Source organism: Janibacter anophelis NBRC 107843 (assembly GCF_001570945.1).
GTDB lineage: Bacteria > Actinomycetota > Actinomycetes > Actinomycetales > Dermatophilaceae > Janibacter > Janibacter anophelis.
Window position 1 is genome coordinate 1 of sequence record NZ_BCSQ01000005.1, and the last position, 57671, is coordinate 57671.

Below are 57671 nucleotides of genomic sequence, written 5' to 3' on the forward strand. Positions count from 1 at the left end.
CCTGCCGTACCGGCTCGGCTACCACCCGCGCAGGTCGGTCGTCGTCGTCGCCATGCACGGCCGCACCGCCGGAGTGGTCCAGCGTCATGACGTCTCCGACGACCGCGACCACTGCGAGGTCGCAGCCGCCCGTGCCCTCGAGGTCCTCGAGCGCGACGGGGCCGACGCGATCCTGCTCTTCGGCTTCGAGGACGCGCCCTGGCAGACGAGCCGTCTCCTCGAGGCGATCAGCGACGCCGCGACCGCGGCGGGCCTGTCCGTCGGGGTCCGTCTCGTCGTGCGCGACGGCCACGGCCACCTCACCGACGACGACGGGCGCACGAGCACGCAGCGGCTGCCGCGACCGGCCGACGTGCCGGCGGTTGCTCCCTTCGTCCGTGCCGGGGTCCATCCGCTGCCCACCCGTGAGGACCATGTCGAGCAGGTCCTGCCCGAGCGCGACGAGGAGCGCGCCGCGTGCGTCGCCGCGGCATCCGGAGGGGGACGGTCGCTCGCGGTCGGCGCCGACGACCACCGGCTCGCGCACGTGTGGTCCTCGGTGCTCGACCCCGCGAGGGACGCGGTGCCCGTGACCGAGATGCCGGACGACGAGCTGCGACTCGTCGTGGACTCCCTGCTCGACGTGCACTGGCGTGATGCCCTCATCAGCGTGCTGTGCCCGGGGTCGCTCTCGCTGGCGGCCATGCCCGGCCCGGTCGCCGACCTGGCGCGACGAGCCGCCGCCCGGTGCCCGTGGGTGGGCGACGACGCGACTCCCCACCCGGCTGACGTCCCTGACCACGAGCACGAGGACGTCGTCGCCGTGCGCGGGAGACTCGCGCAGGTGGCAGCGCTCGTGCCGCAGGTCCTGACCCCTTCGCTCGTGACGCTCACCGGCCTGCTCTCGTGGTGGGAGGGTGACGGGACGCTCGCCGGCATGTGCTTCGAGCGCGCGCTGGAGATCGACCCGGACCACCGTCTGTCGTGGCTGCTGCTCCAGCTGCTCTCGCACGGACTGCGGCCGTGGGAGGTCGCACTCTCCGACGGGCTGCCCGGATCGGCCGCCTGACGCTCGGGTCCGCACAGCGGACCGGGCTCGATCCGGGCCACCCGGACGGTTAGCATGGACGGCAGGTCATGAGCGCCAGCGTCAAGCCCCGGCTTGCTGGCCGGCAACCCTCCTCGCGACGGGGTGCCCCGGGTGATGACCCGGCTGCATCGAGGTGATGTGGCAAGGCGAGCCCCGGGAGACGTGCTGATGAGCGTTACCACCACACCCCCCACCAACCCCGCGCTGTGGCGCGACGGCGACGCGCCCGGCGACCGCCGGTTCGCGCAGATCGGTGACCTGTCGCTCGAGTCCGGCGAGCACCTGCCGGGGGTCGTCCTCGCCTACGAGACCTGGGGCGAGCTCAACGCCTCGCGCGACAACGCCATCCTCGTCGAGCACGCCCTCACCGGCGACAGCCACGTCGTCGGGCCCGCGGGCCACGGCCACCCGACGGCCGGCTGGTGGCCGGGACTCGTCGGATCCGGCGCGCTCCTCGACACCGATGAGTACTTCGTCGTGGCCATCAACGTCCTCGGCGGGTGCCAGGGCAGCACCGGTCCCGGCTCCCGGGCCGCCGACGGGCGCGCCTGGGGCAGTCGGTTCCCCCGCCTGACGATCCGCGACCAGGTCGCCGCCGAGGCACGGCTGGCCGACCAGCTCGGCATCGAGCGCTGGCACACGGTGATCGGCGGTTCGATGGGTGGCATGCGCACCCTCGAGTGGGTCGCGTCCCACCCCGACCGGGTCGGTACCGCGATCGCACTCGCGTCCACCGGCTACGCGACGGCCGAGCAGATCGCCTGGAGCCAGACCCAGATCCTCGCGATCCGCAATGACCCGTGGTTCGCCGACGGCGACTACTACGAGCACCCCCAGGGCCCAGAGGTCGGGCTGGGCATCGCCCGCCGCATCGCCCACGTCACCTACCGCAGCGAGCTCGAGCTGCACGAGCGCTTCGGCCGGGACGTGCAGGACGAGGCGGCGGGGGAGAGCGGCCGCCCCCGCTACACGATCGAGAGCTACCTCGACCACCACGGCGGCAAGCTCGCCGGGCGCTTCGACGCCAACTCCTACATCGTGCTGTCCGAGGCCATGAACTCCCACGACATCGGTCGCGGGCGCGGTGGCACGGCCGCTGCGCTGGCCCCCTTCGCCGGTCGTCTCGTCCTCGTGCCCGTCGACTCCGACCGGCTCTACCCGCCGCGCCTCTCCGAGGAACTGGCACAGGCGCACCCGCGCTCCGAGCTCGCGACGATCAGCTCGATCGTCGGTCACGACGGGTTCCTCACCGAGGTCGAGCAGGTCGCCCGACTGCTGCGCGAGGTCGTCTCCGGAGGGTCCGTCGACGACACGGAGCACGGGAGTGAGACAGGTCACGCTGGCGCGGTGTAGCGTCATCCAACAGGTCCAGTCCAGCCATCACATCTGACGAGGAGCACCGATGACGATCGTCGTGGGTTACGTGTCGACCAAGGAAGGCGAGGCCGCCCTCGAGCGGGCCTTCGAGGAGTGCCGCCTGCGCCAGGACAAGCTCGTCGTCATCCACTCCGACCGCGGCGGTGCCGGGTTGAGTGGCGACAGCGCGCGCAAGAACGAGGACGACCTCCGGCAGGTCCGGGCCCGCCTCGAGGAGGCGGGCGTCGAGGGCGAGGTCCGCGGCCTCGTCCGCGGCAAGGAGCCGGCCGAGGACCTCATCGTCGTCGCCGAGGAGACCGACGCCGACCTGATCATCATCGGCCTGCGCAAGCGCACCCCCGTGGGCAAGCTCATCCTCGGCTCCAACGCCCAGCGCGTGCTGCTCGACGCACCGTGCGACGTGCTCGCGGTCAAGGCGCGCTGAGGCGCTCCCATCCACCTCGCACCACCGCAGCGGGCGCTCCGAGGAGCGCCCGCTGCGGCATTCTCCACCGGCACGTTTTATAATGGTCACGAGCCCAGCGCACAGCGTCCGGGCGAGTCGGGCAGACGAGGTCACACGCCACCCACGTCGGTCCCGGCGGAATCCTCCGTGACGAAAGGTTGTTGGTGACTGCTGTGTCCCCACGCTCCTCCGGGGCGCAGGACTCCCTCCCCAAGGAGTTCGCGCACCCTTCGCTCCAGGAGCTGGTCCGGGTGGGCCACACGACCGGATCCATCACCAGCGATCAACTGCAGGCCGCATTCAGCGAGGCGAAGATCAGCCCCAGCCGGGGTCGGGTCGTCCTGCGGGCGCTCGACGACCAGGGAATCGAGGTTCAGGTGCCAGAGTCCACCGCGAAGAAGACGACCGCCAAGAAGGCTCCCGCCAAGAAGGCTCCCGCCAAGAAGGCCGCAGTGAAGAAGACCACGGCCGCCAAGAAGGCAGCGACGCCGGCCACGAAGGCCGCGGCCCCCGCGAAGAAGACCGCAACGAAGGCCGCCGCCAAGGCGACCACCAAGACCGCAGCTGCCGCTGCCGCCGCCCCGGCCAAGAAGGCTGCGGCGAAGAAGACCGCGGCCAAGAAGGCGACCGCGGCGAAGGCCGCCGCCAACCCGACGACGACGACGGCCGAGGAGCCGGCGCCCGGCGAGGACGACGTCCTGCACGAGGACCCCAAGGCCGCCGAAAAGCCCGAGGAGCAGGACGAGAAGTCCGGCTTCACGATCAGCAACGACGACGAGGACGACGCGCCCGCGCAGCAGGTCGTCACCGCCGGCGCCACCGCCGACCCGGTCAAGGACTACCTCAAGCAGATCGGCAAGGTCGCCCTCCTCAACGCCGAGCAGGAGGTCGAGCTGGCCAAGCGCATCGAGGCCGGCCTCTTCGCCGAGGAGAAGCTCGCCTCGGGCGAGAAGATCGACATGAAGTTCAAGCGCGAGCTGTGGTGGATCGCCCAGGACGGCAAGAACGCGAAGAACCACCTGCTCGAGGCCAACCTGCGACTCGTCGTCTCGCTGGCCAAGCGCTACACCGGTCGCGGCATGCTCTTCCTCGACCTGATCCAGGAGGGCAACCTCGGCCTGATCCGTGCGGTCGAGAAGTTCGACTACACCAAGGGCTACAAGTTCTCGACGTACGCGACGTGGTGGATCCGCCAGGCCATCACCCGCGCCATGGCCGACCAGGCGCGCACCATCCGCATCCCGGTCCACATGGTCGAGGTCATCAACAAGCTCGCCCGAGTGCAGCGCCAGATGCTCCAGGACCTGGGCCGCGAGCCCACTCCGGAGGAGCTGGCCAAGGAGCTGGACATGACGCCCGAAAAGGTCGTCGAGGTCCAGAAGTACGGCCGCGAGCCGATCTCGCTGCACACCCCGCTCGGCGAGGACGGCGACTCCGAGTTCGGTGACCTCATCGAGGACTCCGAGGCGGTCGTCCCGGCCGACGCCGTAAGCTTCACGCTCCTGCAGGAGCAGCTGCACTCGGTCCTCGACACGCTCAGCGAGCGCGAGGCCGGCGTCGTGTCGATGCGCTTCGGCCTGACCGACGGCCAGCCCAAGACGCTCGACGAGATCGGCAAGGTCTACGGCGTGACGCGTGAGCGCATCCGCCAGATCGAGTCCAAGACGATGAGCAAGCTGCGCCACCCGAGCCGCTCGCAGGTGCTGCGCGACTACCTCGACTGATCACCGCGCACGACGACGCAGGCCCCCACCATCGCGGTGGGGGCCTGCGTCGTCCCCGGGGGGCAGGAGGTGGAGGCGTGCGACGGGACGAAGGGGGTGGGCCCCGTGCCACTGTCCCGGACCGCGCATCTCCCCGGGGAAATGCGCGCTGGTGGACCCGGGACCGCGCATGTGCCCGGGCAAATGCGCGCTGTTGGACCCGGGACCGCGTGTTCAGGGAAGAGAGGGACGGGGGCGAAGGGGGCGTCAGCGGCGGCCGGTGACGCGGCGGGTGATCCCGCTGGCACCCTCCGCGACGCGACGTCCGAGGCGGCGCCACGCGTCGACGCCGTCCTGGGGCCACAGCAGCGAGCGGACCTGCGCGCTGCGCTGCCGGCTGGATCGGACCCGGTCGACGACGGCGCCGACCTCGCGGGAGATGTCCGGCAGGTCCTGGCCCGGTGCGCCGTAGCGGGCCCGCTCGAGCGTCGCGACGACGTGGTCGAGCTGCTCCTGCATCGGGGGTTCGAGGTGCATCCGGTGGCCGATCCACCGGCCGGCCTGCCGGGGCGTGGAGCCGACCGGAGCCCGGATGCCGAGGTCGTCGAGCTGGGTGACGAGCTCGCGCCACTCGCGCTCGACCCGCTCGGCGTCGTCGCGCGCGGTGCGACGCTCGCGACGGCGGGCGAGGAGCGCGGTGATCGGCAGGATGGACAGGACGGCGAGCACACCGAGGAGCCCGAGCAGCCACCACACCCAGCGGGGGGTGCCCTCGTCGGTCGGGGCCGTGCCCTCGTCCACGGCGGTGTCGTCGCTCGCCTCCGACGTCGTGCTCGTCGAGCTCGACGACTCCGTCGTCCTCGTCGTGGTCTCCGTCGAGGTCGAGTCCGAGGTGTCGATCGTGTACCCGGGGACGCTCGCGGCGCGCTGGCCCGGCGTCGGCTCGAAGCGCACCCAGCCGACGCCCTCGAAGTACAGCTCGGGCCACGCGTGGGCGTCGCTCGCCCGCACGATCCGCTGCCGGCCGTCCGGGCTGGAGCCGGGCAGGAAGCCGACGGCGACCCGGGCGGGGATGCCCCGCGCCCGCGCGAGCAGCGTCATCGTGGCGGCGAACTGCTGGCAGTAGCCGACCTTCGTCTCGAGGAAGTGGACGATCGGGTCGCGTCCCTCGGGCCGGGTCGGCAGGTCGAGGCTGTAGTCGAACTGCGGGTCACGCAGGTACTCCTGGATCGCCTGGGCCGCCTGGATGGGGGTGTCGTCGGGGGAGCCGAGGCTCTCGGCCAGCTCGGTGATCTCGACGACCGACCCGCTGTCGAGGGTGAGGTAGGAGTCGCGGTAGGCCGTCTCGTCGACGACCTCGTCACCGCCCGCTTCCAAGGCGTCGACGAAGTCCTCGTCCTGGGGGTCGAGCTCGATGAAGGAGGCCGAGTAGGTGCCCGGGGTGCGCTGTACACGGGCCGTACCGTCCGCACCCATGGCCCACGCGATGCCGCCGAGGTCCGCCGAGCGGGTCAGCCAGGGCAGGGGCAGCTGGGGTGCAGCGATCCCGTTGTCCTCGACGACGATCGTGCGTTGGTCGCGACCGATCGACTCGGGCACGCCGAGCAGAGGGTCGGTCGGGGTGAAGCCCTCACGCGGCTCGACCGCGCGGGAGCGCATCCGGCCGAAGCCCCCTTCGAAGTCCTCGACGATCGCCACGCGCAGCGGCTGGGGCGTCGGGTCATCGGTCGTGTAGCGCAGCACGGGTACCTGGCTCGGCGACTCGAGGCTGCGTCGCAGGTCCAGCTCGGTGGACAGGCGCATCCCCGCACCACCCGCTCCGGAGGAGCCCCCGCTGCGGCCCAGTCCGTCGAGGACGTAGCGGGTGGGCAGGTGGGGGACGAAGGTCGCGACCGCGACGGCGACGACGAGGGCGAGGGCGCCGACGCGCGCGGCCTGCCAGCGGTGCGAGCGGGCGGCGACGTCGTCACCGTCGCCCTGCGCCATCAGTGGGATCGATGTGGCCCAGGCGCGCAGGTCGAGATCGGACTGGTGGGCGACCATGGCCAACCACGCCGTCGCCGCGGCGACGAACCACAGGCCGTGGAGCGAGCCACCGGAGTTGGCGGCGGACACGAGGAAGAGGGAGAGCAGCGGCAGGCCGGCGATGGCCGGGGTGGCCGCCGTCGCGCTGGACAGGTCGACCGCCAGGGCGACGACGACGATGATGATGACGAGGGCGACGACGATGCTGGGGGTCGCGGGGGCCGGGGCCGCGTACTTCGTGATCGTCTCGCGGGCGTCCTCGAGGTGGTCGGCGAGGGCGGTGACCGTGGCGGCCGTGGGCAGCACGACCAGCCGGGTGGTCTCACCGAGCTGGGTCACCAGGACGTAGAGGGCGGTGACCAGGCTCTGCCCGAGGATGATGAGTCCCGCACGCGAGGTGAGCGCCCGCAGCACCATGCCGGAGACGGCGACGACGCCGATGCCGAAGACGGCGGGCACCACCCAGGTGGCCTCCTCGAAGAGTCGTCGGATCGGGAGCATGACGACGAAGGTCGCGACGGCGGCGAGCAGGCCGGCGACCACGCGCGGCTCGTACCTCATCGCGTGGCCCCCATCCCGACGCTCGCGCGGGCCCAGGTCTCGGCGAGGCCGGCTCCGGGCCGCACGACCTCGGCCCGCCACCCGCCGCTCGCCAGCTGCTGGGCCGTGACATCAGCGGGGCCCGCGGCGTCGCCCCCGGCGGAGAACCCGCCGCGGTCGATGACGAGCGCGATGCCCGTGCGGCTGCTCGCCGCGCACATCGCCGCGACCTCCTCGTCGAGGCCACCCAGCACGGCGACGACCAGACCACCGCCGTGCTGGGTGAAGTCCTGCAGCACCTCGACGAGCCCGCGCGGCGAGGTCGTCGGTGACGGTTGCACCGCCGCCAGACGGTCGAGGGCGTGGTCGAGGCTCTCGAGGGGCAGCACGACACCGGTCTCATCCGAGGCGAGGGACAGGTGCACCTCGAAGCGCTCACCGAGCAGCAGCGTGACGACGGAGGCCACGGCCGTCACCGACCACTCGAAGGACCCGCCGTCCCCGGTGCCCGCGTGGGCCGACGCGCGGTCGTCGAGCAGCACGAGGGCGCGGCGTCGGGTGGGCTGCTCGTCCTGGCGCACCATCGTCTGCCCGGTGCGCGCGGTCGAGCGCCAGTGGATGCGGCGCAGGTCGTCGCCGATGCGGTACTCGCGCACGCCCACGTCGTCCTCGCCGTGGAGGGCCACCCGCGGGGAGGTGGAGGTCTCGCCGCCCCCGCCGGCGGCCACGCCGCGCACGGGGGTGAGTGGCAGGACGCGGGGGAGCACGACGAGCGTGGTCTCACCGGGCAGGTCCACAGCCCGGGTCGCGAGGCCGAAGGGGTCGTTGACGCGCACGGCCAGCGGCCCGATGCGGTGGTGGCCCCGCACGTGGGAGCGCACCCGGTAGGTCATCCGGCGGCGCTTCTGGGCGTCGAGCCGGGGGACGAGCAGGTGCGGACGGTCGCCGAGGGCGTACGCCAGTCCCTCCTCACCGCGCAGGAGCGGGGTCGGCAGACGCCCGACATTGCTCACCTGCACGGTGACGTCGGCGTGCCCGTCGGTCGCGATCCGGGCCGGTGCGACGCTGCGCTGCACCTCGAGGTCGAGGTCACGGCGGGCAAGGAGGAGGGCCAGCGCCGGCAGCAGCAGGAGGAGGGCGCCGACCTTGGTCAAGTCCTGCAGGCCCAGGACGAGCCCCGCGAAGGTGACGAGCGCGCCGGCGCCCAGGAAGAGTCGCCCCCGCACCGTCACCGGGACCGCCTCATCTCGCAGCCGGGACGCGGGTGTGCTGCACCAGATCGGCCACGATGTCGAGCGGCTCGCGGCGGGCCAGCTGGGCCTCGCTGCTCAACAGCAACCGGTGGGCCAGCACGACGGGGGCGATGGCCTGGATGTCGTCCGGCAGGACGTGGTCGCGACCCTGCAGCGCGGCCCGGGCGCGACCCGCCCGCAGCAGGTGCAGCGTCGCGCGCGGGGAGGCGCCGAGCCGGATGAGCGAGCTGCGACGGGTGCCGGCCGCGATGTCGACGACGTACTGGCGCACCGCGGGGGAGGCGTGCACCGTGCGCACCGCGCCGATGAGCCGGCTGATGCCCTCGGCGTCGGTGACCGGCCGCAGCCGCTCGAGCGGGGAGGCCGCACCGTGGTGGTCGAGCATCGCGACCTCGGCGGCGGGCGTCGGGTAGCCCATCGACAGCCGTGCCATGAAGCGGTCTCGCTGCGCCTCCGGCAGCGGGTAGGTGCCCTCCATCTCCACGGGGTTCTGCGTCGCCATGATGATGAAGGGGTGCGGGAGGTCGTAGGTGTGGCCGTCGACCGTCACCTGCGCCTCCTCCATGCACTCGAGGAGGGCGGACTGCGCCTTGGGTGACGCGCGGTTGATCTCGTCGCCGACCACGACATTGGCGAAGACGGCGCCCGGGCGGAACTCGAAGGCGTGCTGCTCCTGGTTGTAGATGCTCACGCCCGTGATGTCACTCGGCAGCAGGTCGGGGGTGAACTGCACCCGGCGGACCGTGACGTCGATGCTGCGGGCGAGCGTCTTGGCGAGCATCGTCTTGCCGACGCCGGGGACGTCCTCGATGAGCAGGTGCCCCTCGGCGAGCAGGACGGTGATCGCGGTGTGCACGACATCGGGCTTGCCCTCGATGACGGCGTTCATCGCCGAGGCGAGCTCCTCACCGACGCGCACGACGTGCTCGAGGTCGGCACTGGGCGCCTGCACCGACGGGGTGCTCTCCCTGCTGAGGGTCACCACGACTCCGATCCGGACGACTGCGCCGCCCCACTTCGCTCCGCTGTGCACCCGACCCTACGTCGCCACGGGCCCTGCGCCCCCCGCCAGCGCCCGATGAGCCTGCACGACGAGCGCGAAGGGAGGGGCGCGGCCCTCCCTTCGGCCTCCGGGGTGAAAAATCCCCCCACTTTGCACCACCCCTGATTTGTCAGGGAAAACCCAGCAAGTTTTCGCGAGGAAATGGGGGAAATGGGTGTCGTGGAGGACCTAGGTGGAGTAAAGTGGGGGATCAAGGAAGCGCAGGGAGCCATCCGGGTCGACGTGAAGGGGAGGTGGCCGCGATGTTCCTCGGCACGCACACCCCCAAGCTCGACGACAAGGGACGCCTCTTCCTCCCCGCGAAGTTCCGCGACAAGCTCGCCGGCGGCCTCGTCATGACCCGTGGCCAGGAGCGCTGCCTCTACGTCTTCCCCATCGACGAGTTCACGAAGATCACGCAGAAGTTCCAGGAGGCCCCCACCTCGAGCAAGGCCGCGCGCGACTACATGCGCGTCTTCCTCTCCGGCGCGAGCGACGAGATCCCGGACAAGCAGGGCCGGGTCACCGTGCCCGCCGCCCTGCGCCAGTACGCCGGCCTCGACCGCGACTGCACGGTCATCGGCACCGGCGCCCGCGTCGAGGTCTGGGACACCGCCGCGTGGAACGAGTACCTGGCCAGCACCGAGCAGGCCTTCGCCGACCAGTCCGAGGAGGTGATCCCCGGACTCATGTGAGGCAGCTGCCATCCGGCCTCCAGCCGTGACGGCGCCGACCCGACTTCCCCCGGGCCGGAACGTCCCGGATGGGGACCAGGTGGCAGCAGCACACGGACCAGGGATCACCCACCACATGCCGGACACGAGCGACGAGCAGGAAGGGAGCGGGATGGAGCACATCGACACCGGCGGCGGACGCGACGCAGCCTCCCGCCACGTGCCCGTCATGCTCCCCGAGGTCCTCGACCTGCTCGCGCCCGCGCTCTCCACGCCGGGCGCGATCCACGTCGACGGGACCCTCGGCATGGGCGGCCACGCGCAGGCCGTGCTCGAGGCCGACCCGCAGGTGCGCCTCATCGGCATCGACCGCGACCCCCAGGCGCTGCGCCTGGCGGGGGAGCGGCTCGCCCCCTTCGGTGAGCGCGCCACCCTCGTGCACGCGGTCAACGACGAGATCGGCGCCGTCCTCGACGACCTCGGCATCGAGACCGTCACCTCCGCCTTCTTCGACCTCGGGGTCTCCTCCCTGCAGCTCGACGAGACCGAGCGGGGCTTCGCCTACGCCCACGACGCGCCGCTCGACATGCGGATGGACCCCACGACCGGGATGACGGCCGCCGACGTGCTCAACACCTACGACGCCCGCGACCTGGCGCGCGTGCTCTCCGACTACGGCGAGGAGCGGTTCGCTCGCAAGATCGCCGGCGCGATCGTCCGCGAGCGGGAGGTCACCCCCTTCGACCGGTCCGCGCGGCTCGTGGAGCTGCTCCGCTCGACGATCCCGATGGCCTCCCAGCGCGGCGGCGGCCACCCGGCCAAGCGGACCTTCCAGGCGCTGCGCATCGAGGTCAACGAGGAGCTCGCTGGCTGGTCGCGGGCGATCCCGGTCGCCCTCGAGCGGGTCGCCGTCGGCGGTCGCATCGCGGTCCTGTCCTTCCACTCCCTCGAGGACCGGATCACCAAACGGGCCTTGGCCGCCGGTGCCGCGTCCACCACCCCCGCCGGTCTGCCCGTCGAGCTGCCCGAGCACGCCCCCGAGCTGCGGCTGCTCACCCGTGGCGCCATGACCCCCGGCGAGGACGAGCTCGCCACCAACCCCCGATCCGCCTCCGTCCGCCTGCGGGCGGCCGAACGCATCCGAACTCCCCGCCGCACGAAAGGTGCCTGACCGATGAGCCAGTCGACCGTCGCCACCACCGTCGCCCGTCGCGCACCCGCGCGGCGGGAGCGCCCCGCGCTGCAGGTGGTCACCCCCGCCGACCGGGCCGGGTCCCCGTGGTTCCCCGTGCTCTGCGTCGTCCTCATGCTCGCCGGCCTGGGAGCCGTGCTCGGCCTCAACACCTCGATGGCCCAGAGCTCCTTCGAGGTCTCCGCCCTCGAGGCGCGCTCGGCGAGCCTCGCCGACACCGAGGACTCCCTGGCCCAGCAGGTCAACGACAAGGCCGCCCCGCAGCGGCTCGCCCTGCGCGCCGACGAGCTCGGGATGGTCCCGGCCGGCAGCGCCGCCTTCATCGACGTCGACAAGGGCAAGGTCCTCGGCGTGGCGGAGGTGGCGAAGGCGCCGGACGGATTTAACGTGGGAGCAGCCGCGACGAGCACCGCCGACGAGCCGAGCGGCTCCTCGACCGCCGCGTCCGACGGCGCCGGGGACAGCGCCGACAAGGACACCACCAAGAGCTCCGAGAAGAAGTCCTCGGACAACAAGAAGTCCGACGAGAAGAAGTCATCGACGGACACGAAGAAGTCCGCGGACGAGAAGGTCTCGTCCGGGGACTGACCGACCACCGCACGACCGCACCGCCGAGCAGCAGAGGGGACGCACGTTGACCCAGCGCCGACCCGACCGTCCCCGGGGCACCGGGCGACCCACGGGCCAGCCGTCGACCCCGGCCCGCAAGGCAGCCGCCAAGCGTCCCGTCGGCGGGCGCCCGTCCGCCAAGAAGGCCTCCGCCCAGCAGGTCCCCGCCAAGAAGGCACCGGCGAAGAAGGCACCGGCGAAGAAGGCTCCCGCCCGCTCGGCCCCGCCCCGGCGGCCGGCCGCGAAGCGGGCGCCGGCGCGCACCCCCGCTCCCGCCGTGGCGGTCGGCAACCCGCGCGCCCGGATGCGCGGGCTGATGGTCGTCTCGCTCATCGTGCTCAGCCTCTTCGCCGCGCAGCTGCTGCGGATCCAGGGCTTCGACTCCGAGGCGGTGGCCCGGGACGCCCTGGCCCAGCGCACCCAGACCGAGGCGATCCCCGCGCACCGCGGCACGATCTTCGATGCCAACGGCACCGTCCTGGCGCAGAGCCAGGAGCGCCGCACCGTCGTCGTCGACCAGACCGCGGTGCCCGAGTACGAGAAGAGCGTCGACGGCACCGAGACCACGGTCGGGGTCAAGGGCGCCACGCAGGACCTGGCCAAGATCCTCGGCGAGTCCGCCGAGGACCTGGAGCCGAAGATGACCGGCGACCTGCGCTACCGCGTCCTCGCCAAGAACATCTCGCCCCTCACCTGGCGGCGCATCAACGCCCTGGGCATCCCCGGCATCTACTCGGAGCGCTCCTCGCAGCGCACCTACCCGCAGTCGACGACCGTCGCCTCGCTCGTGGGCTTCGTGCAGCCGCAGGACCAGACGGCCGGCGGCGGGCTCGAGCTGCAGCTCGACGACCTGCTCAAGGGCACCCCCGGCAAGGCGACCTACGAGATCGCCCAGGACGGCTCGCGCCTGCCCAACGCCTCCGACGACGTCAGCTCCGCGACCGCCGGCAAGGACGTGCGGCTGACGATCGACAACGACATCCAGTGGTACGCGCAGAACGCGCTGGCCGACCAGGTCAAGAAGACCAAGGCGCTCTCCGGCACGATCGTCGTCCAGCGCGTCGACACCGGTGAGCTCGTCGCCCTGGCCTCGTACCCGACCTTCGACCCCAACAACCTCGGCGACGGCAAGGGTGTCTACACCAACCTCGCCTTCAGCGACGTCTTCGAGCCCGGCTCCACCTCGAAGATCCTCACCGTGGCCGCCGGCCTCGAGGAGGACACGATCGAGCCGGACACGCCGATGATCCTCCCGGGGGCCGTGACCCGTGGCAACCGCCGGCTGAGCGACTCGCACCCGCACCCCGACGAGTACCGCACCGTCGCCGGTGCACTGGCCCAGTCGAGCAACACGGGCACGATCCTCATCGGCGAGACGATGGAGCCGAAGACGCTCGAGGAGTACCTGCGCAAGTTCGGCTTCGGCTCCAAGAGCGGCTCCGGGTTCCCCGGTGAGTCCGCCGGCCTGCTGCCGCCCTCGGAGGACTGGAGCGGCTCGCAGCGGGCGACGATCACCTACGGCCAGGGCGTCTCGACGACCGCCGTCCAGGTGACCAATGTCTTCCAGGCCATCGCCAACGACGGGGTGCGGATCAGCCCGACCTTCGTCAAGGAGACGAGCGACGGCGAGGGCGGCTGGGACCCGGCGCCTGCGGGCAAGCGCACCCAGGCGGTGTCCAAGGAGACCGCCAACCAGGTCGCCCGGATGCTCGAGGGCGTCGTCTCGGACGAGGGCACGGCGCCGCAGGCCAAGATCAAGGGCTACCGCGTCGCCGGCAAGACCGGCACCGCCGACCGCTACGACTCCGAGGCGGGGGGCTACTCCGGCAAGACCGCGAGCTTCATCGGCTTCGCGCCGGCCGACGACCCGCAGCTCGTCGTCTCGGTGATCCTCCAGCGTCCGATCAAGGGCTACTACGGCGGCACCGTCGCCGCGCCCGTCTTCAAGGACGTCATGACCTACGCCCTGCAAAAGGAAAAGGTCCCGCCGACCCCGCAGGACGCCAAGGCGCCCAAGGTCAAGACCAAGCTGCCGCAGCGACCCGACGCCGACACCCCGGGTCTGCTGATGGACCGCGGTCCCAACGGCGCGGGGTAAGGTCTCCCGCCGTGTCCTTCCCACGACCCGAGCGGATCCACCCGCTGACCCTGAGCGCCGTCACCGACGTCATCGGTGACGCCGTGCGGTCGACCGACGGCGACTCCGGCACGCAGGTGACCGGTGTCTCGCTCGACACCTCCTCCCTTCGCCCCGGTGACCTGTGGGCGGCGCTGCCGGGCGCCCGGGCCCACGGCGCCGACTTCGCCGACAAGGCGCTCGCGGCCGGCGCGGTGGCGGTCCTCACCGACGCCGACGGCGTCTCCCGACTGCGGGCGAAGGGGGTCGACCTGCCCCTGGTCGAGTGCGAGACCCCTCGCGCGGTCCTCGGTCGCGTCGCCGCGGCCGTCTACGACAGCGCGGAGCGCCGGCCGACGATGTTCGGCATCACGGGGACCAACGGCAAGACGACGACCGCCTACCTCATGGTCTCCGCCCTCGAGGCCCTCGGCCGCACGACCGGGCTCATCGGCACCATCGAGACCCGCATCGGTGAGGAGCGCGTGCGCTCGGTGCGCACGACCCCGGAGACGACCGACCTGCACGCGCTGCTCGCGACGATGGGGGAGCGGGGCGTCGACGACTGCGTCATGGAGGTCTCCAGCCACGCCCTGACCCTCCACCGGGTCGACGAGGTCGTCTACGACGTGGCCCTCTTCGCCAACCTCAGCCAGGACCACCTCGACTTCCACGGGACGATGGAGGAGTACTTCCTCGCCAAGGCGAGCCTCTTCACCCCCGAGCGCTCCCGCCGCGGCGTCGTCTGCGTCGACGACGAGTGGGGCCAGCGCTTGGCGCAGGAGGCCACGGTGCCCGTCACGACGGTCACCTCGCGGCTGGACGTCGAGGCCGACTGGGTCGTCGGTGGCGACCCGCGCGAGCCGCAGCTGACCCTCCACGGCCACGACGGCGCGGCCCACGACCTCGTGTCGGCCCTGCCCGGTGACTTCAACCGGGTCAACACGGCCATGGCTGCGGTCGCGCTCATCGAGGCCGGCATCCCGGCCGACCGGGTCGCCGAGGCGGTCCTGGCCCGACCCCACGTGCCGGGCCGCATGGAGATCGTCGCGCCGAGCGACCCCGACCGCGATGACCTGCCGCTGGCGATCGTCGACTTCGCCCACACGCCCGATGCGGTGGGCGCGGCCCTGTCCGCGCTGCGCCCCCAGACCAATGGTGTGCTCGTCGTCGTCCTCGGCGCCGGCGGCAGCCGCGACCCCGGCAAGCGCCCGGGCATGGGGGCCGCGGCCGCGGCCCACGCGGACGTCGTCATCGTCACCGACGACAACCCGCGCGACGAGGACCCGGCGCTGATCCGCGCCGCCGTCGCCGAAGGTGTCTGGCCCCGTGCCCGCGCCCGCCTCGAGGTGGTCGAGGGCCGGGTCGACGCCATCGAGCGGGCGGTGCAGATCGCCCACGAGTCCGGCCCGGGAGCGACCGTCGCCGTCCTCGGCAAGGGGCACGAGCAGGGCCAGGAGGTTCGCGGCGAGGTCCGCGACCACGACGACCGGGCGGTCCTGCGGGCCGCCCTCGACCGCCGGAGCGTCAACGGATGATCCCCACGACCCTGGGCGCCGTCGCCGGCATCACCGGCGGGCGCCTGCACGGATGCAGCACGGCGGAGGCGGACGAGATCGTCGTCGACGGTCCCGTCGTCACCGACTCGCGCGAGGCCGGACCCGGCAGCCTGTACGTCGCCCGCATCGGCGAGAGCGCCGACGGCCACGACTTCGTCCTCGGCGCCGCGCAGCGCGGAGCCGTCGCGGCGCTGACCACCCGGGAGGTCGACGGCCTGCCCTGCGTCGTCGTCGACGACGAGCAGGCCGGGTTCGTCGCCCTCGCCCGCCACCTCGTCGACTCGCGCCCCGACCTGACCGTCATCGGCATCACCGGCTCCTCCGGCAAGACGAGCACCAAGGACCTGCTCGGGTCCGTCCTGTCCGCCGACGGCGAGACGGTCGCCCCGGTCGGCTCCTACAACTCCGAGGTCGGCGTCCCGCTCACCGTCTGCCGGATCACCCCCACGACGCGTCACCTCGTCGTCGAGATGGGGGCGCGCGGCATCGGCCACGTCGACTACCTCACCCGCATCGCCCCGCCGCGTATCGGCATCGTCCTCAACGTCGGCCACGCCCACGTCGGCGAGTTCGGCTCCGTCGACGCGATCGCGCAGGCGAAGGGAGAGCTGCCCGCCTCCCTTCCCGCCGACGGTGTCGCCGTGCTCAACGCCGACGACCCGCTCGTCGCCGCCATGGCCGAGCGGACGCAGGCGCAGGTCGTGCTCGTCGGCGAGTCCGAGGCCGCGCACGTGCGGGCCACCGACGTGACCCTCGACGAGCTGGGCGCGCCCTCGTTCACCGTGGACGCCCCCTTCGGCAGCGCCCGCGTGCAGCTCGCGCTCGTCGGCCGCCACCACGTCGGCAACGCGCTGGCGGTCATCGCCGCCGCGCAGGCCGCCGGGACGACGCTCGAGCAGATCGTGCCGGCCCTGGCGCAGGCTCGACCCGTGAGCCGCTGGCGGATGGAGGTCACCCGCCGCGACGACGGGGTCGTCGTCGTCAACGACGCCTACAACGCCAACCCCGACTCGATGTCCGCGGCCCTGCGCAGCGTCGCCGGCATGGCGACGACCGGCCGCCGCTGGGCCGTCCTCGGCGCGATGCTCGAGCTCGGCGACGACTCCGCGCAGCTGCACGCCGGGGTCGGACGCGAGGCCGCGGAGCTCGGGTTCGACGAGATCCTCGTCGTCGGCGAGTCCGCCGCCCCGATCGCGACCGGCGCGGGGGACAATGGCTCCGGGGACGTCAACGTCCGGGTCGTGCCCGACGCCGCCGCAGCGGAGGAGCTGCTCGTGGCGGAGCTCGCCACGCCGGACCTCGTCCTGTTCAAGTCGAGCCGTGATGCCGGTCTACGGTGGCTCGGAGAGCGCATCGTCACAAGGGAGGCCCGTCCGTGAAGGCAGTGGTCATCGCGTCCGTCGTCTCCCTCGTCCTCGCCCTGCTCGGGACGCCGATGTTCATCCGCTACCTCGTCAAGCAGGGCTACGGCCAGTTCATCCGCGACGACGGCCCGACCTCGCACCACACCAAGCGCGGCACCCCGACCATGGGCGGCGCCGTCATCATCGCCTCGACGGTCCTGGCCTACGCGGTCGCGCACCTCGTGCTGTGGAGCCCCCCGACCGTCAGCGGCCTGCTCGTCCTCTTCCTCATGGTCGGGCTCGGCGCGGTCGGCTTCGCCGACGACTACATCAAGATCAGCCGGCAGCGCAGCCTCGGCCTGCGGTCGGGGCAAAAGCTGGTCGGCCAGACCCTCGTCGGCGTGATCTTCGCGGCCCTGGCGCTGCAGTTCCCCAACGAGGGGCTGCGCCGGCCCGCCTCGACGCACATCTCCTTCGTGCGCGACACCGCGATCGACCTGGCCTTCGCCGGCCCGATCATCGGCATGGTCCTGTTCATCCTCTGGGCCAACCTGATGATCGCCGGCACGTCCAACGGCGTGAACCTCACCGACGGCCTCGACGGCCTGGCCACCGGCTCGTCGGTCATGGTCTTCGGCGCCTACGTCGTCATCTCGATCTGGCAGTTCAACCAGAACTGCCAGACCAACCCGGGCGTCAACTGCTACGACGTGCGTGATCCGCTCGACCTGGCCGTGGTCGCCGCGGCCGGCACCGGCGCCTGCTTCGGGTTCCTGTGGTGGAACGCCTCACCCGCCAAGATCTTCATGGGCGACACCGGGTCGCTCGCCCTCGGTGGCGCGCTCGCCGGCCTGGCGATCCTCTCGCGCACCGAGCTGCTCATCATCATCCTCGGCGGTCTGTTCGTCACGATCACCCTGTCGGTGATCATCCAGGTCGCTTCCTTCAAGTCGACCGGCAAGCGGGTCTTCCGCATGGCGCCCCTGCAGCACCACTTCGAGCTGCTCGGATGGCAGGAGGTGACGATCGTCATCCGCTTCTGGATCGTCGCGGGGCTCTTCGTCGCCGCCGGCCTGGCGATCTTCTACGGCGAATGGGTCGTGGGGGCACCGTGATCGGTGGTCATCCCCGTGATGCACGACTGGCGGGCCTGACCAGCAGCGAGGCCGACTGGGCCGGTCTGCGCGTCGTCGTCACCGGCTTGGGGGTCAGCGGCTTCGCCGCGGCCGACGCGCTGCTGCAGTACGGCGCCCACGTGCGCGTCGTCGACGGGGCGACGCCGGTCGAGGGCACGCCGATGGCGCAGCGTGCCCAGATCCTCGAGGTCCTCGACGCCCAGCTGCACCTGGGTGACGGTGCCGAGACCGCGCTGCCGGTGCCTGCTGACGAGATCGACCTCGTCGTCACCTCGCCCGGGTGGGCGCCGCACCAGCCGCTGCTCGCCGCCGCGGCCGAGGCGGGCATCCCGATCTGGGGCGACGTCGAGCTGGCCTGGCGCCTGCGTCCCCGCGAAGGGGGAGCCCCCTGGCTCCTCGTCACCGGCACCAACGGCAAGACGACGACGGTGCAGATGCTCACCTCGATGCTCCGCGCGGCGGGACTGCGGGCCGCCAGCGGCGGCAACGTCGGCACGCCCGTGCTCGACCTGGTCCAGCACCCCGACCCCTATGACGTCATCGCCGTCGAGCTGAGCAGCTTCCAGCTGCACTGGAGCCACTCGCTGCGGCCGCAGGCCGCCGCCTGCCTCAACATCGCGCCCGACCACATCGACTGGCACGGCTCCTACGAGGAGTACGCCGCGGCCAAGGGCAAGGTCTACGCCAACGCCGAGATCGCCTGCGTCTACAACGAGCAGGACCCGGCCACGCGCCGGCTCGTCGAGGAGGCCGACGTCGTCGAGGGATGTCGGGCGGTCTCCTTCACCTTGGGCAGCCCCGCTCCGTCGATGCTCGGGCTCGTCGAGGACGTGCTCGCCGACCGGGCCTTCGTCGAGGACCGGGCCACGTCCGCGGCCGAACTCGGCAGCCTCGCCGACCTGCAGGGGGAGGCGCCGAGCGTCCCTCCCCACCTTGTCGCCAATGCCCTGGCTGCCGCCGCGCTGGCCCGCGCCCACGGCGTGCCGCCCGTCGCCGTCCGCGACGGGCTGCGCGCGTGGCGCCCCGAGCCGCACCGCATCGCGCACGTCGCGACCGCCGGTGAGGTGCACTGGATCGACGACTCCAAGGCGACCAACCCGCACGCAGCCCTGGCCAGTCTCACCTCCTACGAGCACGTGGTCTGGGTCGCCGGGGGCCTGCTCAAGGGGGCCGACGTCGACGAGCTCGTCGCCGCCGCGGCCGGTCGACTGCGGGCCGTCGTGCTCATCGGGCGCGATCGCGAGCAGATCGCGACCGCCGTGGGGCGACACGCGCCCGAGGTCCCCGTGATCGACGTCGCGGCGACGGACACTGGGGCCATGGACCTCGTCGTCCGCCACGCGGGGGAGCTCGCACGGCCGGGTGACGTGGTGCTGCTCGCCCCGGCGGCGGCGTCCATGGACATGTTCGACAACTACGGGGCCCGCGGCGACGCCTTCGCCGCGGCGGTGGACCGGTACCTGCAGGAGGGGTGAGCGTGAGCAGCAGCGCAGCGACCGGACGCGGTGCCGGCGCGCGCGCGGCCCGCTCGCGGTTCGAGCAGTGGACGGCGCGCTTCGAGTCGCCGACGACCACCTACTACCTCCTCCTCGGGGTCGTGGGCCTGCTCGTCGGCATCGGGCTGGTCATGGTCCTGTCGGCCTCGATGATCGTCTCCCTCAAGGAAAACGACTCCTCCTTCACGATCTTCCTCAAGCAGTTCGTCTTCGCCGTGGCCGGCGGCATCGCCCTGTGGTGGGCCTCCCGGCGCAGCGTGCGCTTCTGGAAGCGCTTCGCCCTGCCGGCCGTGCTCGCCTCCCTCGTCCTGCTCGGGTTGGTGCTCACCCCGCTCGGCTTCGGCTTCCAGGGCAACCGCAACTGGATCGGGGTCGGGTCGCTGTCGATCCAGCCCAGCGAGATCGCCAAGATCGGGCTCGTCCTCGGAGGCGCCCTCGTCCTCGAACGCAAGCGGGGGCTGCTGGGCCAGATCAAGCACGCGCTCATCCCCTTCGTCGTCCCGGGGGCAGCGCTCATGGTGGGGCTCGTCATGCTCGGCCACGACCTCGGCACCGCGATGGTCATCCTCGCGATCGTCATCGGCATGCTCTTCGCCGCCGGTGTCCAGTTGCGGTGGTTCGTCGTGGGCGGTGGCGTGCTCGCGGTGCTCGGGTTCCTGGCAGCCAGCATCGGCAACAACCGCATGGAGCGCATCCAGGTCTGGCTGGACCCCGCCCAGTGCGCTCCGGGCACCGAGGCCTTCTACGGCATCTGCCGCCAGTCCATCCACGGCCGCTACGCCCTCGCCGACGGCGGCTGGCTCGGCGTCGGCCTCGGCGCCAGCCGTGAGAAGTGGGGCTGGCTCTCCGAGCCGTACAACGACTTCATCTTCGCGATCATCGGCGAGGAGCTCGGCCTGCTCGGCACGCTGTCGATCCTCGCGCTCTTCGCCGCCTTCGCCCTGGCCGGACTGCGTCTGGTCACCCGCACCGACGACTTCTTCGTGCGCATCGCCACCGCCGGCATCTGCACCTGGGTGCTCGTGCAGGCGATCATCAACATCGGCGCCGTCATCGGCATGCTGCCGGTCATCGGCGTGCCGCTGCCCTTCGTCTCCTCGGGCGGTTCCTCGCTCGTGACGTCGATGCTCGCCGTCGGCGTGCTGCTGAGCTTCGCTCGTGCCGAGCCGGGCTGCTCTGAGATGATCGCGGCGAAACCCTCCCGGACGCGCGCCCTGCTCGCCCGGTTCCCCAGCAGGAGGACATCCACGCGATGACGCCCACCCGCCCCTCACGCATCCTGCTGGCGGGAGGTGGCACTGCGGGTCATGTCTCCCCGCTGCTCGCCCTCGCCGACTGCCTGCGTCGCCGTGATCCCGCGGTGCAGATCCTCGCCCTCGGCACGAGCGAGGGACTGGAGTCGCGGTTGGTGCCCGAGCGAGGGTACGACTTCACGACGATCCCCAAGGTGCCGCTGCCGCGCCGCCCCTCCGGCGACCTCGTGCGCCTGCCGGTCAACCTGCGTCGCGCTGTCGCCGCGGCGGGCCGGGCCATCGAGCAGGTCGACGCCCAGGTCGTCGTCGGCTTCGGCGGGTACGTCTCCACCCCGGCGTACCTGGCCGCCCGCAAGGCCGACGTGCCGATCGTCATCCACGAGCAGAATGCGCGTGCCGGCATCGCCAACAAGGTGGGTGCCCGCTTCACCGACCACGTCGGCGTCACCTTCCCCGGGACCAAGCTCGCCGGCGGTCGCGTCATCGGCATGCCGTTGCGCCCGGAGATCGTCTCGCTCGACCGGGCCGCGGTGCGCGCCGAGGCCCGCGCCGGGCTCGGGCTGCGCGAGGACCTGCCGGTGCTGCTCGTCACGGGCGGGTCGCTCGGGGCCAAGCGGCTCAACGACGCCTTCGCCGCGAGCGTGGCGACGCTGCGCGACGCCGGGGTTCAGGTGCTGCACGCGACCGGTGCGGGCAAGGACTTCGTCGCCATGGGCGGCGACGAGTCGGTGCCCTATGTCGTGCTGCCGTACGTCGACCGGATGGACCTGGCCTACGCGGCCGCCGACGCCGTCGTCTGCCGGGCCGGTGCCAACACCGTGTGCGAGCTGACCGCGGTCGGGCTGCCCGGCGTCTACGTCCCGCTGCCGATCGGCAACGGCGAGCAGCGGCTCAACGCCGCCGGCGTCGTCGAGGCCGGGGGAGGGCTGGTCGTCGAGGACGCCGACGTCGACCCGTCCTGGGTGGCCCGCGAGATCGTGCCGCTGCTGCAGGACCACGAGCGCCTCGAGGCGATGTCCGCCGCCGCCAACTCCGTCGGCCACCGTGACGCCGACGAGACCCTTGCCGACATGGTCGCGCAGGCGTGGCAGGACGGGGGCAGCCGTGGCTGAGGTTCCCCCGCCGTCCACGACGCAGCTGCCCGCCGTGCCGCGCAACGAGCGATTCGACGTGCTGGCGCCGAGGGTGCCGCTCGCCGATCTCGGGGTCGTCCACGTCCTGGCCGCCGGAGGCGCGGGCATGTCCGCGATCGTGCGGCTGCTGCTCGACGCCGGTGTCGAGGTGCGCGGCAGCGACGCGCACGACTCGCCGTTGCTCGAGCGGCTGCGTGAGCGCGGGGCCACGATCTGGGTCGGCCACGACCCGGAGCACCTCGACGGCGCCGACACGGTCGTCGTCTCCTCCGCGATCCGTGAGGACAATCCCGAGCTCGCCGCGGCGCGCAGCCGGGGGCTGCGGGTGCTCCACCGCAGCCAGGCGCTCGCCTCGGCGATGGGGGAGCAGACCCGCGTCGCCGTCGCAGGCGCCAACGGCAAGACGACGACGAGCTCGATGCTCACGGTCGCGCTCCTCGAGGCCGGGCAGGCGCCCTCCTTCGCCCTCGGCGGTGAGTTGTCCACGCACGGGGTCAACGCTGCGCTGGGCGCCGGGTCCCCCTTCGTCGCGGAGGCCGACGAGTCCGACGGCTCCTTCCTCGCGTACCGACCTGACGTCGCCGTCGTGACCAATGTCCAGCCCGACCACCTCGACTTCTACGGCGACTTCGCCACCGTCGAGGCGGCCTACCTCGAGTTCGCCCGCACGATCACCGACGGCGGTCTGCTCGTCGTGTGCGCCGACGACCCGGGAGCCGAGCGACTCGCCGCCCGGGCGCGGGAGGCGAGCCTGCGGGTGCTGCGCTACGGCTTCGCCGAGGACGCGGACGTCCGCCTCGTCGACCCGGTGCTCGACGGCACGAGCGCCCGCGCGGTGCTCGTCGAGGACGGGACCCGCCGAGAGCTGCGGATCAGCGTGCCCGGCCGGCACAACCTGCTCAACGCCGCGGCCGCGCATGCCGCCGCCGTCCACGGGCTGGGCGTCGAGGCGCAGGCCGTGCTCGACGGGCTGGCGGCCTACGGAGGCACCCGGCGGCGCTTCGAGACCAAGGGAGCGGCGCGCGGCGTCACCGTCGTCGACGACTACGCGCACAACCCCGGCAAGGTCGAGGCCGTGGTGCGCACGGCCAAGGAGATCGCGGGAGAGCACCGGCTCTTCGTCATCTTCCAGCCGCACCTGTACTCCCGCACCCGTGACTTCGCGGCCGGCTTCGCCGCGGGGCTGATGCCGGCCGACGAGGTGCTGCTCCTCGACGTCTACGGCGCCCGCGAGGACCCGATCGACGGGGTGGGCTCGCAGCTGATCGCCGAGCCGCTCGTGCGGGCGGGCCGCTCCGCACGGGTCGTCGACGCCGCGGCAGCCATCGAGGCCGTCGCGCGCGACGCGCGTGAGGGGGACCTCGTCCTGACCGTCGGTGCGGGTGACGTGACGCACCTGGGTCCGCGGGTGCTCGAGGCCCTGCGGCGATGAGCCGGGGGAGCGGCACGCGGGAGGCGACCGAGGAGCGGTTCGCGGAGCGCGCGGCGCACGCACGCGCCCAGCGGTTGCGCCGCTGGCTCGCCGGCCTGCTCGTCGTCGCGGCGCTCGTCGGGCTCGGGTGGGTCGTCGCCTTTTCCCCGGCACTCGACACCCGTGAGGTGGCAGTCAGCGGTGCCGACCCCGCGGACGTCGAGCGGATCGAACGGATCGCCGCGGACGAGATCGGCACCCCGCTCGTGCGGGTCGACGGCGACGGCCTGGCGGACCGGATCACCGACGAGGTGCCCGGTGCCGCACACGTCGAGGTGGAGTCCGGGTGGCCGAACACCCTGAACGTCAACGTGACGTCGAGAGTTCCGGCGCTGGCCATCCGTGGCGAGGGGGATCGGTACCGCCTGCTCGACCTCGAGGGAGTGGTCATCCGCACGGTGGACAAGGCCCCGCGCGGCGTGCCCACGGTCCGGGCCGAGGGTGACGTCGAGGTCTCGGGACACGGGGTGCGTGCCGCCCTGGGGATGCTCGAGGCGCTGCCCGAGGAGACCCGCCCCAGGGTCAAGGGCATCACCGTCGACTCGGCCGACCAGATCAGCTTCCGATTGGGCGGCACGCAGGTCATCTGGGGCGACGGCAGCTCGCCGGACGTCAAGGTCGAGGTGATCGAGATCCTGGTGGCCAAGAAGCCCGAGGTCATCGACGTCTCCGCCCCCGACACGCCGGTGACGAAGGGGTAGTGTGACGACACGCGGGCGCAGCGTTTGCCCCTGCGGCCGCGGCCGCATAACGTCACCCGCACACCGAGCGTGACCAAACTGTAACCCTGAAGTTCACCTTGAGTTTCGGGACAGGGCAGCACCGAGCACCAGCAATCAGGAGTCCCCGTGGCATCAGCCCAGAACTATCTGGCCGTTATCAAGGTCGTCGGCATCGGCGGCGGCGGCGTCAACGCCGTCAACCGGATGATCGAGGTCGGCCTCAAGGGCGTCGAGTTCATCGCCATCAACACCGATGCCCAGGCGCTGCTGATGTCTGACGCCGACGTCAAGCTCGACGTGGGCCGCGAGCTCACGCGCGGACTCGGTGCCGGCGCCGACCCCGAGGTCGGCAAGAAGGCTGCCGAGGACCACGCGGAGGAGATCGAGGAGGTCCTCAAGGGGGCCGACATGGTCTTCGTCACCGCGGGCGAGGGTGGCGGCACCGGCACGGGTGGTGCGCCCGTCGTCGCCAAGATCGCCAAGAGCCTCGGTGCCCTGACCATCGGTGTCGTCACGCGTCCGTTCACCTTCGAGGGGCGTCGCCGCGCCAACCAGGCCGAGTCCGGCATCGGTGCGCTGCGCGACGAGGTCGACACCCTCATCGTCATCCCCAACGACCGACTGCTGTCGATCAGCGACCGCGCGGTCAGCATGCTCGACGCCTTCCGCAGCGCCGACCAGGTCCTGCTCTCCGGTGTCCAGGGCATCACCGACCTGATCACCACGCCCGGCCTGATCAACCTCGACTTCGCCGACGTCAAGTCGGTCATGCAAGGTGCCGGGTCCGCGCTCATGGGCATCGGCTCGGCCAGAGGCGAGGACCGTGCCGTGCAGGCCGCAGAGCTGGCGATCTCCTCGCCGCTGCTCGAGGCGAGCGTCGACGGCGCGCACGGCGTGCTCCTGTCGATCCAGGGTGGCAGCGACCTCGGCCTCTTCGAGATCAACGAGGCCGCACGCCTGGTGCAGGAGGCGGCTCACCCCGAGGCCAACATCATCTTCGGTGCGGTCATCGACGACGCCCTCGGCGACGAGGTCCGCGTGACGGTCATCGCCGCCGGCTTCGACGGTGGTGTCCCGCAGCAGCGTCCGGACGACCGCGCCCTCGGCCAGGTCCAGTCCGGTGGCCAGGGTCGTCAGGCTCCTGCGCAGCAGGCCCCGGCTCAGCAGGCGCCCGCCCAGCAGCGTCCGGCTCAGCAGGCGCCCGCGCAGGGGCAGCCGCAGCAGGTCCCCGCCCAGCAGCGGCCTGCACAGGCCCAGCCCCAGCAGGTGCCGGCCCAGCAGGTGCCCGCGCAGCAGGCCCCGGTCCAGCAGGCACCCGTGCAGCAGCAGCCGCAGCAGACGGCGCCCGCCCAGGCCCCCGCGCAGCAGGCGCCGGCGCAGCCCAAGCAGGCCACCCCGCCGCGACAGGTGACCTTCGACGACGGCGACGACCTGGACGTGCCCGACTTCCTGAAGTGATCCGCGGCTGAGCCGGTGCGCTCAGCACGACAGGCCCCGGCCTCGCAGGAGTTCCACACTCGTGCGAGGCCGGGGCTTCTCGCACCCCGGGGCATCCCGGGGCGGGTGGGGTGCGGCTCGGGGGCCGGACGGTAGGTTGCAGACGTGTTTGCCTGGAGAGACGACGACGCAGGGCTCGTGCGCGCCTTCACCGACCGCCACGACGGGGTGAGCGGTGCCCCCTTCGCCGGGCTGAACCTCGGGGCCCACGTCGGCGACGACCCGTCCGCCGTGGCCGCCAACCGCGACCGGCTGCAGGAGGCGCTGGGTCTGCCGACGGTGTGGGCCGACCAGGTGCACGGCAGCGAGGTCGTCCAGGTGACGCGCGCGGTGCTCGACGGCTCCCGCACCGAGACCGGGGCCGTGGGCACCGGTGACGCGATGGTGACCGACCTGCCGGGACTGGCCCTCGGGGTCCTCGTCGCCGACTGCACCCCGGTCCTCGTCCATGACGCCGCGGGCCCGCTCGTCGGGGTCGCCCACGCCGGGCGCCCCGGGATGGTGGCGGGTGTCGCCCTTCGTCTCGTCGAGGCCATGCGTGACCTCGGCGCGCGCGACCTTAGGGCCGCCGTCGGGCCGTCCGTGTGCGGACGCTGCTACGAGGTGCCTGACGAGATGCGCTCTGCCGCAGCGCAGGTCGCGCCGGTCTCCGCCGCCATCACGTGGACCGGGACCCCGGCCATCGACGTCGCCAGCGGCGTCGTCGACCAGCTGCAGGGAGCGCGGGTGCCGGTCGAGTGGGTGCCCGGGTGCGCCCGCGAGGACGAGGCGCTCTACTCCTACCGTCGGGACGGCCGGACCGGTCGGTTCGCCGGCGTCATCGGCAGGTCCGCATGAGCGCCGCGCGCCGCGACGAGCTCGCCGCCAACCTCGCTGCCGTCGAAGGGCGGATCACCGCCGCGTGCACGAGCGCGGGACGCGCCCGCGACGAGGTGCAGCTGGTCGTTGTCACGAAGTTCTTCCCCCGCGGCGACCTCGACCTGCTCGCCGGACTCGGCGTCACCGAGATCGGCGAGAACCGCGAGCAGGAGGCCGCCGCCAAGCTCGCCGACGGAGGGACTCCTGCCGGGGTGCGCACCCACTTCATCGGGCAGCTGCAGTCCAAGAAGGCCAACGCGGTCGCCCGGTGGGCCGACGTCGTCCAGTCGGTCGACCGCAGCAAGCTCGTCAATGCGCTCGCCCGTGGCGCCGAGCTCGCCGGGCGCGACCTGACCCTGCTCGTCCAGGTCGACCTCGACCCGGAGCCCGACGGCCGGCGCGGGGGAGCCGACCCGGCCGACGTTCCGGCCCTCGCCGACGAGATCGCGGGCAGCCCCCTTCGCCTCGGTGGACTCATGGCGGTGGCGCCGCTCGACGCCGACCCGGACGCCGCCTTCGAGCGGCTCGCGCGCCTGCACGAGCGGGTCCTGGCCGACCACCCGGACGCGACGATGCTCTCCGCGGGGATGAGCGGTGACCTCGAGCAGGCGGTGCGTCACGGCGCGACACACCTGCGTGTCGGGACGGCAATCCTCGGAACTCGTCCGTCCCACCGGTAACTTCGGTGACACCGACGAGGCAACCGGTAACACGTGAGGATTTGAGGACATGACGGCACTGCGCAACGCGATGGTCTACCTCGGCCTGGCCGAGGACGACAAGCGGTACGACGAGTACGACGACCAGTACGTCGACGACTACGAGACCGGGCACGAGATCGTCGACGAGGAGCGGGCCGCTGAGGTCACCCCCCTGCGCCGCGTCCCGAGTGCACCCGCCGTCCGCGAGGTGGAGGTCACCCAGATGAACCGCATCACGACGATCCACCCGAGCACCTACAACGATGCCCGGGCCATCGGTGAGAGCTTCCGCAGCAACACCCCGGTGATCATGAACCTCACCGACATGGACGACTCCGACGCCAAGCGACTCGTCGACTTCGCCGCCGGTCTCGTCTTCGGCCTGCACGGCTCGATCGAGCGCGTCACCAACAAGGTCTTCCTCCTCTCGCCGGAGCACATCGAGGTCGACGCCGAGGGCGGCGAGCCGGCCCAGCCGCGCGCGCTGTTCAACCAGAGCTGACCCTCCCAGCGGGCCCTCAGGGCCGCTGCCTAGGCTGCCTCCATGTCGATCGTCCGTGACGTCCTGTACTTCGTGCTGTACGTCTACTTCCTCATCCTCATCGGGCGTCTCGTCCTCGACTGGATCCAGGTCTTCGCGCGCCAGTGGCGGCCCACGGGTGTCATCCTCGTCGTCGCCGAGGCCATCTACACGGTCACCGATCCGCCGCTGAAGGCCATCCGCAAGGTCTTCAAACCGCTGCGGATCGGAGGGGTCGCCATCGACCTGGCCTTCCTCGTGCTGATCCTCGTGGTCTCGGTGCTGCTGAGCATCGTCTAGGCTGACCGGTGATGCCCGTGCGCGCACTGCGCGACACAGGCGTGCAACCTGTCCGATCGCATACGGAGGAACAATGGCGCTCACGCCCGAGGACGTCCTCAACAAGACCTTCACCCAGACCCAGTTCCGCCGCGGGTACGACGAGCGCGAGGTCGACGACTTCCTGGACGAGGTCGTCGCCGAGATGCGCCGCATGGTCAAGGACTCGGAGGACCTGCGCGCCCGCGCCGCCGACGGCGGCTCCGCTGCAGCCCCTGCCGCGGCCGCGGCCACCGGTGGCTCGGCCAAGGCCGACGAGGCCCTGACCCGCGAGAACCGCGACCTGCGCGCCCGTCTGGAGGACCTGCGCGCCCGCTTCGACAAGGAGACCGCGGCCCGCACCGCTGCCGAGCGTCGCGTCGCCGAGCTCGAGCAGTCCCTCAAGTCCCGTGACGAGCAGGTCAAGGGCGACGACGCCAAGGTCACCAAGGCCCAGCAGGGTGTCGACGAGCGCATCGCGACGGTCAACGCCCGCGCCCAGGAGGCCGAGGACAGCGCCCAGCAGCGCATCCAGGCCGCCAACGCCGCCGCCGACAAGGCGGAGGCCGACGCCAAGGCCCGCCAGGAGGCGGCCGCGAAGTCCGGTGCCTCCGAGGACGCCAGCGTCGGCCAGATGGCCGCTGCCGCCGCCGGTGGCGGTGCCGGCGCCACGGGCCTGATCGCCTTGGCGCAGCGCCTGCACGACGAGCACGTCGCCGAGGGCACCACCCAGCGCGACAAGCTCATCGCCGAGGCGCAGCGCAAGCACGACGAGCTGGTCTCCACCGGTCAGAGCAAGCACGACGAGTTCATCAAGACCGGTCAGGGCAAGCGCGACCAGTTCATCGGTGAGGGCACCACGCAGCGCGACAAGCTCATCTCCGACGCGCAGACCAAGAGCACGACGATGGTCAGCGAGGCCGAGGCCCAGCGCAAGAAGGTCCTCGACGACCTCAACGCGCAGAAGTCGCGCCTCGAGAGCCAGATCGCCGACCTGACGACCTACGAGCGCGACTTCCGTCGCAAGCTCAAGGACTTCATCGGGTCGCAGCTCAAGGGCCTGGACTCCACCTCCTCGGTGGCCCCTGAGGTCAGCGCCAAGAGCTGATCGACGCGACGCACCACCTGACGAGGCGGCGGTCTCCCGACGACGGGAGGCCGCCGCCTCGTCGTGGCCCCTCACCGGCATGACCGGGACGGTCCCACATACCCACATGACCGGCAGGAAAACAGGGCGCGTTCGTGCCAACTTCCCCGCGAAAACGTCGTACCCTTCGTTGACTCTGGTCCCTGCAGGGGCTCGGACCACCGAACTGAGGACGGTCATGGCGGCGAAGAAGACGGCCAAGGCAGGCGTGCAGCTCGTCAAGAGCGCTGCGCGTGCGGCGAAGAAGGTCTCCAAGGGGAGCGGGACCGCGAAGGCCGCGAGCAACGGGTCCACGACGAAGGCCGCGCCCGCCCAGAGCGCGAAGAGTGCCAAGAGCGCGAAGAAGGCGTCGACGAAGAAGGCATCGAGCACCCCTGCGACGAAGAAGTCCACGCCCACGAAGGCGGCGGCCAAGAAGTCCGCGGCAGCCAAGCCGGCGCCGACGAAGGCGTCGACGGCGAAGAAGACGTCCGCCACGAAGGCTCCCGCGAAGAAGACGCCCGCGAAGAAGGCATCAGTGAAGAAGACACCGGCCACGAAGGCGCCGGCCAGCAAGACCTCGACCACGAAGTCCACGGCCACCCCGGCCCCGACGAAGAAGGCCACCACGAAGACCGCAGCCACGCCCCCCGCGAAGAAGGCCACCAAGGCCACGAGCGCGAAGTCCGCCACCAACGCCACCAGCACGAAGAAGGCGCCGGTCACCGCACCCAAGCTCGTCGTCCGTGAGGACGAGAGCCCTTGGACCGCCAAGGAGCTCAAGGAGGTGCGTGCCGAGCTCGAGGCCGAGATTCAGCGGCTCACCGAGGAGATCTCCACGGCCGAAACCGACCTCAACGAGTTCCTCAAGGAGCCCATCGACGGTGCGGGTGACGACCAGGCCGACGCCGGGGCCAAGTCCTTCGAGCGTGAGCACGAGCTGAGCCTCGTCGCCGGTGCCCGCACGGGCCTGGAGCAGAACCAGCACGCCCTCGACCGACTCGAGGACGGGACCTACGGAGTGTGCGAGTCCTGCGGCAACCCGATCGGCAAGCTTCGACTGCAGGCCTATCCTCGTGCGACCCTGTGCATGTCATGCAAGAGTCGACAGGAACGGCGCTGAGCGCCCCACACAGCCCCCACGACGACGGCACCCCGGCGGAGACCTCCCGCTCCGGGGTGCTTCGTTGGTACGTCATCGCCGCGATCGTCACGCTCGCGCTCGACCAGGCCTCCAAGGTCTGGGCCCTGGGCGCCCTGGACGACGGGCGGGTGCGCCCGCTCATCGGTGAGGTGCTCTCCCTTCGCCTGATCCACAACTCCGGCGCCGCGTTCTCCATCGGCGGATCGGCCACGTGGCTGATGACGCTCATTGCCGTCGGCGTGACGCTGGCGATCCTGTGGTCCTCCCTGAGGGTCGGCTCGTTGCGCTGGGGGCTCGCCCTGGGCCTGCTGCTCGGCGGCTCCCTGGGCAACCTCTACGACCGGTTCTTCCGCCCCCCGGGACCGCTCGAGGGCCACGTCGTCGACTTCATCGACTACGGCGGTCTCTTCGTCGGCAATGTCGCCGACATCGGCATCGTCGGGGGAGCCGGGCTGCTCGTGTGGCTCGTCTTCAGCAACATCGGCCTCGACGGGAGCCGGCCGCAGCACGCCGCCGACCGGCACGCCGACGACCCGGACACCGACGAGCAGGAGCAGAGCGATGACTGACACCCGCAACGTCCTCGTCCCCGACGGGCTCGAGGGGGAGCGCGTCGACGCCGCGGTCGCGCGGCTCTTCGGGCTCTCGCGCACCCGGGTCGCCGAGATGGCCGCCGACGGGCACGTCCTCGTCGACGGAGCACCGGTGGCCAAGTCGGCACGCGTCAGTGCCGGCGCGCACATCGAGGTGACGCTGCCCTCCGTCGACGAGAGCCCCACGCTCGCCGTCGTCGCCGAGCCCGTGCCCGGCATGCGGATCATCCACGACGACGACGACATCGTCGTCGTCGACAAGCCCGTCGGCGTCGCCGCGCACCCGAGCGTCGGCTGGTCGGGACCCGACGTGCTCGGCGGGCTGGCCGCTGCCGGCTACCGCATCAGCACGAGCGGGGCGAGCGAGCGGCAGGGCATCGTCTCCCGCCTCGACGTCGGCACCTCCGGACTGATGGTCGTGTGCAAGAGCGAGTACGCCTACTCCGTGCTCAAGCGCGCCTTCAAGGAGCGCACCGTCGACAAGACGTACCACGCGCTCGTCCAGGGACTGCCCGACCCGCACGTCGGCACGATCGACGCCCCGATCGGGCGGCACCCGAGCGGTGAGTACAAGTTCGCGGTCATGGACTCCGGCAAGCACGCCATCACCCACTACGAGCTGCTCGAGGCCTACCGCCACGCGTCCCTCCTCGAGATCAAGCTCGAGACCGGCCGCACCCACCAGATCAGGGTGCACATGGCCGCCCTTCGTCATCCGTGCGTCGGCGACCCGACCTACGGCGCCGACCCGACCCTCGGCAAGAAGCTCGGTCTTGAGCGGCAGTGGCTGCACGCCATGGGGTTGGGCTTCATCCACCCGGGCACCGGTGACCACGTGCACTTCGAGAGCACCTACCCCGAGGACCTGCAGGTCGCGCTCGACCGCTTGCACGACATGTCCTGAGGCGAGCACGACGAATGGGGCAGGGCCCGGCGAGACCGGGCCCTCCCCCCTTCGTCTGGCCGCGTCAGTTGACCTGGCGCTCGCGGCCCTCCCAGTAGGGGGCGCGGAGCTTGAACTTCTGCAGCTTGCCGGTGGCGGTGCGGGCGAGCTCGTCGCGGAACTCGACCGAGGTGGGGGCCTTGTAGCCGGCGGCCTTGCTCTTGCACCAGGCGATGAGGTCGGCCTCGGTGGCGCTCGAGCCCTCGGTGAGGACGACCAGGGCCTTGATCGTCTCGCCCCACTTGTCGTCCGGGACGCCGATGACCGCGACCTCGGTGACGTCCGGGTGGGAGAAGAGGACGTCCTCGACCTCGATCGAGGAGACGTTCTCGCCGCCGGTGATGATGACGTCCTTCTTGCGGTCGCTGATCGTGACGTACCCGTCCTCGCCGATCGTGCCGCCGTCACCGGTGTGGAACCAGCCACCGTCGAAGGTCCGCTCGGTCTCCTCGGGCAGGTTCCAGTAGCCCTCCATCACGACGTTGCTGCGGGCCAGGACCTCACCGCTCTCCTCGTCGACCTTCATCGTGCAGCCGAGGGCAGGGGCACCGGCCCGCACGAGCTTGCCGGCGCGCTCCTCGGGGGTCATCTCGTCCCACTCGGCGCGGCGGGTGTTGATCGTCAGCAGGGGAGAGGTCTCGGTCAGGCCGTAGATCTGCTGGAACTCCCAGCCCAGCTCGGTCTCGACCCGGGCGATGGTCTGCGTGGGCGGCGGGGCGCCGGCGACGATGATCCGCACCCGGTCGCGGCCGGGGATCTCGCCCTCCCACGTCGAGGCGGCGTCGAGGACGGAGTTGACCACCGCGGGCGCGGCGCACATGACGGTCACGCCGTGCTGCTCGACGCGGCGCAGGATCTCGGCGCCGTCGATCTTGCGGATGACGACGTGCTGGGCACCGACACCGGTCATGGCGAAGGGCATGCCCCACCCGTTGGCGTGGAACATCGGCAGCGTGTGCAGGTAGACGTCGCGGTCGGAGATGCCGGCGTGCAGGCCGAAGGTCACCGCGTTGGTCCAGATGTTGCGGTGGGTGATCTGCACGCCCTTGGGGCGGGCGGTCGTACCCGAGGTGTAGTTGATCGTCGCCGTGGCCGCCTCGTCCGGCTCCCACTCCCGCGGCTGCGCGGTGGCCGGGTCGATCCCGCCGAAGAGGTGCTCGTCCTCGCCCAGGACGAAGGTGTGCTCGGCCTGCACCTCGTCGATCAGGGAGGTCAGCTCGGGGTCGATGTACAGCACCCGCGCGCCGGAGTGCTCGACGATGAAGTTCACCTCCTCCGGGGCCAGACGGAAGTTGATCGGGACCAGCACCCGACCCGAGCCGGAGACGCCGAAGAAGCTCGTCAGCAGCCGCGCGGAGTTGTGCGAGACCACCGCGACGCGGTCACCGACCTCGATGCCCAGGGAGTCCAGGTGCGCGGCCTGCGCGCGGGCCAGCTGGCGCATCCGGGCGTACGTGACGTCCTCCAGCGGAGGAGCCGGCTGCTCCGGCTCGTCGACCACCGCGAGGCGCTCGCCGTAGACGGTCGCGGCGCGGTCGATGAAGTCGTTGACGGACATGGGGACGAACATCCCGGGCCCTCCCTGGGTCGTTGACGGCTGTGTCTCAACCGACGTTAGACCCCCTTCGTCGCCGGGGACAGGCCGGACCGCGGGGCGACGCGCCGAGCGGTGGCTGGGAGGCGATCGACGGGCTGCGGGGATGTCGGCGGGTCGATCTAGACTCGGGTCGATGTCCGAGCTGCCGCGTTCCGAGAACTTCGTCCACCTGCACAACCACACCGAGTACTCCATGCTCGACGGTGCTGCGCGGATCAAGGACATGTTCTCCACCGCCCAGGAGATGGGCATGCCGGCGATCGCGATGACCGACCACGGGTACCTCTTCGGGGCCCACGAGTTCTGGAAGACGGCGCAGGACTACGACGTCAAGCCGATCATCGGGCTCGAGGCCTACGTCGCGCCGGGGACGCACCGCAGCGACAAGAACCGCGTGAAGTGGGGCGACGAGCGCACCCGGCCCGGCGACGACGTCTCCGGTGGTGGCGCGTACACCCACATGACGCTGCTCGCCCGCAACAACACCGGCATGCACAACCTCTTCACCATGGGCTCGCGCGCTTCGCTCGACTCGGTCTTCGCCAAGTGGCCGCGGCTGGACCGCGAGCTGCTCTCGCAGTACGGCGAGGGGATCATCGCGACGACCGGGTGCCCCTCCGGTGAGATCCAGACCCGCCTGCGGCTGGGGCAGTACGACAAGGCGATCGAGGCGGCCTCGGAGTTCCGCGACATCTTCGGCCGGGAGCACTACTTCCTCGAGCTGATGGACCACGGCAACCAGATCGAGCGTCGGGTGCGCGATGACCTCATGCGCCTGGCCAAGGACCTGCAGCTGCCGCTGCTCGCGACCAACGACCTGCACTACGTCAAGCAGGAGGATGCGATCGCGCAGGACGCCCTGCTGTGCATCAACTCCGGCTCCCAGCTGCACGACCCCGACCGCTTCAAGTTCGACGGTGAGGGCTACTACCTCAAGTCGCCCGCCGAGATGCGTCACCTGTGGCGCGAGCTGCCGGAGGCGTGCGACAACACGCTCCTCGTGGCGGACATGTGCGAGGTCTCCTTCGTCGAGGGCGAAGGGCGGTACATGCCGAAGTTCGACTGCCCGCCGGGGGAGGACGAGCAGTCGTGGTTCGTCAAGGAGGTCCAGAGCGGTCTCGGGCGGCGCTTCCCCGACGGCATCCCGGAGTACGCGCAGAAGCAGGCGGACTACGAGTCCGAAGTCATCACCGGGAAGGGGTATTGCTTCCCCGGCGAGACGCCGGTTCTCATGGCCGATGGGTCATGGCTACGCATCGATGAGGTGTCGGTCGGCGACCAAGTCACATCGATCAGTACCTGGAACCTGCGGCCGGCTCAGGGCGCGGTCGAGCGGGTGCTCACTCGCGAGGTCGAGGAGGACCTGTACGACGTACGGCCTCACGGCCAGTCCGAGGGCATCAGCGCGACCGCCGAGCATCCATTCCTCGTTGCGGGTCAGGGATGGGTGGAGGCGCAGCACGTCCGGCCCGGAGACGAGGTCCTCCTCGTGCAGCCGGAGTCCGCTCCGTACCAACCGTTTGACATGCAGCAGCTCATGCTGGACGCCGGGTGGCAGGTCGTGTCCACTCCGGACGAGCGAGTTGCCCGGCTCGGAGGCGGGGAGCAGCGGGCCCCGCGACCCAATTTCGGCACCATGCCGACCAAGGTCGAATGGTCCGAGGACCTGATGTGGTTGCTCGGTCTCTGGGTGGCTGAGGGACATCTGTACGACCCCGACGGGGAGACGAACCCGGGCCAGGTCGGTTGGACCCTCCACCGGGACGAGCCGGCCGTGGCTCGGCTGACGAACCTCGTCCAGAGCCTTGGACTGGGACGTCCCCGGGTCTACTCCAAGGCGAGCGCGGCCAGACCGGACCATCAGGGTGTCGTCGTCATGCTCACCAATCACCCCCTGGCTCTGTTCCTGCGGGAGATGTTCGGATCCGGGGTCCGATCCAAGTTCGTCGCGCCATGGGTCCGCTCTGTCCCGAGGGCAGGTCTGCGCGCCTTCATCGCCGGGTGGCACGAGGGTGACGGGTACGTGGATGCTCGTGGCCACCACATGGTGACGACCGTCAATCCCACCCTCGGTCGACAATTGCGAGCGATGCTTCTGTCCTTGGGACAGTGGGCCACCTTGGTGCGTAGTCCCAGCCAGCGCTCCTGGAAGGTCAAGTGGGTTCCGGACGCCCACAAGGCGCCGTACAACGCCCGAAACGTCGACGGACGCTGGTGGGTTCGAGTGCGGGAGGTCAGCCGTCGAGCGCATACCGGAACGGTGTACAACCTCACGGTGTCCGGAGACCACACCTACGTCGCGAACGGCATTGCCGTCCACAACTGTGGGTACTTCCTCGTCGTCGCCGACTTCATCAACTGGGCCAAGCGCAACGGCATCCGCGTCGGTCCGGGGCGTGGCTCGGGTGCCGGGTCGATGTGCGCCTACGCGATGGGCATCACCGACCTCGACCCGATCCCGCACGGTCTGATCTTCGAGCGCTTCCTCAACCCCGAGCGCAAGTCGATGCCCGACTTCGACGTCGACTTCGACGAGCGTCGGCGCTCCGAGGTGATCCGCTACGTCTCCGACAAGTACGGCGACGAGCGGGTCGCGATGATCGCCACCTACGGCACCATCAAGGCGAAGCAGGCCGTCAAGGACTCCGCCCGCGTCATGGGTCACCCCTTCAACGTCGGCGAGCAACTGACCAAGGCGATGCCCGCCGACGTCATGGGCAAGGGCGTGCCGCTGTCGAAGATGTGGGACAAGGAGCACGACCGGTTCAGCGAGGGGCAGGAGTTTCGCCAGCTCGTCGAGTCGGAGAAGCACCTCGGCGAGGTCGTCGACCTGGCCAAGGGCCTGGAGGGCCTCAAGCGGCAGTGGGGCGTGCACGCCGCCGGCGTCATCATGTCGAGCGAGCCACTCATCGACGTCATCCCGATCATGCGCCGTCTGCAGGACGGGCAGGTCCTCACGCAGTTCGACTACCCGACGTGCGAGACGCTCGGGCTGGTCAAGATGGACTTCCTCGGCCTGCGCAACCTGACGATCCTCGACGACGCCCTGGTCAACATCAAGAGCAACCGCGGCGAGGAGATCGACCTCGACGCGCTGTCCAAGGACATGACCGACAAGGCGACCTACCGCCTGCTCTCCCGCGGCGACACCCTCGGGGTCTTTCAGCTCGACGGCGGCGGCATGCGCACCCTGCTGCGGCTCATGCAGCCGGACAACTTCGAGGACATCTCCGCCGCCCTCGCGCTCTACCGACCCGGCCCGATGGGTGTCAACGCGCACACCAACTTCGCCTTGCGCAAGAACGGCCGCCAGGAGGTCGTGCCGCTCGACCCGCAGCTGAAGGGCAAGCTCCAGCCGCAGATGGAGGAGGCCCTCGGGCCGATCCTGGGCAACACCTACGGGCTCTGCGTCGCCGGGGAGACCCCGATCATCGACGCCGACACCGGCGAACGCGTGCGCGTCGACGAGCTGGAGCAGCGCGTCCGGGACGGCTTCTTCACCCTCGGCGTCGACGACTCGGGCCAGGTCGTGCGCCGTCGGGTCACGCACTGGTGGCAGATGCCGGACAAGCCGGTGCTGACCGTCCACACCTCGTCCGGGCAGAAGCTGCGGCTCTCCGGCGACCACAAGGTGCTCACCCCACGCGGGTGGGTTCCCGCCGGTGAGCTGGTGGCGGGCGTGGACCGGATCGCCCGTCCGCGGGATGTGCACGAGTGGGCAGCGCCCTCGTCAGTGACACCGGACGAGGCGGCCCTGCTCGGCTACCTGGTCTCGGACGGGTACATCACGCTGGACGAGAACAGCTTCATCAACTCGAGCCCAGAGTTGCGTGCGGAGGTCGTTCGCCTCTCGCGTGAACTCTTCGACGACACCCACCCGGTCGTGGACTGTCTGGACCGCTCCGCTCCACGCGTGCGGTTCGCGGCGTCACCGCAGGGCACGGGCAACGGCGGCAATCCGCGCCGGGGTTCGTACTCCACGATCGGCATCAACCGCTGGCTGCGTGGACTGGGGTACGTCGAGCGGACGACATCTGCCCACAAGTTCGTCCCCGAGGCAGTCAAGCGTGCGAGCGCAGAAGCGCGCACGCGGATGCTGGCCGCCCTCTGGGATGGCGACGGTCACGTCGGACCGAAGCTCGCCTTCTACACGACGATCAGCCACCGGCTCGCCGAGGACGTCCAGTACCTCCTGAGCACTCTTGGCATCCCGTCACGCGTGCACCACGCCCACAGTTACGTGTCCTCTCGCGACGGCATCCGGGACGTGTGGAAGGTGCACGTGTACGACGAGCGCTTCTGGCAGCTCGTCACTCCGGTCATGGTCCACCGCGCCAAGATCTCACCGCGTGACCGGCTCATCACCGCCTCGCGCAGTCGCGGTGTGGCGCTCGAGCACATGCTCGTCCACGCGGGAGACATCGTGAGGTCGGACGATGACCTCGCCGACCGTTCCCTCGCCACCATGCGCGTCGGGGCAGCCACCCTTCCCGCTCTGCGCCGACACCTGTGGCGTCAGGGTCTGGTGGACTCGCCGAAGACGACGCACCCACGATTCGACGGCTCGGGCCTGTACCCCCTCAACGAGACGTCGACGGCCTACCTCTCCGCCATGGGGACGGCGGAGGACCACTTCATCGCGTCCTTCGATTGGGTCGGTGTCGACGAGATCGTCACCGGTTCCGAGGAACCCGTCTACGACATCACCGTCGAGGACGTCCACAACTTCGTCTCCAACGGCATGGTGCTCTCCAACTGCATCTACCAGGAGCAGGTCATGGAGATCGCACAGAAGCTGGCGGGGTACACCCTCGGCAACGCCGACCTGCTGCGCCGCGCCATGGGCAAGAAGAAGAAGGAGGTCCTCGACAAGGAGTACGTGCCCTTCTCCGAGGGCATGAAGGCCAACGGCTACAACGAGGCCTCCATCGCTGCGCTGTGGGGCGTGCTCGTCCCCTTCTCCGACTACGCCTTCAACAAGGCGCACACGGCCGCCTACGGTCTCGTCTCGTACTGGACCGCCTACCTCAAGGCCAACTACCCGGCCGAGTACATGGCCGCGCTGCTCACCTCCGTCGGGGACGACAAGGACAAGTCGGCGCTCTACCTCAACGAGTGCCGCCGCATGGGCATCAAGGTGCTGCCCCCTTCGGTCAACGAGTCGCAGGGTCCGTTCTCGGCCGTCGGGTCCGACATCCGCTTCGGTCTCAACGCCATCCGCAACGTCGGTCGCAACGTCGTCGACGGGATCATCGCCGCTCGGGAGGAGAAGGGGGCCTTCACCTCCTTCGACGACTTCCTCGCCAAGTGCCCCGCGGTCGTGTGCAACAAGCGCACGGTCGAGTCGCTCATCATGGGCGGCGCCTTCGACGACCTCGAGCACCCGCGGCAGGGCCTGGTGATGGTCCACGAGGAGTACGTCGACGCCTTCGTCGGGGTCAAGCGGCAGGAGGCCGTCGGCCAGGACTCGCTGTGGGACATGTTCGGCGGTGACGACGCGGACGACGCCGGCCCGGCCGGCATCGAGGGCATGGGCCTGCGTCCTGTGCCGGTCGTCGAGTGGGACAAGCGGACCAAGCTGGCCAACGAGCGCGAGATGCTCGGCCTCTACGTCTCCGACCACCCGCTCTTCGGCGTCGAGCACGTGCTGCAGCGCGCCGCCGACACCTCGATCGCGGCGCTGACCCAGCCCGACTCCGGCATCAAGGAGGGCAGCCACGTCACCATCGCGGGGCTCGTCACCGGGCTGAGCGTCAAGCGCACCAAGAAGGGCGACCTCTGGGCCATCGCGACCGTCGAGGACCTCGAGGGTGCGATCGAGTGCCTCTTCTTCCCCAAGACCTACCTGACGGTCCAGACCATGCTCACCCAGGACATCGTCGCCGTCGTGCGCGGCCGGGTGAACGCCCGCGACGACTCCGTCTCGCTCTACGCCGAGGACCTGACGATCCCCGAGATCACCGACGGTCCGCGCGGGCCGGTCGTGCTCACCCTCGACTACGCCCGCGCCACCACGGGCCGCATCGAGGAGGTCAAGCAGGTGCTCGCCCAGCACCCCGGCAGCACCGACGTGCAGATCAAGCTCGTCCAGCCCGGCCGGTCGGTCACCATGTCCGTCGACCCCAGCTACCGGGTCGAGCCCACGGAGGCGCTCATCGGTGACCTCAAGGTGATCCTCGGCGCGCGGGCGGTGAGCGCATGAGTGAGCTCACGAGCACGACGAAGGGGGCGCACCCCACCCCGCCCGTCGCGGCCCAGCGGCCGTGGACCCGCACCCACCACGGCGAGGACGTCGCCGACCCCTACGAGTGGCTGCGTGACGGCGAGGACCCAGCCGTCATCGCCCACCTCGAGGCGGAGAACGCCTACGCCGAGGCGACGACGGCGCACCTGACCCCCCTTCGTCAACTGTTGTTCGACGAGATCAAGTCACGCACCCTCGAGACCGACCTGACGGTGCCCGTGGCCTCCGGCGACTGGTGGTACTACGCCCGCACCGTCGAGGGCAGCCAGTACGCGATCCAGTGCCGGGCACCCCTGACCGACCGCACCGCCGTGCCCGAGCTGGACCCGTCGCAGCCGCTGCCCGGCGAGGAGGTGCTCCTCGACGGCAACGCCCTGGCCGAGGGGCACGAGTTCTTCTCCCTCGGCGGCTTCGAAGTGAGCGCGGACCACACCCGCATGGCCTACGCCGTCGACGTGACCGGTGACGAGCGCTTCGACGTCACCGTCGTCGACATCGCCACCCGGCAGGTCCTCGACGAGGCGGTGACCGGCGCCGGCTACGGGCTGGCGTTCTCCCACGACGCGCGCCACCTCTTCCACGTCGCGGTCGACGACGCATGGAGGCCGCACGAGGTGTGGCGCCACGAGGTCGGTACGGCGCGCGGCGACGACGTGCTCGTGCACCGGGAGAGCGACGAGCGGTTCTGGATGGGGCTGGGCACCAGCCGCGACGAGCGCTGGATCGTCCTCGGCCTGGGCAGCAAGACCACCTCCGAGGTGCACCTCATCGACGCCCACGACCCGACCGGCCCGATGCGGTGCGTCGCCCCGCGCCGCGACGGCGTCGAGTACGACGTCGAGCCGGCCGCCGACCACCTGCTCATCGTGCACAACGAGCGCCAGCCCGAGGGCGACCTCGCCTGGGCGCCCCTCGACGCGACGAGCCACGAGCAGTGGCAGCCGCTCCTCGAGCGCGCCGACGGCGAGCGCTTTGTCGGTGTCGACGCCTTCGACGACTTCGCGGTGCTCTCCCTTCGCGCCGACGGGTTGCCCGCGCTGCGGATCCTGCCGCGGGAGGCGAAGTCGACCCCCTTCGTCGCATCGGACTACGGCGCACCCGTCGACGTGGGCTTCGACGACGAGCTGCACACCGTCTCCCTCGGCCCGGTCGCCGACCCCGACACCGACCGCATCCGCATCGTCCACGAGTCGTGGGTCAGCCCGCGCTCCGTCCTCGACGTCGTCGCGGCGACGGGGGAGCGGCACGTGCTCAAGCGCCAGCCCGTGCTCGGCGGGGTCGACCTCGCCGACTACGAGCAGCAGCGCACCTGGGCGACCGCGCCGGACGGCACCCGTGTCCCCGTCTCGCTCGTCATGCGCCGCGGCACCGAGCCGGACGGGTCCCACCCCGGCCTGCTGTACGGCTACGGCAGCTACGAGATGAGCTTCGACCCGTACTTCTCCATCGCGCGGCTCTCACTGCTCGACCGCGGTGTTGTCTACGCGGTCGCGCACGTGCGCGGTGGCGGCGAGCTCGGCCGTCACTGGTACGACGACGGCAAGATGCTCGCCAAGCGCAACACCTTCACCGACTTCGTCGCGGCCGCCGAGCACCTCCACGAGACCGGCTGGGTGGCCCGTGACCGCCTCGCGATCGAAGGGGGGTCCGCCGGCGGTCTGCTCGTCGGCGCCGCGACCAACCTCGCGCCCGACCGCTTCGCGGCCGTGCTCGCGGCGGTGCCCTTCGTCGATGCGCTGACGACCATCCTGCGCCCCGACCTGCCGCTGACGGTCGGGGAGTGGGAGGAGTGGGGCAACCCGCTGGATGACCCCGAGGTCTATCGCTACATGCGCGGCTACAGCCCGTACGAAAACATCGCGCCCCTGGCCTACCCGGCCATCCTCGCGACGACGTCGCTGCACGACACCCGCGTGTACTTCACCGAGCCGGCGAAGTGGGTGGCCCGCCTGCGCGAGGTGACCGACCACGACGACGAGCGACCGGTCCTGCTGCGCACCGAGATGAGTGCCGGGCACGGTGGCCGGTCCGGGCGCTACGACGCCTGGGAGCAGACGGCGTGGGAGTGGGCCTGGGTGCTCGACCGGATCGGTGCGACGGACGTGGTGACCAGCCGGTAACCACGGCCCCGGATGTGGCTAACGTGAGCGCATGACCGCGACCGGCAGCGAAGCCCGCGCCACGGAGGCCCAGGCGAGCCCTCGGCCCGAGGTGCCGATCGTCCCCCTGAAGACGGACCCTCGGCCCGCGGTTCCGAGCCGCTTCCGCGGCGACCCGCAGCGCACGCGCCGACTGGCGCGGCCGCTCTTCCTCGCCGCACGCGACCGGAGCGTCGACGAGGGTCTCGTCGACGAGATCGGCCGGCGGATGATGGTCCGCGACGAGGTCGGGGCCGCCCTCGTGGCCGCCATGGGGCGCGTACCCGAGGATCCGGAGCGGGTGACGATGCGCCAGCTGCGCGAGGCACTTGCTGCGGGTGGAGTCGACGCGGGGGCGCCGGCAGCCCTGCGTGAGTTCTTCGCCGCCGTGACGCCGGACCCGGGGTGGCTCGACCGTGACCTCGTTGAGCGCGGTGCGCGTGCCTACCGGCGGCTCGGGCGCAGTCGCGACGACGCCCTGCTCATCCTCGGCCTCATCGGGGGCTACCGGTTCGGCGGCCCGACCGAGCTGCTCGTCGCCACGGGGGCGCTCTCGGGTGAGGGCGCGATGCGCCGGCTCGGCGAGACCCAGGCGTGGACCCACCAGGTCAGCCGACCCGGTGGGCTGGAGCCCGGTGGCGTGGGCTGGGCGTCGACGCTGCACGTGCGGGTCATGCACGCGCTCGTGGCCGACCGCTACGAGCGCCCCGGTCGGTACGACATCGCGGGCCACGGGCTGCCGATCAACCAGGCCGACTCGGCGGCGACCCTGGGGCTCTTCAGCGGGGCCGCGCTCCTGGGTTGCCGGGCCCTCGGCCGGCTCGTCCCGCGCGAGGACTCGGACGCGATCATGCATCTGTGGCGCTATGTCGGCTGGCTCATGGGAGTCGACGAGGACTGGCTCTTCGACAGCGAGCGCGCGCAGCACCACTTCAACGCGCACATCCTGCTCGCCCAGGGACAGGTGACGCCCAACGGTGCCCGGCTCGCCCGGCCGCTCGTCGACGGTCTGCGTGAGGAGCGCACCGGCGGAGCCCGAGCGCGCCTGCACGGCGTGTGGGCCCGCGAGCGGGTGCTGAGCCTGGCCCGTCCGATGCTCGGTCGGCAGAGCCTGCACGACCTGGGCCTGCCGGTGCGGCCGCCGTGGCTGGTCCCCGTCGAGATCGTGCGCAACCTCGTCGAGACCGTGGTGGTCGTGCGCGTGGAGCGCGGGCGCAGGTGGCTCGAGGAGCGCTCGGACCGTCGCTACGAGGCGGACTTCGTGCTGCGCCTCGGCGACGCCACACACGGGCCGCGGGACCTGCCAGCCTGAGTGGCCCGGCCGGCCCCGACCCACCCGACCCCGCGTCGGGGGAGGAGTGGTCAGCCGCCGTCCAGCTCGTCGGCGAGGACCGCCGACCAGGTGCGCACGATGCGCCGACGGCGTTTCGAGTCGTCGGTGAGCAGGTCGGCCAGGGCCAGACCGCGCGCGAGGTCGAGGGTGGCCTGGATGAGCGTGCGGACGTGCGGGTCGCCGTCGTCGACGCCCAGGTGCGAGACCGCGAGGGCGTGCACCGACCGGGCGAACCGTCGCTCGAGGGGCGCGATGACCTCCTGCACCTGCGCGTCGGCCGCCGCGGCCGTCCATGCGTGCAGCGCCGCGCGGAAGAGCTCCCCGTTGTAGGTCTCCATGAGGGTCGCGACCACGGCGTGCACACGCTCGGCGCCCGCCGCGGTCGGGGGCGGCAGCGCCTCGATCTGCTTGCGGCGCTCGTCGAAGACGTACTCCAGGGCGGCGACGACGAGCGCCTCCCGGGTGGGGAAGTGGTGCTGCAGCGCGCCGCGGCTGATCCCCGCCTCGTCGGCGATGACCGAGACCGTGGCGGCGCTCCACCCGCGCTCGGCGAGGCAGTGGACGGTCGCCTCGAGCAGCCGCTGCCGGGTCGCCCGACTACGGTCCTGCTTCGGCTCGCCCGCCGCGCGCACGGTGCTCACCCCGTGGCCCACCGCGGCGGCCGCTTCTCCATGAAGGAGAGCATCCCCTCACGCGCCTCGTCGCTGACGAAGAGCCGCGCGGACTGGGCCGCGACGCGCTCGCGATGGGTGTCGATGTGGGCGAGCACCTCGTGCGTGACCAGGGCCTTGGTCTCACGCAGCCCCTGCGGAGAGCACGCACCGAAGTCGCGCGTCACTGCAGCGACGGCCTCGTCGAGCTCCTCGGTCCCGCCCACCGCCTGGGTGACCAGCCCCATCCGCGCGGCCTCCGTGGCGTCGAACTTCGCCCCGGTGAGGAACCAGCGCGATGCCGCCCGCGGGTCGACCTTCGGCAGGACCGTCAGGGAGATCACCGAGGCGGCCAGCCCGAGGCGGGACTCGGTGAGCGCCCAGGTCGACGACTCGCCCGCGATGACGATGTCGCACGCACCGACGAGACCCATGCCGCCGGCCCGCACGTGCCCGCCGATCCGCCCGATGACTGGCTTGGGCAGGGCGACGATCGCGCGCAGCAGGTCGACGAGCTGGTCGGCGCGCACCCGGGCCGGGTCGTCGTCGGTGTTGCTGCGCGCCTCGGACAGGTCGGCACCCGCGCAAAAGGTGGTGCCGGTGTGCGTCAGGACGACGCAGCGGACGTCGTCGTCGGCCTCGGCCGCGGCCAGCCCGTCGAGCAGCTCGGTCACGAGCTGGTCGGAGAGGGCATTGCGGTTGTGTGGGGAGTCCAGGGTGATCGTCATGACACCGGCGTCGGTGCCGGTCCTCACCCGGGGGCCCTGTGGCGCGCTCATCCTGCGTCCGTCCTCTCATCGGTTGCGGTCCCCGCCTCGTCGCTGACGACGACGAGCGTGACGCCCTGGTCGACCTGCTGACCGACGACGGCCGCCACCCGGGTGACGGTACCGGCCGCGGGAGCCGAGACCGTGTGCTCCATCTTCATTGCCTCGAGCGTGACCATCGGAGCCCCCGTCTCGACGACATCGCCCTCGACGACGTGGACGCCGGTGATCGTGCCCGGCATGGGCGCGACGAGTGCGCCGGCCGGGGCCTGCGCCGCCGGGTCCACGTAGCGGGGCAGCAGGCGCAGGGTCCGCGACCCCAGGGCGGAGTCGACGACGACGGACTCCTCGTCACCATCCAGCCAAGAGACGGCAAAGCGGCGCCGGACCCCGTCGAGGTCGAGGACGACGTCGTCCGCGCTCGCCTCGACGAGGGCCACCTCGGCCACGGACGAAGGGGGTGACTCCAGCTGGAGTCCGTCGCGCCCGATCCGGTGGCCGACGACGACCTCCTCCTCACCGTGCGCGAAGGTGCGCCGTTGGAAGGCCGAGGGCACGTTGCGGTAGCCGCTGCTGACCGTCGCCATGACCGGTCGACGAGCCACCTGACGCGCTCCGTCGGAGAGGGCGGCGACGAGCGACGCCAGGTCGGTGGGCAGGGCGCTGCCCTCCGTCAGGGAGGCGGGTTCGTGGCGCCCGTAGAAGCCCGTGTCCGCGGTGCCGGCGAGGAACTCCTCGTGCCCCAGGCTCGCGACGAGCAGGTCCCGGTTGGTCGCGATGCCGTGGATCCGGCTGTGCCGCAACGCCGCCGCGAGCTCGCGTGCGGCCTCCTCCCGCGTGGGGGCGCGGGAGATGACCTTGGCGAGCATCGCGTCGTAGTGGGTGCCGACGACCGAGCCGGTCTCGACACCGCTGTCGAGACGGATGCAGTGCTCGGGCGCGACCTCGAAGCGCGTCGCCACTCCCGGGACATCGAAGGCCGCGATGGTCCCCGTCTGCGGACGCCAGTCGTCATTGGGGTCCTCCGCGTACAACCGCGCCTCGATCGACCACCCCCGGGTGACCGGCTCGTGTGCGGGGAGGGACCCCCCTTCGGCCACGTCGATCTGCAGACCGACGAGGTCGGTGCCGGTGACCGACTCGGTGACCGGGTGCTCCACCTGGAGGCGGGTGTTCATCTCGAGGAAGAAGAAGGACCCGTCCGGCAGGGCGAGGAACTCGACGGTGCCCGCACCCCGGTAGCCGACGGCCGCGGCGGCATCGCGCCCCGCCTGCAGGAGGCGATCGCGCATGTCACCGCCGACGTGCTCGACGAGGGGAGAGGGGGACTCCTCGATGACCTTCTGATGACGGCGCTGCAGCGAGCACTCGCGCTCGCCGAGGGCCCACACGGCACCGTGTGCGTCGGCCATGATCTGCACCTCGACGTGGTGCCCGGCCTCGAGGTAGCGCTCGACGAAGACCGTCGGGTCGCCGAAGGCGGACGCGGCCTCGCGGGAGGCGGAGGCGACGGCCTCGTCGACATCGGCCAGGGTCCGCACGATCCGCATGCCGCGACCGCCGCCACCAGCGGAGGCCTTGACGAGCACGGGCAGGTGCTCCTGCGCCACCTCCTGCGGGTCGAGGCGGTCGAGCACCGGGACGCCGGCGGCAGCCATCTGCTGCTTCGACTCGACCTTGCTGCCCATGACCCGGATGGACTCCGGCTCCGGGCCGATCCAGGTCAGTCCGGCGGCGACCACCTGCGCGGCGAAGTCGGCGTTCTCCGAGAGGAAGCCGTAACCGGGGTGGATGGCGTCGGCGCCGGCCCGCTGGGCGGCCTCGATGATGAGGTCGCCGCGCAGGTAGGTGTCGGTGGGGGCGCTGCCCGGCAGGTGCACGGCCGCATCGGCCTCGTGCACGTGCGGGCTGTCGGCGTCGGGGTCGGAGAAGACGGCGACCGTCGCGATGCCACGCGCACGGCAGGTCGCGAAGACACGGCGGGCGATCTCGCCCCGGTTGGCGACGAGGACGGAACGGATGGGGGTGCTGGGCTGGGTCATGGTGCTCCTCTCACATCCGGAAGACGCCGAAGGAGGAGGTCCCCTCGACCGGTGCGGTGTGGATGGCGGACAGGGCGATGCCCAGGACGTCCCGGGTGTCGCGCGGGTCGATGATCCCGTCGTCGTAGACGAGGCCGGAGAGGACCATCGGCATCGCCTCGGCGTTGATCTGGCCCTCGATGTACGCGCGCATGGCGGCGGCGCCGTCCTCGTCGAAGGGCTTGCCCTGGGAGAGCGCGGAGGCCTTGGACACCGAGTGGACGACCTCGGCGAGCTGCGCCGCCCCCATGACCGCTGAGCGCGCCGACGGCCAGGTGAAGACGAACCGCGGATCGTAGGCACGGCCGCACATCCCGTAGTGGCCGGCGCCGTAGGAGTTGCCGAGCAGCACGGAGACGTGCGGGACGGTCGAGTTGGAGACCGCGTTGATCATCATCGCGCCGTGCTTGATGATGCCGCCCTGCTCGTACTCCTTGCCGACCATGTAGCCGGTCGTGTTGTGCAGGAAGAGCAGCGGGGTGTTCGAGCGGTTGGCCAGCTGGATGAACTGCGCCGCCTTCTGTGACTCCTCGCTGAAGAGCACGCCGCGGGCGTTGGCGAGGATGCCGACGGGGAAGCCGTGCAACTGGGCCCAGCCGGTGACGAGCGAGGAGCCGTAGAGCGGCTTGAACTCGTCGAAGTCGCTGTCGTCGACGATCCGGGCGATGACCTCGCGGGGGTCGAAGGGGGACTTCAGGTCCGGCGAGACGATGCTCAGCAGGTCCTCGGCCGCGTAGCGCGGTGGCTTCGGTGTCGCGGTGACCGGTCCGGCGGCCTTGCGGTGGTTCAGCCGCGCGACGATGCGCCGGCCGATGCGGATGGCGTCCTGCTCGTCGCGGGCGAAGTGGTCGGCGAGACCGGAGACGCGCGCGTGCATGTCGGCGCCACCGAGCGACTCGTCGTCGGACTCCTCACCGGTGGCCGCCTTGACGAGCGGGGGCCCGGCGAGGAAGACCTTGGACTGCTCCTCGATCATCACGACGTGGTCGCTCATGCCGGGCAGGTAGGCGCCGCCGGCGGTCGAGTTGCCGAAGACGAGGGCGATCGTCGGGATGCCCTCCCGCGACAGCCGGGTGAGGTTCTTGAAGATCGCGCCACCGGGGATGAAGATCTCCTTCTGCGTCGGCAGGTCGGCGCCGCCGGACTCCACGAGAGAGATCACGGGCAGCCGGTTGGCGAGGGCGATCTCGTGCATCCGGAGGGACTTCTTCAGCGACCACGGGTTGCTCGCGCCGCCCTTGACCGTCGGGTCGTTGGCGACGACGAGGCACTCCACCCCGCTCACCAGGCCGATGCCGGCGACGACGGAGCCGCCGGTGGTGAAGTCCGATCCGTAGCCGGCCAGAGCCGCCAGCTCGAGGAAGGGGGACTCCAGGTCGAGCAGCAGCTCGATGCGTTCGCGGGCGGTCAGCTTGCCGCGGCCGTGGTGCCGGGCCACGTACCTCTCACCTCCACCGGCGACCGCCGTGGCGACCTCCGCGTCGATGGCGGCGAGCGCCTCGCGCATCGCCCTCGCGGAGGCCTGCGCCTCCGGCGAGGTCGGGTCGAGGGTGCTGCTGAGGATCGTCATTGCGGCTCCGTGGGGAGGAGGGAGGTGGGGATGTCGACGTGCCGGGAGCGCAACCACTCCGCCAGGCCCTTGGCCTGCGGGTCGAAGCGCGCGTTGTACGCGACGCCCTCGCCGAGGAGGCCCTCGACGACGATGTTGACGGCGCGCAGGTTGGGCAGGTGGGTGATGGTCAGGGCCAGGTCGGCGGTCTCGGGGAGCAGCTCGTGGACCCGCTCAGGGGTGAGCAGGTCGGCCAGCCACGGCCAAGCGGCGTCCTCGCGAACCCAGACGCCGATGTTGGCGTTGCCGCCCTTGTCGCCCGAGCGGGCCCCGGCGACGGTGCCCAGCGGGGCCCGGACGGTTCCCCCTTCGCGCATCTCCCCGGGGACATGCGCGGGGTGGGCGTCGGTCAGGGGCTCGAGGGGGCGGGTCGTCGTCGGCGGGGGTACCGCCTCGACCCTGCCGTCATCGAGCACGACCTCGTGCTGCGGGACGGACTGCGGGACCCAGCCGGGCGTGAAGACGCCGTACGGGACCGCCGCGCCCGGGGGAGAGGTCGGGTGGAACCCGGGGTAGGAGCCGAGCGCGATCTCGACGGCCGCGTTGGAGAAGGGGCGACCGACGACCTTGGGGTCCGGGTCGCGGGCGACGACGGTCAGCAGGGCGGCCGCCTGCTGCTGGGTGGGGGCGTCCGGCGCGTCGGTGCGGGCGAGCGTCCAGGTCAGGTCGGTGGGGGAGATCGTCAGGGCGTCCTCGAACTGGCGGCGCGCCAGGTCGGCCTTGGCCTCGATGTCCAGACCGGTGACGACCATCGTCATCTCGTTGCGGAAGCCCCCGAGCGAGGTCAGCGAGACCTTGACGTCGGGAGGCGGGGCCTCGCCGCGTACGCCGCTGATCTCCACCCGGTCCGGTCCGTCCTGACGAAGGGAGATCGAGTCCAGTCGCGAGGTCACGTCGGGGCCCGCGTAGCGGGCGTCCTGCACCTCGTAGAGCAGCTGGCTGGTGACCGTGTCGACGGTGACCGCACCCGCGGTCGCCGGGTGCTTGGTGATGACGCTCGACCCGTCGCGCCGGATCTCGGCGATCGGGAAGCCGGGACGGACGAGGTCCTTGATCTCGGTGAAGAAGGCGTAGTTGCCCCCCGTCGCCTGGGTGCCGCACTCGATGACGTGCCCCGCGACGGTCGCTCCGGCGAGGGCGTCGAGGTCGTTGCGACCCCACCCGAAGTGGGCGATGGCCGGCCCGACGATGACCGAGGCATCGGTGACCCGGCCGGTGACGACGACGTCCGCGCCGGAGGCGACGGCCCGGGCGATGCCGAAGCCGCCGAGGTAGGCGTGGGCGCCCAGGGGCGTGCCGAGACCGAGGTCGGCCGCGCGGGGCGTGAGGTCGTCGCCGCGCACGTGGGCGACGGCGGCCGTCAGACCCTGCTCGGTCGCGAGCTCGCGGATCGCCGTGACGAGCCCGGGGCTGTTGACCCCGCCAGCGTTGGCGACGATCGTCACTCCCCGGTCCAGGGCGAGACCGAGGCAGTCGTGCAGCTGCCTCAGGAAGGTCTTGGCGTACCCGGTGCCCTCATCCTTCATCCGGTCGCGGGCGAGGATGAGCATCGTCAGCTCCGCCAGCCAGTCGCCGGTGAGCACGTCCAGCTCACCGCCCTCGAGCATCTCGCGCATGGCGCCCAGCCGGTCGCCGTAGAAGCCGGAGCAGTTGCCGACGCGCAGCACCTCGGGCGCCACGCTCATGCCTGGGCCCCCGCTCCCTTGGGCGGCCCGGCGAAGACCTGGGCGAAGGTCAGCCAGTGCGCCGCCTCGCCGGTGGCGACGAGCCCGGTGTCCCCGACCTCGCGTCGCTGGGTGACGACGAGCGCGAAGTCCTCGGCGGACCCGGTGACAGCTCCGTGGTCCGGTCCCTGAGGTGCGAGGCCGTCCGCGGCTGAGCCTCGAAGGGTGCCCCACTCCCACACCTCACCACCGGGGGAGGTGAGCCGGATGGCGAAGGGAGCGGACGGCACCGGGAGGTCGTTGATGACGTAGGCGAAGTCACGGGTGCGCACGCCGAGGTGGCAGATGTCGCGCAGTCGGTCGGTCGGCTCGCGCCGGACCCCGAGGGCGTCGGCGACGTCCTGGCCGTGCGCCCACATCTCCATCAGGCGCGCGGTGGCCATCGACCGGGCACTCATCGGCGGACCGAACCACGGCAGCTTGATGCCCTCAGGGACCTCGCGCAGGGCGGTGGCGAGGCGCTTGCGACCGGTGCGCCACCGGGTCAGCAGCTCTGCCGGGGGAGCGCCGGCCCCCTCCGCAGCGCGTGTGTCCGCATGACCGAAGGGGTCCCGCATCGCCACCTGCAGCTCGGCGTCGAACTGCTCCGGCGCCGTCGCCGCGAGGTGGGCGACCTCGTCGGTCCACGCCAGGTGGGCGATCTGGTGCGCGATCGTCCACCCGGCGGCAGGGGTGTCGCGGGACCAGCCGGCCTCGTCGAGACCGGCGACGAGGGCGTCGAGATCGGAGCACTCGTCGAGGAAGGCGGCCACGGTGTCGCTCATGCGGCGAGGGTGGCACGAAGGACAAAAACAATCAAGCATGCTTGTTTTGTCGGTGCCGCGTGACTACCGTCGTCGACATGCGCCTCACCGATGAGCACGCCGACTTCCGCGCCAGCGTGCGCACCTTCGTCGAGACCGAGATCAACCCGCGTGCCGACGAGTGGGAGGCGGCGGGGACCTTCCCGGCGCACGACCTCTTCCCCAGGGCGGCGGCGCTGGGGCTGCTCGGCCTCGAGTACGACCCGCAGTACGGGGGTGAGGGAGCGGACCACTCCTTCCAGATGGTCGCCGCCGAGGAGCTCGGCCGCGCCGATGTCGGTGGTGTCCCGATGGCCCTCGGCGTGCAGTCGATGATGGCGACGCCGTCCTTGGCCCGCTTCGGGTCCGAGGAGCTCAAGCGTGACTTCCTCGCTCCCGCGATCGCGGGCACGGCGGTCGCCTCGATCGCGGTCACCGAGCCCGACGCCGGCTCCGACGTCGCCGGCCTGCGCACCCGGGCGGTGCGTGACGGCGACGACTGGGTCATCACCGGCCGCAAGACCTACATCACCAACGGCACCCAGGCCGACTGGGTCTGCCTGCTCGTGCGGACCTCCGACGAAGGGGGACACCGAGGCATCTCGCAGGTCGTCGTCCCCACCGACACCCCCGGGTTCGCCGTGGCCAAGACGCTGGACAAACTCGGCAACCGCTGCTCGGACACCGCCGAGCTGGTGCTCGACGAGGTGCGCGTCCCGGTGGCCCACACGATCGGCGAGATCGGTCGCGGCTTCCAGCAGCAGATGCAGCAGTTCGTCGTCGAGCGGATGTACGCCGCGTACTCCACCGTCGGCAGCTGCGAGCGGGCGCTGGAGCGCACCCGGGAGTACGTCATGCAGCGGCAGGTCTTCGGGGGTCTCCTCGGGTCGAAGCAGCACGTCGCCTTCCGCCTGGCCGACCTGTCCGCGCAGGTGGACCTGCTGCGCAGCCACAACGCCGCGGTCTGCGAGGCGATCAGCGCGGGCGAGGACGTCACCCGAGGGGCCACTGTCGCCAAGCTGACCGCCGGCCGCCTGGCCCGCGAGGTGGCCGACACCTGTCTGCAGTTCCACGGCGGCATGGGCTACATGGAGGAGACGTGGACCGCGCGCTTCTTCCGCGACGTGCGCCTGGGCGCCATCGGCGGTGGCGCCGACGAGGTCATGCTCCAGGTCCTGGCCCGCATGGACGGACTGCCGGCTTGACCCCCTTCGCCCTCACCCGATCCAAGGAGAAGAGACCATGACCCGCTCACTCGCCGGACGCACCATCCTCATGTCCGGGGGCAGCCGCGGCATCGGCCTGGCCATCGCCGAGCGCGCCGCCCGCGACGGTGCCAATGTCGCGATCCTCGCCAAGACCGACCAGCCCCACCCGAGGCTCGAGGGCACCATCCACACCGCCGCCGCCGCGATCGAGGCGGCCGGCGGGCAGGCCCTGCCGATCCTCGGCGACGTCCGCTCCGAGGAGTCGGTCCAGGAGGCCGTGGAGCGCACGGTCGAGCGGTTCGGGGGGATCGACGTCGTCGTCAACAACGCCAGCGCCATCGACCTGTCCTCGACGCAGGACCTGCCGATGAAGAAGTACGACCTCATGCAGGACATCAACTGCCGCGGGTCCTTCCTCCTGGCCAAGACGGCGCTGCCGCACCTCAAGGCCTCCGACGCCGCCCACGTGCTCACGCTGTCACCGCCGCTCAACCTCAACCCGCGCTGGGCCGGTGCCCACCTCGGCTACACGATCGCCAAGTACGGCATGAGCCTGGTGACGCTCGGGCTCGCCGAGGAGTGGCGCGAGCACGGGATCGCGGCCAACAGCCTGTGGCCGCGCACGGCCATCGCCACCGCCGCGGTGCAGAACCTCCTCGGCGGCGACGAGACGATGGCCCGCAGCCGCAGCCCGCAGATCATGGCCGATGCCGCCCACGCGGTCCTCACCCGTGACCCGGCGGAGTGCACCGGGCGCTTCCTCATCGACGACGACGTCCTCGCGGAGGAGGGCGTCACCGACCTGTCCGTCTACGGGCCGCCGGTCGAGCAGCTGTTCCCGGACTTCTTCCTCGACGCGTGAGCGCGCGCTGGCCGAGTCACTCCAGGTCGAGGGTGATGAACTTCGGCCGGTAGAGGGTGGGGTCGCGGGTCAGCTCGTCGAAGTCGAAGGTGTTGACGTTGTAGGAGATGAGCAGCTCACCGTCGTCGGAGATCTCCGGGTGGCCGTGGGCGTTGTACGTGAAGTGCTGCCCCCGGCCGGACTCCGGCGTCTCGTAGATCGTCTGCCGCTCCTCCCACGGCCCCTGCGGCGAGCAGGCCGTCCACGCGTTGATCTTCGGGCTGAAGGGCAGCGAGGTGTCCGACGAGACCATGAGGTAGCCGTCGCGGTAGGGACTGACGCTCAGCTCGTTGGCCACGCCGTCGGTGAGCCGCGCACTCTGCGTCACGTCGTCGGACCACCCGTCGGCGGTGCGGTACTGCCAGCGAGAACGATCGGTGAGGTTGCCCGCGGGAACCCGCGCCAGGTGCAGGTGCTTGGCCTCCTCGAGGTCCTCGACGCCGTAGACGTAGGTGTGGGTCGGCGTCGACATCACGCCGGCACCCCAGGCCACGCGGTCGCCCGCGCCGGGACCGGGGTCGATGATCTCGGTGACCTCGAGCTCGGGCAGGGAGACCCGGGCCATCGCGTTGCGCTCCCAGACGAAGCCCTGCTCACCCTCCTGCCGGGTCAGCGACAGGAAGACGACGAGCTCGTCGCCCTGGACGGCGGCGTCCTGCACCCAGTAGTAGCTCTGCTCGCTCGGGTCGGGGAAGAAGGACTCCGGCCCCTCGCCCGTGCGCGTGCTCAGCCGACCTCCCTCGCCCTCGGCCACGAGGGCGTTGTGCACCATCGCCATGCCCGGGGCCGGAGTGCCGTTGCGCGAGACCTCGCCGATGAAGGAGTCGCTGAAGAGCCACAGCGTGCGTCCGTCGGGCAGCCCCACGGAGTAGGTCGAGTCGCCGGCGACCCACCCGGGGCCGGTGAGGTCGAAGCGCGCGTCGTCCTGCGGGGACGGCGTCGCCCAGGAGAAGCGCGCGTCCGTCGCCTCGCAGTCACCGCCCTCGCCCTCGTCGGTGCAGCCCACGAGCAGACCGGCACCGACGGCGAGGGCGAGCGTGCCCACGGTCAGCCGGCTGCGGTGCATGCGGTCTCCTGACGACGGGGGCGGCCAGTCCTCAAACTACTGCAGGCGAAGGGGGCTCACAGCCAGCCGAGGTCCTGGGCCCGGCGGGCGGCCTCCACCCGGTTGCTCGTCCCCGTCTTGCCGATCGCCGAGGACAGGTGGTTGCGCACGGTGCCGGGGGACAGGTGCACGCGCGCGGCGATCGCCGGCGCCGAGTGCCCGTCGAGGGCCGCGGTCAGGACCTCGCGCTCGCGCTCGGTCAGGGGGTTGGGACCGCCGACGACGACCTCCGTCGCGAGCGAGGGGTCGACGACCCGGCCGCCGCGTGCGACCGTGCGCACCGCCTCGGCGAGCTCGTCGGACGGGGTGTCCTTGACGACGAAGCCACTGGCGCCGGCCTCGAGCGCGCGCCGCAGGTAGCCCGGTCGGCCGAAGGTCGTGACGATGAGGACCCGCGTGCCGGGCAACTCGTGGGTCAGCTGGGCGGCCGCGGCGATGCCGTCGAGTCCGGGCATCTCGACGTCGAGGACGGCGACGTCGGGGCGGGTGCGTCGTGCGGCCTCGAGGACCTCATCGCCCGAGCCCACCTCGGCGACGACCTCGAGGTCCTCCTCGAGCCCGAGCAGGGCCGCCATCGCGCCCCGCACGAGCGCCTGGTCGTCGGCGAGCAGCAGGGTGATCACGGCAGCTCCACCCGCACCTTGGTCCCCGGACCGGTCGGTCCGGTGATGCCGTCACCCACGTCGAGGTGGCCGCCGACGCGCGTGACCCGCTCCCGCAGGCCGGTCAGCCCCGTGCCCTCGCGGCGGCCGCGCAGGCCGCGCCCGTCGTCGCAGACCTCGAGCCAGGTCGGACCCCACCCGACGTCGACGCGCGAGGCGCCGCTGTGCCGCACGACATTGGTCGTCGTCTCGCGCAGCGCCCACGCCATGGTGATGCGGTGCGCCGGGTCCACGACGTCGACGTCGTCGGGCAGGCGAGCCTCGATGCCCGCGGCGCGCAAGGCCTCGGCGGCGGCATCGCGCTCGTCGGCCAGCCGCATGACCCGCAGGCCGGCGACGGTCGCGCGGATCTCCGCGAGGGACTGCCTGGTCAGCTGCTGGATCGCGGCGATCTCGGCCTTGGCCCGCTCGGGGTCGCGGTCGACGAGCCGCTCGGCCAGGTCGGCCTTGAGCGAGACGACCGTCAGCGAGTGGCCGAGGACGTCGTGCACGTCACGGGCCACGCGGTCACGCTCCGCGGAGACGGCCAGGGAGCGTTGCAGGGTCTCGCGCCGCACGTCGCTGCGCGTCATGGCGCGCATGAGCAGGCCGAAGGCACCGAGCAGGGTCGGCAGGAAGAGGAAGGGCCACACCTCGGCGAAGTCGCCCTTGGCCCACAGGATGAGGCCGCTCGCGGCGACCGTGCCGAGCACCCCGGGCACCGCCAACCGGTCGGGGAAGCTGAACGCCGCCATCGACGCGATGAAGGGCGAGGTGCCCAGGGCCTCGGGCCCGATGGCCCAGACCAGCACGAGCATGATGGCGACCATCGTTGCGGCACAGCCCAGGACGATCACGTGGTCGAGGCGCTCCCACCCGTGGAAGATCGCCCCCTGGCCGCGGATGAAGCCCCACACGTAGGTGGCTGCGAAGGCCACGAGCAGGCCGAGCAGCAGCACCCGCCGGACCGGTTCCCCGCCCGTGTCCTGCACGATCGAGGCAGCCGGGAAGCCGAGGAAGACCAGCCAGATCGCGGCGAGGAGCCAGCCCCACCGGGCCCACGGGTCAGGGAGGCGGTCCTCCTCGGCGGTCCCGGGTGCGCAGGTCACTGCCGGTCCCGACCCCGTCGCACGAGGTAGACCGTCAGCAGGGTCAGGATCAGCGTCCACGCCCCCACGTTAGCCAGCGGGACCCACAACGCCTCGTGGGCGAGGTTGCCCTCCATGTCGACCGAGTACCCCTCGGTGAGCGGGTAGCGCGCGAGCGAGACCAGCCCGTAGAGCGGGGTGAACTTCGCGATCGTCAGCATGACGCCCGACAGCGGGATGAAGATGTTGCCGAGGAAGGCGAAGATCACCAGCGATCCGCTCGCCGCACCCACGGCGGACTCGGACTTGAACGCCAGCCCGAAGACGAGCCCGTAGAGGGCGAACAGGCAGGCCCCGAAGAGGACGATCGCGGCGGAGGCGAACCAGACCCAGGTCTCTCCCTTCGCCCCCGTGCCGAAGCCGATGGCGTAGATCAGGCCGATCGGGATGAAGGCGATGACCATGGCGACGATCGCCTTGGCGGCGACGTACGCCGCGTCGCGAAGGGGGGTCAGCCCCAGCTGTCGTCCCCACCCCTGCATCCGCTCCACGGCGGCCGAGCCGCCGACCGAGACGGTCGCGGTCACCGCGCCGTACACGGCCATCGAGATCATGATGTACAGCGCGACGTTCCCGCGGCCGATGTCCTCGGCGCCGAAGGTCTGCGCCGCGCCGAAGACGACGTACATGAAGGCGGGCAGGACCGCGATGAAGAACAGTCCGACGTAGTCACGGCAGAAGCGCTTGAGCTCCAGGCCGACGAGTGTGGGGTTCATCGGGTCTCCTCGGTGGTGTCGGTCTCGGCCATGGCCTCACCGGTGATGGCCATGAAGGCTGCGTCGAGCGAGGCCGTGGTGACCTCGAGGTCGGTGCCGCCCAGCTCGGTGAGCAGCAGTCGGGCGATCGCGTCGGAGTCCTCGCCGATGGCGGTGACGCGACCGTTGGTGTCGGTGACCGAGGTGACCCCGGCGAGCCCGCGCAAGCGCTCGACGACGGCGGCGACGTCCCCCCTGCGGACGTCGGCGCTCACCGTGCGACCGCTCGCGCGGGCCCGGATCTGCTCGGTCGTGCCGTCGGCGACGACGCGCCCGCCGGCCATGAGCACGATGCGGTCGGCGAAGTTGTCGGCCTCCTCGAGGTAGTGCGTCGCGAAGAGGACCGTGCGGCCGTTCGTCGCGTCCTCGTGCATCGTGCGCCAGAACTCTCGTCGGGCGGCGACGTCCATCCCGGCCGTGGGCTCGTCGAGGATCAGCAGGTCCGGGTCGGGCAGCAGCGCGAGGGCGAAGCGCAACCGCTGCTGCTCACCTCCCGAGAGTTTCGAGACCTTGCGGCCGGCCTTGTCCGCCAGGCCTGCTCGCCGCAGCACCTCTTCGACGGGCTCGTGCCGGGCGAAGGTCGAGGCGATGTAGCGAACCGTCTCCCGGGCGGTGAGGTCGCGCAGCAGACCGCCGGTCTGCAGGACGGCCGAGACCCTCCCTTCGTGCACGGCGCGACGGGGCGCCGCACCGAAGGAGGTGATCCGCCCCGTCGTCGGCTCGGTGAGGCCGAGGACCATGTCGAGGGTCGTCGTCTTGCCCGCGCCGTTGGGGCCGAGGACGGCCACGACCTCCCCGGGCCGGATCGTCAGGTCCACTCCCGCGACGGCGTGGACGGTCTCGCCGCCGGAGCGGAAGCTCTTGGTCACGCCCTCGAGGTGGATGCCGTCGGTCGCGACCGCGGTGGTCGGTGGGCTCGTCGTCGCTGGGCTCGTCGTGGTCATGGCTGCAAGCCTCGTCGCGAAGGGAGTGGCCCGGCCATCCCCTGATGTCACGACTGCGCAATGACAGCTGTCATGGGGCAGACAGCGTGCCGGGTGGCGGGCATCATTGGGTGAGAGGGCCCGGTTGCCCGACCGGGACCACCGACACCAGGAGGTACCCCCGATGGGCGCAGCAGTCGAGATCAG

The 57671-nt window shown here is 71.5% G+C and carries 46 protein-coding genes and 1 riboswitch (1 of these 47 running past the window's edge); of the genes, 31 read left to right on the top strand and 15 right to left on the bottom strand.

Annotated features, from left to right (window positions below):
* From JAN01S_RS02110 to JAN01S_RS02125, 4 genes are all read left to right on the top strand, one after another.
* Nucleotides 1–1048, top strand: a 1048-nt coding sequence (locus tag JAN01S_RS02110; RefSeq protein ID WP_068312967.1) for a DUF4192 domain-containing protein, incomplete at its 5' end; no start/stop codon positions are given.
* Nucleotides 1049–1112: 64 nt separating this feature from the next.
* Nucleotides 1113–1222, top strand: a riboswitch (SAM riboswitch).
* Nucleotides 1223–1237: 15 nt separating this feature from the next.
* Nucleotides 1238–2422 (top strand): homoserine O-acetyltransferase MetX, encoded by a 1185-nt coding sequence (gene metX / locus JAN01S_RS02115; protein WP_068313113.1) that lies wholly within the window; start codon nt 1238–1240, stop codon nt 2420–2422.
* Nucleotides 2423–2471: 49 nt separating this feature from the next.
* Nucleotides 2472–2870, top strand: a complete 399-nt coding sequence (locus JAN01S_RS02120) for a universal stress protein (protein ID WP_068312970.1) — start codon at nt 2472–2474, stop codon at nt 2868–2870.
* A 185-nt stretch (nt 2871–3055) separates the two neighbouring features.
* Nucleotides 3056–4615: an RNA polymerase sigma factor gene (locus tag JAN01S_RS02125; protein WP_084359942.1), complete on the top strand. Its 1560-nt coding sequence runs from the start codon at nt 3056–3058 to the stop codon at nt 4613–4615.
* Nucleotides 4616–4861: 246 nt separating this feature from the next.
* Here the strand turns inward: JAN01S_RS02125 and JAN01S_RS02130 are convergent, their stop codons facing one another.
* From JAN01S_RS02130 to JAN01S_RS02140, 3 genes are read right to left on the bottom strand one after another with little or no spacing between them, the layout of a single operon-like run.
* Entirely contained in the window at nt 4862–7180 is a 2319-nt protein-coding gene (locus JAN01S_RS02130) for a transglutaminase TgpA family protein (protein ID WP_157075559.1), read from the bottom strand.
* Nucleotides 7177–8391, bottom strand: coding sequence for a DUF58 domain-containing protein (locus tag JAN01S_RS02135; RefSeq protein ID WP_068312979.1), 1215 nt, complete (start codon nt 8389–8391; stop codon nt 7177–7179). The genes JAN01S_RS02130 and JAN01S_RS02135 overlap by 4 nt, the downstream gene beginning before the upstream one ends.
* A gap of 10 nt (nt 8392–8401) precedes the next feature.
* Nucleotides 8402–9394, bottom strand: a complete 993-nt coding sequence (locus tag JAN01S_RS02140) for an AAA family ATPase (RefSeq protein WP_217999989.1) — start codon at nt 9392–9394, stop codon at nt 8402–8404.
* A gap of 323 nt (nt 9395–9717) precedes the next feature.
* On the opposite strand from JAN01S_RS02140, the gene mraZ reads away from it, so the two are divergent.
* The 21 genes from mraZ (at nt 9718) to JAN01S_RS02245 (ending at nt 31819) form a co-directional block, all read left to right on the top strand.
* Entirely contained in the window at nt 9718–10149 is a 432-nt protein-coding gene (mraZ, locus tag JAN01S_RS02145) for a division/cell wall cluster transcriptional repressor MraZ (RefSeq protein ID WP_068312986.1), read from the top strand.
* Between the two features lie 151 nt (nt 10150–10300).
* Nucleotides 10301–11299: a 16S rRNA (cytosine(1402)-N(4))-methyltransferase RsmH gene (gene rsmH, locus JAN01S_RS02150; protein WP_068313118.1), complete on the top strand. Its 999-nt coding sequence runs from the start codon at nt 10301–10303 to the stop codon at nt 11297–11299.
* A gap of 3 nt (nt 11300–11302) precedes the next feature.
* The gene (gene ftsL / locus JAN01S_RS02155; RefSeq protein ID WP_068312990.1) at nt 11303–11908 is read left to right on the top strand and encodes a cell division protein FtsL; all 606 of its coding nucleotides are present in this window, start codon (nt 11303–11305) and stop codon (nt 11906–11908) included.
* A gap of 46 nt (nt 11909–11954) precedes the next feature.
* A complete protein-coding gene (locus JAN01S_RS02160) occupies nt 11955–14027 on the top strand; it encodes a peptidoglycan D,D-transpeptidase FtsI family protein (RefSeq protein ID WP_244884721.1) in 2073 nt (690 codons plus the stop codon).
* 11 nt (nt 14028–14038) lie between these two features.
* Nucleotides 14039–15583: a UDP-N-acetylmuramoyl-L-alanyl-D-glutamate--2,6-diaminopimelate ligase gene (locus JAN01S_RS02165; protein WP_068312991.1), complete on the top strand. Its 1545-nt coding sequence runs from the start codon at nt 14039–14041 to the stop codon at nt 15581–15583.
* The gene (locus tag JAN01S_RS02170; RefSeq protein ID WP_068312992.1) at nt 15580–16983 is read left to right on the top strand and encodes a UDP-N-acetylmuramoyl-tripeptide--D-alanyl-D-alanine ligase; all 1404 of its coding nucleotides are present in this window, start codon (nt 15580–15582) and stop codon (nt 16981–16983) included. Before JAN01S_RS02165 ends, JAN01S_RS02170 begins: the two co-directional genes overlap by 4 nt.
* A complete protein-coding gene (gene mraY / locus JAN01S_RS02175; protein WP_068312995.1) occupies nt 16980–18062 on the top strand; it encodes a phospho-N-acetylmuramoyl-pentapeptide-transferase in 1083 nt (360 codons plus the stop codon). The genes JAN01S_RS02170 and mraY overlap by 4 nt, the downstream gene beginning before the upstream one ends.
* A complete protein-coding gene (gene murD, locus JAN01S_RS02180) occupies nt 18041–19558 on the top strand; it encodes a UDP-N-acetylmuramoyl-L-alanine--D-glutamate ligase (protein WP_068312998.1) in 1518 nt (505 codons plus the stop codon). Before mraY ends, murD begins: the two co-directional genes overlap by 22 nt.
* A gap of 2 nt (nt 19559–19560) precedes the next feature.
* Entirely contained in the window at nt 19561–20835 is a 1275-nt protein-coding gene (gene ftsW / locus JAN01S_RS02185; RefSeq protein WP_068313002.1) for a putative lipid II flippase FtsW, read from the top strand.
* Nucleotides 20832–21944 carry an undecaprenyldiphospho-muramoylpentapeptide beta-N-acetylglucosaminyltransferase gene (gene murG, locus JAN01S_RS02190; protein ID WP_068313005.1) on the top strand — a complete coding sequence of 371 codons (1113 nt, stop codon included), beginning with the start codon at nt 20832–20834 and terminating at the stop codon, nt 21942–21944. Before ftsW ends, murG begins: the two co-directional genes overlap by 4 nt.
* 127 nt (nt 21945–22071) lie before the next feature.
* Nucleotides 22072–23397, top strand: coding sequence for a UDP-N-acetylmuramate--L-alanine ligase (murC, locus tag JAN01S_RS02195; protein WP_244884727.1), 1326 nt, complete (start codon nt 22072–22074; stop codon nt 23395–23397).
* Nucleotides 23394–24137: a cell division protein FtsQ/DivIB gene (locus tag JAN01S_RS02200; RefSeq protein ID WP_068313008.1), complete on the top strand. Its 744-nt coding sequence runs from the start codon at nt 23394–23396 to the stop codon at nt 24135–24137. The genes murC and JAN01S_RS02200 overlap by 4 nt, the downstream gene beginning before the upstream one ends.
* Nucleotides 24138–24284: 147 nt before the next feature.
* Nucleotides 24285–25616, top strand: a complete 1332-nt coding sequence (gene ftsZ / locus JAN01S_RS02205) for a cell division protein FtsZ (protein ID WP_068313011.1) — start codon at nt 24285–24287, stop codon at nt 25614–25616.
* 144 nt (nt 25617–25760) lie between these two features.
* Nucleotides 25761–26492 (top strand): purine nucleoside phosphorylase YfiH/LACC1 family protein, encoded by a 732-nt coding sequence (locus JAN01S_RS02210; RefSeq protein ID WP_068313014.1) that lies wholly within the window; start codon nt 25761–25763, stop codon nt 26490–26492.
* Entirely contained in the window at nt 26489–27193 is a 705-nt protein-coding gene (locus JAN01S_RS02215; protein ID WP_068313017.1) for a YggS family pyridoxal phosphate-dependent enzyme, read from the top strand. The genes JAN01S_RS02210 and JAN01S_RS02215 overlap by 4 nt, the downstream gene beginning before the upstream one ends.
* A 49-nt stretch (nt 27194–27242) precedes the next feature.
* Nucleotides 27243–27716, top strand: coding sequence for a cell division protein SepF (locus JAN01S_RS02220; RefSeq protein ID WP_068313019.1), 474 nt, complete (start codon nt 27243–27245; stop codon nt 27714–27716).
* Between the two features lie 42 nt (nt 27717–27758).
* Nucleotides 27759–28034: a YggT family protein gene (locus JAN01S_RS02225; RefSeq protein ID WP_068313021.1), complete on the top strand. Its 276-nt coding sequence runs from the start codon at nt 27759–27761 to the stop codon at nt 28032–28034.
* A 73-nt stretch (nt 28035–28107) separates the two neighbouring features.
* The gene (locus JAN01S_RS02230; protein WP_068313024.1) at nt 28108–29160 is read left to right on the top strand and encodes a DivIVA domain-containing protein; all 1053 of its coding nucleotides are present in this window, start codon (nt 28108–28110) and stop codon (nt 29158–29160) included.
* A 217-nt stretch (nt 29161–29377) separates the two neighbouring features.
* Nucleotides 29378–30301 carry a TraR/DksA family transcriptional regulator gene (locus JAN01S_RS02235; RefSeq protein WP_084359946.1) on the top strand — a complete coding sequence of 308 codons (924 nt, stop codon included), beginning with the start codon at nt 29378–29380 and terminating at the stop codon, nt 30299–30301.
* Nucleotides 30274–30891 carry a signal peptidase II gene (gene lspA, locus JAN01S_RS02240; RefSeq protein ID WP_244884723.1) on the top strand — a complete coding sequence of 206 codons (618 nt, stop codon included), beginning with the start codon at nt 30274–30276 and terminating at the stop codon, nt 30889–30891. The genes JAN01S_RS02235 and lspA overlap by 28 nt, the downstream gene beginning before the upstream one ends.
* Complete coding sequence (locus tag JAN01S_RS02245) at nt 30884–31819, top strand: RluA family pseudouridine synthase (RefSeq protein ID WP_068313029.1); 936 nt, start codon at nt 30884–30886, stop codon at nt 31817–31819. The genes lspA and JAN01S_RS02245 overlap by 8 nt, the downstream gene beginning before the upstream one ends.
* Before the next feature lie 64 nt (nt 31820–31883).
* On the opposite strand, the gene JAN01S_RS02250 is transcribed toward JAN01S_RS02245, so the two are convergent.
* The gene (locus JAN01S_RS02250; RefSeq protein WP_068313031.1) at nt 31884–33428 is read right to left on the bottom strand and encodes an AMP-binding protein; all 1545 of its coding nucleotides are present in this window, start codon (nt 33426–33428) and stop codon (nt 31884–31886) included.
* 160 nt (nt 33429–33588) lie between these two features.
* Between JAN01S_RS02250 and dnaE the strand changes: the two genes are divergently transcribed.
* From dnaE to JAN01S_RS02265, 3 genes are read left to right on the top strand one after another with little or no spacing between them, the layout of a single operon-like run.
* Nucleotides 33589–39657 (top strand): DNA polymerase III subunit alpha, encoded by a 6069-nt coding sequence (gene dnaE / locus JAN01S_RS16470; protein ID WP_157075560.1) that lies wholly within the window; start codon nt 33589–33591, stop codon nt 39655–39657.
* Nucleotides 39654–41819 (top strand): S9 family peptidase, encoded by a 2166-nt coding sequence (locus tag JAN01S_RS02260; protein ID WP_068313033.1) that lies wholly within the window; start codon nt 39654–39656, stop codon nt 41817–41819. Before dnaE ends, JAN01S_RS02260 begins: the two co-directional genes overlap by 4 nt.
* 31 nt (nt 41820–41850) lie before the next feature.
* A complete protein-coding gene (locus tag JAN01S_RS02265; RefSeq protein ID WP_084359949.1) occupies nt 41851–43149 on the top strand; it encodes an oxygenase MpaB family protein in 1299 nt (432 codons plus the stop codon).
* Between the two features lie 50 nt (nt 43150–43199).
* Here the strand turns inward: JAN01S_RS02265 and JAN01S_RS02270 are convergent, their stop codons facing one another.
* Genes JAN01S_RS02270 through JAN01S_RS02295 form a run of 6 tightly spaced genes read right to left on the bottom strand, consistent with a single transcriptional unit; the run spans nt 43200 to nt 50765 of the window.
* On the bottom strand, nt 43200–43811 hold the full coding sequence (locus JAN01S_RS02270) for a TetR/AcrR family transcriptional regulator (RefSeq protein WP_205353156.1): 612 nt from the start codon (nt 43809–43811) through the stop codon (nt 43200–43202).
* Entirely contained in the window at nt 43808–44599 is a 792-nt protein-coding gene (locus JAN01S_RS02275) for an enoyl-CoA hydratase family protein (RefSeq protein WP_068313035.1), read from the bottom strand. Before JAN01S_RS02275 ends, JAN01S_RS02270 begins: the two co-directional genes overlap by 4 nt.
* Nucleotides 44596–46629, bottom strand: coding sequence for an ATP-binding protein (locus JAN01S_RS02280; protein ID WP_068313037.1), 2034 nt, complete (start codon nt 46627–46629; stop codon nt 44596–44598). The genes JAN01S_RS02275 and JAN01S_RS02280 overlap by 4 nt, the downstream gene beginning before the upstream one ends.
* Before the next feature lie 10 nt (nt 46630–46639).
* Nucleotides 46640–48238: an acyl-CoA carboxylase subunit beta gene (locus JAN01S_RS02285; protein ID WP_068313040.1), complete on the bottom strand. Its 1599-nt coding sequence runs from the start codon at nt 48236–48238 to the stop codon at nt 46640–46642.
* Nucleotides 48235–49962 (bottom strand): acyclic terpene utilization AtuA family protein, encoded by a 1728-nt coding sequence (locus JAN01S_RS02290; protein WP_084359951.1) that lies wholly within the window; start codon nt 49960–49962, stop codon nt 48235–48237. The genes JAN01S_RS02285 and JAN01S_RS02290 overlap by 4 nt, the downstream gene beginning before the upstream one ends.
* Complete coding sequence (locus JAN01S_RS02295; protein ID WP_068313046.1) at nt 49959–50765, bottom strand: TIGR03084 family metal-binding protein; 807 nt, start codon at nt 50763–50765, stop codon at nt 49959–49961. Before JAN01S_RS02295 ends, JAN01S_RS02290 begins: the two co-directional genes overlap by 4 nt.
* Nucleotides 50766–50842: 77 nt before the next feature.
* On the opposite strand from JAN01S_RS02295, the gene JAN01S_RS02300 reads away from it, so the two are divergent.
* Nucleotides 50843–51988, top strand: a complete 1146-nt coding sequence (locus JAN01S_RS02300; RefSeq protein WP_068313049.1) for an acyl-CoA dehydrogenase family protein — start codon at nt 50843–50845, stop codon at nt 51986–51988.
* Between the two features lie 37 nt (nt 51989–52025).
* Nucleotides 52026–52853, top strand: coding sequence for an SDR family oxidoreductase (locus tag JAN01S_RS02305; RefSeq protein ID WP_068313053.1), 828 nt, complete (start codon nt 52026–52028; stop codon nt 52851–52853).
* Nucleotides 52854–52869: 16 nt separating this feature from the next.
* Here the strand turns inward: JAN01S_RS02305 and JAN01S_RS02310 are convergent, their stop codons facing one another.
* The 5 genes from JAN01S_RS02310 to JAN01S_RS02330 are packed head-to-tail and all read right to left on the bottom strand — an operon-like array spanning nt 52870 to nt 57485.
* Complete coding sequence (locus JAN01S_RS02310) at nt 52870–53958, bottom strand: DUF5005 domain-containing protein (RefSeq protein WP_068313056.1); 1089 nt, start codon at nt 53956–53958, stop codon at nt 52870–52872.
* Between the two features lie 56 nt (nt 53959–54014).
* Nucleotides 54015–54620 (bottom strand): response regulator transcription factor, encoded by a 606-nt coding sequence (locus JAN01S_RS02315; protein ID WP_084359953.1) that lies wholly within the window; start codon nt 54618–54620, stop codon nt 54015–54017.
* The gene (locus JAN01S_RS02320) at nt 54617–55747 is read right to left on the bottom strand and encodes a sensor histidine kinase (protein WP_068313059.1); all 1131 of its coding nucleotides are present in this window, start codon (nt 55745–55747) and stop codon (nt 54617–54619) included. Before JAN01S_RS02320 ends, JAN01S_RS02315 begins: the two co-directional genes overlap by 4 nt.
* Nucleotides 55744–56502, bottom strand: coding sequence for an ABC transporter permease (locus JAN01S_RS02325; protein WP_068313062.1), 759 nt, complete (start codon nt 56500–56502; stop codon nt 55744–55746). The genes JAN01S_RS02320 and JAN01S_RS02325 overlap by 4 nt, the downstream gene beginning before the upstream one ends.
* Entirely contained in the window at nt 56499–57485 is a 987-nt protein-coding gene (locus JAN01S_RS02330; protein ID WP_068313065.1) for an ABC transporter ATP-binding protein, read from the bottom strand. Before JAN01S_RS02330 ends, JAN01S_RS02325 begins: the two co-directional genes overlap by 4 nt.
* 163 nt (nt 57486–57648) lie before the next feature.
* Here JAN01S_RS02330 and JAN01S_RS02335 point away from each other — a divergent pair, with 163 nt between their 5' ends.
* Nucleotides 57649–57671 carry the start of a hypothetical protein gene (locus JAN01S_RS02335; RefSeq protein WP_068313067.1) on the top strand. It continues 343 nt past the right edge of the window, so only the first 23 of its 366 coding nucleotides appear in the window; its start codon is at nt 57649–57651; its stop codon lies beyond the right edge, outside the window.

Bases quoted from the DNA above. Each gene is read 5' to 3' on its own strand.
- metX (WP_068313113.1), top strand. From the start codon at position 1,238: ATGAGCGTTACCACCACACCCCCCACCAACCCCGCGCTGTGGCGCGAC.
- JAN01S_RS02120 (WP_068312970.1), top strand. From the start codon at position 2,472: ATGACGATCGTCGTGGGTTACGTGTCGACCAAGGAAGGCGAGGCCGCC.
- JAN01S_RS02130 (WP_157075559.1), bottom strand. From the start codon at position 7,180: ATGAGGTACGAGCCGCGCGTGGTCGCCGGCCTGCTCGCCGCCGTCGCG.
- mraZ (WP_068312986.1), top strand. From the start codon at position 9,718: ATGTTCCTCGGCACGCACACCCCCAAGCTCGACGACAAGGGACGCCTC.
- rsmH (WP_068313118.1), top strand. From the start codon at position 10,301: ATGGAGCACATCGACACCGGCGGCGGACGCGACGCAGCCTCCCGCCAC.
- ftsL (WP_068312990.1), top strand. From the start codon at position 11,303: ATGAGCCAGTCGACCGTCGCCACCACCGTCGCCCGTCGCGCACCCGCG.
- JAN01S_RS02170 (WP_068312992.1), top strand. From the start codon at position 15,580: ATGATCCCCACGACCCTGGGCGCCGTCGCCGGCATCACCGGCGGGCGC.
- murD (WP_068312998.1), top strand. From the start codon at position 18,041: ATGGGTCGTGGGGGCACCGTGATCGGTGGTCATCCCCGTGATGCACGA.
- murG (WP_068313005.1), top strand. From the start codon at position 20,832: ATGACGCCCACCCGCCCCTCACGCATCCTGCTGGCGGGAGGTGGCACT.
- murC (WP_244884727.1), top strand. From the start codon at position 22,072: ATGTCCGCGATCGTGCGGCTGCTGCTCGACGCCGGTGTCGAGGTGCGC.
- JAN01S_RS02200 (WP_068313008.1), top strand. From the start codon at position 23,394: ATGAGCCGGGGGAGCGGCACGCGGGAGGCGACCGAGGAGCGGTTCGCG.
- JAN01S_RS02215 (WP_068313017.1), top strand. From the start codon at position 26,489: ATGAGCGCCGCGCGCCGCGACGAGCTCGCCGCCAACCTCGCTGCCGTC.
- JAN01S_RS02220 (WP_068313019.1), top strand. From the start codon at position 27,243: ATGACGGCACTGCGCAACGCGATGGTCTACCTCGGCCTGGCCGAGGAC.
- JAN01S_RS02225 (WP_068313021.1), top strand. From the start codon at position 27,759: ATGTCGATCGTCCGTGACGTCCTGTACTTCGTGCTGTACGTCTACTTC.
- JAN01S_RS02230 (WP_068313024.1), top strand. From the start codon at position 28,108: ATGGCGCTCACGCCCGAGGACGTCCTCAACAAGACCTTCACCCAGACC.
- JAN01S_RS02235 (WP_084359946.1), top strand. From the start codon at position 29,378: ATGGCGGCGAAGAAGACGGCCAAGGCAGGCGTGCAGCTCGTCAAGAGC.
- lspA (WP_244884723.1), top strand. From the start codon at position 30,274: ATGCAAGAGTCGACAGGAACGGCGCTGAGCGCCCCACACAGCCCCCAC.
- JAN01S_RS02245 (WP_068313029.1), top strand. From the start codon at position 30,884: ATGACTGACACCCGCAACGTCCTCGTCCCCGACGGGCTCGAGGGGGAG.
- JAN01S_RS02250 (WP_068313031.1), bottom strand. From the start codon at position 33,428: ATGTTCGTCCCCATGTCCGTCAACGACTTCATCGACCGCGCCGCGACC.
- dnaE (WP_157075560.1), top strand. From the start codon at position 33,589: ATGTCCGAGCTGCCGCGTTCCGAGAACTTCGTCCACCTGCACAACCAC.
- JAN01S_RS02260 (WP_068313033.1), top strand. From the start codon at position 39,654: ATGAGTGAGCTCACGAGCACGACGAAGGGGGCGCACCCCACCCCGCCC.
- JAN01S_RS02265 (WP_084359949.1), top strand. From the start codon at position 41,851: ATGACCGCGACCGGCAGCGAAGCCCGCGCCACGGAGGCCCAGGCGAGC.
- JAN01S_RS02275 (WP_068313035.1), bottom strand. From the start codon at position 44,599: ATGAGCGCGCCACAGGGCCCCCGGGTGAGGACCGGCACCGACGCCGGT.
- JAN01S_RS02280 (WP_068313037.1), bottom strand. From the start codon at position 46,629: ATGACCCAGCCCAGCACCCCCATCCGTTCCGTCCTCGTCGCCAACCGG.
- JAN01S_RS02285 (WP_068313040.1), bottom strand. From the start codon at position 48,238: ATGACGATCCTCAGCAGCACCCTCGACCCGACCTCGCCGGAGGCGCAG.
- JAN01S_RS02290 (WP_084359951.1), bottom strand. From the start codon at position 49,962: ATGAGCGTGGCGCCCGAGGTGCTGCGCGTCGGCAACTGCTCCGGCTTC.
- JAN01S_RS02295 (WP_068313046.1), bottom strand. From the start codon at position 50,765: ATGAGCGACACCGTGGCCGCCTTCCTCGACGAGTGCTCCGATCTCGAC.
- JAN01S_RS02300 (WP_068313049.1), top strand. From the start codon at position 50,843: ATGCGCCTCACCGATGAGCACGCCGACTTCCGCGCCAGCGTGCGCACC.
- JAN01S_RS02305 (WP_068313053.1), top strand. From the start codon at position 52,026: ATGACCCGCTCACTCGCCGGACGCACCATCCTCATGTCCGGGGGCAGC.
- JAN01S_RS02310 (WP_068313056.1), bottom strand. From the start codon at position 53,958: ATGCACCGCAGCCGGCTGACCGTGGGCACGCTCGCCCTCGCCGTCGGT.
- JAN01S_RS02325 (WP_068313062.1), bottom strand. From the start codon at position 56,502: ATGAACCCCACACTCGTCGGCCTGGAGCTCAAGCGCTTCTGCCGTGAC.
- JAN01S_RS02330 (WP_068313065.1), bottom strand. From the start codon at position 57,485: ATGACCACGACGAGCCCAGCGACGACGAGCCCACCGACCACCGCGGTC.